At 24.3% G+C, this 57671-nt stretch carries 44 protein-coding genes and 3 tRNA genes (1 of these 47 running past the window's edge); 28 read left to right on the forward strand and 19 right to left on the reverse strand.

Going from position 1 to position 57671, the window contains the following annotated elements:
- From N3A58_00410 to N3A58_00425, 4 genes are all read right to left on the reverse strand, one after another.
- Positions 1-1352 (reverse strand): sigma-54 dependent transcriptional regulator (locus N3A58_00410; protein ID MCX8057862.1); only part of this gene is annotated, 1352 nt, incomplete at its 3' end.
- Positions 1353-1604: 252 nt separating this feature from the next.
- Positions 1605-2963 (reverse strand): tetratricopeptide repeat protein, encoded by a 1359-nt coding sequence (locus tag N3A58_00415; protein MCX8057863.1) that lies wholly within the window; start codon positions 2961-2963, stop codon positions 1605-1607.
- Between the two features lie 37 nt (positions 2964-3000).
- Complete coding sequence (locus tag N3A58_00420; GenBank protein MCX8057864.1) at positions 3001-4179, reverse strand: FAD-binding oxidoreductase; 1179 nt, start codon at positions 4177-4179, stop codon at positions 3001-3003.
- 98 nt (positions 4180-4277) lie between these two features.
- Complete coding sequence (locus N3A58_00425; protein MCX8057865.1) at positions 4278-6533, reverse strand: FAD-dependent oxidoreductase; 2256 nt, start codon at positions 6531-6533, stop codon at positions 4278-4280.
- Between the two features lie 144 nt (positions 6534-6677).
- Here N3A58_00425 and gltX point away from each other — a divergent pair, with 144 nt between their 5' ends.
- The 4 genes from gltX (at position 6678) to N3A58_00445 (ending at position 13340) form a co-directional block, all read left to right on the forward strand.
- Positions 6678-8180 carry a glutamate--tRNA ligase gene (gene gltX, locus N3A58_00430; protein MCX8057866.1) on the forward strand — a complete coding sequence of 501 codons (1503 nt, stop codon included), beginning with the start codon at positions 6678-6680 and terminating at the stop codon, positions 8178-8180.
- Between the two features lie 30 nt (positions 8181-8210).
- Positions 8211-11375 (forward strand): isoleucine--tRNA ligase, encoded by a 3165-nt coding sequence (gene ileS, locus N3A58_00435; protein MCX8057867.1) that lies wholly within the window; start codon positions 8211-8213, stop codon positions 11373-11375.
- A gap of 15 nt (positions 11376-11390) precedes the next feature.
- A complete protein-coding gene (locus N3A58_00440; GenBank protein MCX8057868.1) occupies positions 11391-12569 on the forward strand; it encodes a radical SAM protein in 1179 nt (392 codons plus the stop codon).
- 231 nt (positions 12570-12800) lie between these two features.
- Positions 12801-13340 carry a hypothetical protein gene (locus tag N3A58_00445; protein ID MCX8057869.1) on the forward strand — a complete coding sequence of 180 codons (540 nt, stop codon included), beginning with the start codon at positions 12801-12803 and terminating at the stop codon, positions 13338-13340.
- Positions 13341-13406: 66 nt separating this feature from the next.
- Here the strand turns inward: N3A58_00445 and fabG are convergent, their stop codons facing one another.
- The gene (gene fabG / locus N3A58_00450) at positions 13407-14141 is read right to left on the reverse strand and encodes a 3-oxoacyl-[acyl-carrier-protein] reductase (GenBank protein MCX8057870.1); all 735 of its coding nucleotides are present in this window, start codon (positions 14139-14141) and stop codon (positions 13407-13409) included.
- Positions 14142-14373: 232 nt separating this feature from the next.
- A complete protein-coding gene (gene nadA / locus N3A58_00455) occupies positions 14374-15417 on the reverse strand; it encodes a quinolinate synthase NadA (protein MCX8057871.1) in 1044 nt (347 codons plus the stop codon).
- A gap of 146 nt (positions 15418-15563) precedes the next feature.
- Here nadA and N3A58_00460 point away from each other — a divergent pair, with 146 nt between their 5' ends.
- The 7 genes from N3A58_00460 to N3A58_00490 all read left to right on the forward strand — a co-directional run bounded on the left by N3A58_00460 (position 15564) and on the right by N3A58_00490 (position 24834).
- Positions 15564-17324: a hypothetical protein gene (locus N3A58_00460; GenBank protein ID MCX8057872.1), complete on the forward strand. Its 1761-nt coding sequence runs from the start codon at positions 15564-15566 to the stop codon at positions 17322-17324.
- A gap of 108 nt (positions 17325-17432) precedes the next feature.
- Entirely contained in the window at positions 17433-18671 is a 1239-nt protein-coding gene (locus tag N3A58_00465; protein MCX8057873.1) for a DUF1015 family protein, read from the forward strand.
- A gap of 392 nt (positions 18672-19063) precedes the next feature.
- Positions 19064-19261, forward strand: coding sequence for a PspC domain-containing protein (locus N3A58_00470; protein ID MCX8057874.1), 198 nt, complete (start codon positions 19064-19066; stop codon positions 19259-19261).
- 111 nt (positions 19262-19372) lie between these two features.
- Positions 19373-20449 carry a hypothetical protein gene (locus N3A58_00475; GenBank protein MCX8057875.1) on the forward strand — a complete coding sequence of 359 codons (1077 nt, stop codon included), beginning with the start codon at positions 19373-19375 and terminating at the stop codon, positions 20447-20449.
- A 23-nt stretch (positions 20450-20472) separates the two neighbouring features.
- Entirely contained in the window at positions 20473-21381 is a 909-nt protein-coding gene (locus N3A58_00480) for a MoxR family ATPase (protein MCX8057876.1), read from the forward strand.
- A gap of 176 nt (positions 21382-21557) precedes the next feature.
- On the forward strand, positions 21558-22676 hold the full coding sequence (locus tag N3A58_00485) for a hypothetical protein (protein ID MCX8057877.1): 1119 nt from the start codon (positions 21558-21560) through the stop codon (positions 22674-22676).
- On the forward strand, positions 22648-24834 hold the full coding sequence (locus N3A58_00490; protein ID MCX8057878.1) for a transglutaminase-like domain-containing protein: 2187 nt from the start codon (positions 22648-22650) through the stop codon (positions 24832-24834). The genes N3A58_00485 and N3A58_00490 overlap by 29 nt, the downstream gene beginning before the upstream one ends.
- Here N3A58_00490 and N3A58_00495 read toward each other — a convergent pair.
- The gene (locus tag N3A58_00495; protein ID MCX8057879.1) at positions 24791-25234 is read right to left on the reverse strand and encodes a tetratricopeptide repeat protein; all 444 of its coding nucleotides are present in this window, start codon (positions 25232-25234) and stop codon (positions 24791-24793) included. The genes N3A58_00490 and N3A58_00495 overlap by 44 nt on opposite strands.
- A gap of 113 nt (positions 25235-25347) precedes the next feature.
- A complete protein-coding gene (locus N3A58_00500) occupies positions 25348-25803 on the reverse strand; it encodes a PadR family transcriptional regulator (GenBank protein MCX8057880.1) in 456 nt (151 codons plus the stop codon).
- Between the two features lie 346 nt (positions 25804-26149).
- On the opposite strand from N3A58_00500, the gene N3A58_00505 reads away from it, so the two are divergent.
- The 3 genes from N3A58_00505 to tyrS all read left to right on the forward strand — a co-directional run bounded on the left by N3A58_00505 (position 26150) and on the right by tyrS (position 30099).
- Positions 26150-27016: an HAD-IIA family hydrolase gene (locus tag N3A58_00505; protein ID MCX8057881.1), complete on the forward strand. Its 867-nt coding sequence runs from the start codon at positions 26150-26152 to the stop codon at positions 27014-27016.
- 94 nt (positions 27017-27110) lie between these two features.
- Positions 27111-28796, forward strand: a complete 1686-nt coding sequence (locus N3A58_00510; protein ID MCX8057882.1) for a SulP family inorganic anion transporter — start codon at positions 27111-27113, stop codon at positions 28794-28796.
- A 79-nt stretch (positions 28797-28875) separates the two neighbouring features.
- Positions 28876-30099, forward strand: a complete 1224-nt coding sequence (gene tyrS, locus N3A58_00515) for a tyrosine--tRNA ligase (GenBank protein ID MCX8057883.1) — start codon at positions 28876-28878, stop codon at positions 30097-30099.
- 54 nt (positions 30100-30153) lie between these two features.
- Here tyrS and N3A58_00520 read toward each other — a convergent pair whose 3' ends face one another.
- The 3 genes from N3A58_00520 to N3A58_00530 are packed head-to-tail and all read right to left on the reverse strand — an operon-like array spanning position 30154 to position 35049.
- Positions 30154-32616 carry a putative glycoside hydrolase gene (locus N3A58_00520; GenBank protein ID MCX8057884.1) on the reverse strand — a complete coding sequence of 821 codons (2463 nt, stop codon included), beginning with the start codon at positions 32614-32616 and terminating at the stop codon, positions 30154-30156.
- A 22-nt stretch (positions 32617-32638) separates the two neighbouring features.
- Positions 32639-33421, reverse strand: a complete 783-nt coding sequence (locus tag N3A58_00525) for a cobalamin-dependent protein (GenBank protein MCX8057885.1) — start codon at positions 33419-33421, stop codon at positions 32639-32641.
- A 29-nt stretch (positions 33422-33450) separates the two neighbouring features.
- Positions 33451-35049: a lysine 5,6-aminomutase subunit alpha gene (locus N3A58_00530; GenBank protein ID MCX8057886.1), complete on the reverse strand. Its 1599-nt coding sequence runs from the start codon at positions 35047-35049 to the stop codon at positions 33451-33453.
- Between the two features lie 259 nt (positions 35050-35308).
- Here N3A58_00530 and N3A58_00535 point away from each other — a divergent pair, with 259 nt between their 5' ends.
- The 5 genes from N3A58_00535 (at position 35309) to N3A58_00555 (ending at position 41219) form a co-directional block, all read left to right on the forward strand.
- A complete protein-coding gene (locus N3A58_00535; GenBank protein ID MCX8057887.1) occupies positions 35309-36541 on the forward strand; it encodes a PilZ domain-containing protein in 1233 nt (410 codons plus the stop codon).
- Positions 36542-36596: 55 nt separating this feature from the next.
- Positions 36597-37190: a nucleoside-diphosphate kinase gene (locus N3A58_00540; protein ID MCX8057888.1), complete on the forward strand. Its 594-nt coding sequence runs from the start codon at positions 36597-36599 to the stop codon at positions 37188-37190.
- 91 nt (positions 37191-37281) lie between these two features.
- A complete protein-coding gene (gene guaA, locus N3A58_00545; GenBank protein ID MCX8057889.1) occupies positions 37282-38808 on the forward strand; it encodes a glutamine-hydrolyzing GMP synthase in 1527 nt (508 codons plus the stop codon).
- Positions 38809-38820: 12 nt separating this feature from the next.
- Entirely contained in the window at positions 38821-39927 is a 1107-nt protein-coding gene (locus N3A58_00550) for an aminotransferase class V-fold PLP-dependent enzyme (protein MCX8057890.1), read from the forward strand.
- 71 nt (positions 39928-39998) lie between these two features.
- Positions 39999-41219 carry a PilZ domain-containing protein gene (locus N3A58_00555; protein ID MCX8057891.1) on the forward strand — a complete coding sequence of 407 codons (1221 nt, stop codon included), beginning with the start codon at positions 39999-40001 and terminating at the stop codon, positions 41217-41219.
- Between the two features lie 7 nt (positions 41220-41226).
- Here N3A58_00555 and N3A58_00560 read toward each other — a convergent pair whose 3' ends face one another.
- Together N3A58_00560 and pyrF are read right to left on the reverse strand one after the other, a co-directional pair.
- Positions 41227-42777: a ComEC/Rec2 family competence protein gene (locus N3A58_00560; GenBank protein MCX8057892.1), complete on the reverse strand. Its 1551-nt coding sequence runs from the start codon at positions 42775-42777 to the stop codon at positions 41227-41229.
- 246 nt (positions 42778-43023) lie between these two features.
- Entirely contained in the window at positions 43024-44142 is a 1119-nt protein-coding gene (pyrF, locus tag N3A58_00565) for an orotidine-5'-phosphate decarboxylase (protein ID MCX8057893.1), read from the reverse strand.
- Between the two features lie 176 nt (positions 44143-44318).
- On the opposite strand from pyrF, the gene N3A58_00570 reads away from it, so the two are divergent.
- Positions 44319-44975, forward strand: coding sequence for a hypothetical protein (locus N3A58_00570; protein ID MCX8057894.1), 657 nt, complete (start codon positions 44319-44321; stop codon positions 44973-44975).
- A gap of 8 nt (positions 44976-44983) precedes the next feature.
- On the opposite strand, the gene N3A58_00575 is transcribed toward N3A58_00570, so the two are convergent.
- The 5 genes from N3A58_00575 to N3A58_00595 form a co-directional block, all read right to left on the reverse strand.
- A tRNA-Leu gene (locus N3A58_00575) sits at positions 44984-45068 on the reverse strand.
- Positions 45069-45137: 69 nt separating this feature from the next.
- Positions 45138-45210: transfer RNA gene (locus N3A58_00580), tRNA-Cys, on the reverse strand.
- A gap of 49 nt (positions 45211-45259) precedes the next feature.
- Complete coding sequence (locus N3A58_00585) at positions 45260-45703, reverse strand: cyclic nucleotide-binding domain-containing protein (GenBank protein MCX8057895.1); 444 nt, start codon at positions 45701-45703, stop codon at positions 45260-45262.
- Between the two features lie 214 nt (positions 45704-45917).
- Positions 45918-46235, reverse strand: coding sequence for an RNA-binding protein (locus N3A58_00590; GenBank protein ID MCX8057896.1), 318 nt, complete (start codon positions 46233-46235; stop codon positions 45918-45920).
- A 263-nt stretch (positions 46236-46498) separates the two neighbouring features.
- Positions 46499-47305 carry a 3-deoxy-7-phosphoheptulonate synthase gene (locus tag N3A58_00595; protein MCX8057897.1) on the reverse strand — a complete coding sequence of 269 codons (807 nt, stop codon included), beginning with the start codon at positions 47303-47305 and terminating at the stop codon, positions 46499-46501.
- A 149-nt stretch (positions 47306-47454) separates the two neighbouring features.
- Here N3A58_00595 and N3A58_00600 point away from each other — a divergent pair, with 149 nt between their 5' ends.
- From N3A58_00600 to N3A58_00630, 7 genes are all read left to right on the forward strand, one after another.
- Entirely contained in the window at positions 47455-48810 is a 1356-nt protein-coding gene (locus N3A58_00600; protein MCX8057898.1) for an MATE family efflux transporter, read from the forward strand.
- Positions 48811-49235: 425 nt separating this feature from the next.
- A complete protein-coding gene (locus N3A58_00605) occupies positions 49236-51176 on the forward strand; it encodes a clostripain-related cysteine peptidase (protein ID MCX8057899.1) in 1941 nt (646 codons plus the stop codon).
- A gap of 311 nt (positions 51177-51487) precedes the next feature.
- Positions 51488-52312 (forward strand): 3-keto-5-aminohexanoate cleavage protein, encoded by an 825-nt coding sequence (locus tag N3A58_00610; protein ID MCX8057900.1) that lies wholly within the window; start codon positions 51488-51490, stop codon positions 52310-52312.
- 79 nt (positions 52313-52391) lie between these two features.
- On the forward strand, positions 52392-53327 hold the full coding sequence (gene lgt, locus N3A58_00615; GenBank protein ID MCX8057901.1) for a prolipoprotein diacylglyceryl transferase: 936 nt from the start codon (positions 52392-52394) through the stop codon (positions 53325-53327).
- Between the two features lie 31 nt (positions 53328-53358).
- Positions 53359-54039: a hypothetical protein gene (locus N3A58_00620; GenBank protein MCX8057902.1), complete on the forward strand. Its 681-nt coding sequence runs from the start codon at positions 53359-53361 to the stop codon at positions 54037-54039.
- A gap of 115 nt (positions 54040-54154) precedes the next feature.
- Positions 54155-55000 carry a deoxyribonuclease IV gene (gene nfo, locus N3A58_00625; GenBank protein ID MCX8057903.1) on the forward strand — a complete coding sequence of 282 codons (846 nt, stop codon included), beginning with the start codon at positions 54155-54157 and terminating at the stop codon, positions 54998-55000.
- Positions 55001-55093: 93 nt separating this feature from the next.
- Positions 55094-56305, forward strand: a complete 1212-nt coding sequence (locus N3A58_00630; GenBank protein ID MCX8057904.1) for an acetate kinase — start codon at positions 55094-55096, stop codon at positions 56303-56305.
- Positions 56306-56376: 71 nt separating this feature from the next.
- Here the strand turns inward: N3A58_00630 and N3A58_00635 are convergent.
- Positions 56377-56468 (reverse strand) — tRNA-Ser (locus N3A58_00635).
- 108 nt (positions 56469-56576) lie between these two features.
- Between N3A58_00635 and N3A58_00640 the strand changes: the two genes are divergently transcribed.
- On the forward strand, positions 56577-57671 hold the 5' portion of the coding sequence (locus N3A58_00640; protein ID MCX8057905.1) for a hypothetical protein. Its footprint extends 588 nt past the window's final position; 1095 of the gene's 1683 nt are visible here — the first part of the coding sequence; the start codon lies at positions 56577-56579; the stop codon falls past the right edge of the window.

Raw genomic sequence — 57671 nt, forward strand, 5'->3', positions numbered from 1 at the left:
TATAAAGTTTTTCTACCTATACCAAGCATTCTTGCAACTTTTGCTTTGTTTTTAATTTTGCTCAATGTAAATTCAATATATTTTTTTTCAAGTTCTTCTAAAGGTGTACCTATTTTAACCTGTAAATATTTTTCTTTAGAACCAATTTCATCTGAAGTAACAAAATCTGGTATAGTTTTAACTTCACTTTTAATATAAGAAGGAATGTCATCTATATCAAGAATATCGTCTCTACTCATAACTATCATATTCTCTATTGTATTTTCAAGTTCACGAACATTTCCTGGCCAACTATATGAAACAAGTATATTTAGAGCTGATGGAGAAATAGAAGAAATATTTTTACTATTTTCTTTTGAAAATTTATCTATAAAATGTTTTATAAGCAAAGGAATATCATCTTTTCTTTCTCTAAGTGGTGGTAAAGTTATTTTTATTACATTTAACCTCCAGTATAAATCATCTCTAAATTTGCCAGCCTTTACTAATTCCTGTAAATCTTTATTTGTAGCTGCTATAATTCTAACATCAACTTTAATAGGTTTTTCACCCCCAACTCTTTCAAATTCTTTATGTTGAAGTATTCTTAATAATTTAATTTGTATTGATGGAGATATTTCCCCAATTTCATCCAAAAATATGGTTCCTTTATCTGCAAGTTCAAACCTTCCAGGTTTTGTTCTTATAGCCCCTGTAAAAGCTCCTTTTTCATGACCAAATAACTCTGATTCAAGCAATGTTTCTGTTAATGCAGAGCAGTTTACTTTTATAAGTTCCCCTTGTCTTCCAGATTTTTCATGAATAGCTTCTGCAATTAATTCTTTTCCAGTACCTGTTTCTCCATAGATTAAAACAGTAGCCTTTGTAGGAGCAATTTGCGATACTGTTTCAAAAATATCAAGCATTTTTTTGGATCTTCCAATTATTTTGTCCGAAAACGCTGTTTTTAGAAAGGATGTTTTTAGTAATTCATAATCTTTTTTAAATTTTGCAAAATCAATAGCTTTTTTTATAACGACAACAATTTTATCAATATTTTCAAAAGGTTTTATAAAAAAATCATAAACCCCTTCTTTCATAAGATTAATAGCATCTTCAACAGTAGCTTTACCAGAAATTATAATTACAGGTATAGATGGATATTTTGATTTAATAATATTAAAAAGTTCTTTTCCATTTAACTCTGGCATAACAAGATCAGTAATAATGCATTCAACTATATCTTCATTTTCTTCAATATACTCTAAAGCTTTTGCTCCATTTTCAAAATCAACTACTTGAAGTCCATTAAGCTCAATAAGCCTTTTTAAAGCCATTCTAATATTTAACTCATCATCAATTAAGACAACCATTTTTTATCCTTATAATTTGAATCTATATAAAATATAACACAAATGTAAAAAATTGAGACATAAAAATTAATATTATTTTATTAAATTTATTTACTTATTAAAAAAATTTAATTATAGATTTAAATAATAATGTAGGTTAAATATTTATAAATGCATTTTATAATAAGATTATTAAATTATTAGTAACAATATTTAAATTTAATATAAGATATTTGTTAAAAATAAGAAAGTAAAAGTAAAAAAGATTATTAATTAAATATATGTTCCTTTTAATAAAGCTAATAAAGTTTGTTTATTAATAAGATTTATTTGTCTTGAATTAGCAAAATCAATAATATCTGGAGTAAAGTTACCAGGATAGATTATGTGCATTTTTGAGCAGTTATTTTTGATCATTTTGTCTCTCATTGATTGAACATCATCAAGAAGTATCTCAGTTTGAGAATCTCTTATAAATACAAAAAAATTATTTTCTTTTTTTGTTGTTATTAAAGCTTGTGTATTTTGAGGAATACCAACAACATATACGATTTTTCCAAAATCCATAATTTCAAGAACTTTGAAATTCATAGTAGCTAATATTTTTGTTGCAATGTTTTTAAAATCTTCTGATTTAGCTATTATGTATTCTTTATATTTATCATCAACTGATAGTTCTGAATAAATATTTAACTTTTTTTCAACATCTTTATAACTTTTATTAACAAGATAAAGTTCATTCCATAGCTTTAAAGCATTATCTATGTCTTTAATTGCTTCATAAGCTAAAGAAAGATCATATTTTGCTTCTAAAAGCAATTCATTTTCTTTTATATTTGTGATAGCTTTTAAATAAAATTTTATTGCATTATTATAGTCTTTTGTTGCATGAAGAATTGATGCTATTTGATATAATGATTGGCCTTTAAACTTTGTTGAATAAACCCCCTTAGAAAAGTAGTCAATAGCAAGTTTTGTTTTGCCAAATTGTTGATAAATAAGACCTAGATAATAAGCAGCATCGTAAAAGTTATTTTGTAAATCAATACACCTTAAAAAGTGCCTTTCAGCATCTCTATAAAGCTTTGAGATATAATATATTCTTCCAATATTGTAATGAGCTATTGGATTTTTATCATCAAGTTGCAAAGCTTTTTTATAATAACTTGCTGCATTTCCAAAGCTTTTTTTTTCAAAAAATATTTCTCCAACTTGGGTTAAAAAATAGGGATCATTTGGAAATTTCTTTGAAAGAAATAGATATTCCCCAAGTGCTTCATCAAACTTTTGTAATTGAAAATAAAGATCAGCAAGTCTTGTATGTATATATAGTTGTTCTGATTCAGAAACAAAGCCAGCGTTTCTTAATGCCATATTGTATTCAGCTATAGCAGCATTTATGTCACCTTTTTTATCAAAAGCAATTCCAAGATAATAGTGGGCTCTCCCATTGTTTTTTTCTTTTGAAAGTATCTTAAGTAGTTTTTCTATTGCTTCATCTAGTCTATTATTGTCTATCATTGTCTTTATAGAGTCCATTACAAGAACTTTTGATTTGAATACAAAAAAATATGCAAATACAGAAAGAAAAATAATAATTATTATAAATGATGCTATAAAACCCATTTCCATAAAAAAAAACTTAAAAAATTTTGATAAACTAAAATAATTACTTAAAAAACTCTTTTTTATTAAAACTTCTTGATAATCTTAAATCATATAAAACTTTTTTATCATCTTCACTTAGTTTATCGGTTAATTTTTTAACAATAAGAATTGAAATTCCAGGTCCAAACATAAACCCCTGTCCACAAAGTCCACCTATTATTATATAGTTTTTCAAAGGTTCATCTATAATTGGTGAACCATCAGGTGAGTTTGGGTAGTAGCCTCTCCATGTTCTTCTAATTCTTAAATTTGAAATTGAAGGTAAAATATTATTAAACCTTTGGGCTGATAGAAGCATAAAAGATTCTGTTGGAAGGTTAGATGTGCAATATATTGGAGGTTCAGGAGTTAAACAGAAAATAATTTGTCCTTCATTATTTTGATAAAAATAAAAATTCTTTGATTCTTTATATGGTCTTATATCAACAATCAGTGGATTAAACCACTTTTTTACAGGTTCAGTAATACCTGCTTCATGGCAATCTGCTAATATTGGTATTGGATCTAATATTTTTTCTTCAATTAAATTTTTATGAGGATCATTTATGTCTATCCCTGAACAATTTATAACTGTGTTACAATGAAAAGTTTCATTACTAATTTTGACTCCAACAATTTCAATATCATTATTTTTATTTTTTTTATAAATGATATTATCAACTTTTTTATTAAACAAAAATTCTACACCATTTTCTTTTGCAAGCTTAAAATAGGCAAAATTAGATTTTAATGGAGAACAGTTTCCATCTTCAGGAGAGTAAATACCACCAAGCAAATTTATTTCATCAATATTAGGTACAAGTTCTTTAACAGAATCTTTTTCTATCCAATTGATATTAAGCCCTGCTTCTTTTTGTTTCATTAATAGTTCTAAAACATTTTTTCTATCATTTTCAGTATAAATAGGATAAAGGTAACCCCCTGAAAACCAATCTATATCTATGCCATATTTTTGGTGAAAATTTGAAAACTCTTCTATTGATTTAAGTCCTATTTTTATCTTTGCAAATTCTGAATGGGTAGCACGAACACCACCTATTGCTGCTCTGTTTTGTCCCCTTCCTGGTGAAACTTCCTTTTCTATTACTAATACTTTAAATTTTTCTTTTGAAAGATAAAAAGAAAGGGGAGTTCCGATTGAACCAGCACCAATAATAATAATATCGTAAATATTTTTCATAAAATTTTACCTGAATTTATTTTATAATATTTTATTTTAATATTTTAATTAAATTTTATTATTTTAATTAAAATTAAAAATATTTTTAAAAATAATTTTTATTTTTTATCAAAAATGTTTTTTTTAACTACTTCCCCTGCAAAATATTTAAGTGGAATTTCTACTGAAAATGGTCTTGGGGTATTATGAATTATATCATTTCGATTTATATTGTATTCTCTAAAAATTGAAAGTATAGTTGTGGAGCAAGATTTACCGCCACATGCACCCATTGAAAGCCTAGTTGCAGCTTTTATAAAATTTATATCAGATATTCCTAACTCAATAAGAGCTCTAACCTCATTTTCTTTTACTCTTTCACAAATACAAATATTCCCTGAATTTTTGTTTTCACTAAATATTTTTGATATAATTTTATCATTATTTTCTATCTCTTTAATTTGAATATCATCTTGTAGTTTGAGCCTAAAAGAGGCAGCTTTATTTGAATTTTCTTCTGATACCCATAAATTAATTATCCATCTCTTATCATTTTTAAAGTATTTCATTGATTCAATTTGACCTTCCTCTAAAATGTTCCCTTCATAATCAGTGATTGGTAATTTTATTTTATTTAATATATCTTGAGATTTAATTTTTATATTATTATTTGCTTCAACTTCATATTCGATAGAATTATCTAAAAATTCTGGAGTGAATTCAAATGGAAAAGAAACAATAACCTTATTACCATTTTTTTTCTTTTTGTTTACAAGAGTTATTGCAAGACCCGGACATATTAAAACACACCTTAAACAACCAGTACAATTTTTTCTATATATAGGAATATCATATATTGGGTCTCCTTGGATTTGTATGGCATTAACAGGGCAAACTGTTGTACATGGGTTACATGGGATCTGTTGAAAGCAGAAAATATTTGGAAATATTAACTCATTTCCTTCATAAAATATTGGACTAAAATTTTTTCCACCTGGTGATTTCAAAATATTTTCTTTTTTATGAAGATTTTCATCAATGGTTATGTTTATTCCATTATCAATTAGAAATTTATAAGCTGCAAGCTTGCCAGAAAACATAGCAGATGAAGCTTCTGCAATTTCATTTGCATCACCAGCTTTATAAACTTTAATTCCAGAATCCTTAAATAAATTTTCATATTCATTGTTTTCCTTTAAACCAACTGCTATTAAAACAGTATCAACATCAAACTTTTTTATATTTCTATAAGTTGGTTTAAAATTATTATCACATTCACTAATAATGATGTTCTCAACTTTTTCTTTTCCTTCTGCTAAAATTGGGACATGTTGTAAAAATACTGGGATCCCATATCTTTTAATTTTATCAAGGTGTACTTTGTATCCTGATACTCTATTTAGCCCATCACATATTCCAGAAACTTTAATTCCTGCTTGTAGGGCATGGTAAGCTGCAATTAATCCAACATTTCCAGTTCCTACTATAAATATGTTTTTTGAGCATTTTACAAGATCTCTATTTAGAAGTGTCTGAAAAGCTCCAGCTCCAAAAATTCCAGGGAGATGGTTTCCCTTAAATGAAAGAAACTTTTCTCTTGCACCAGATGTTAAAAAAACAGATTTAGTTTTTAATAGAAAATAATTTTCTCCATTAAATAATCCAACTGTTTTATCTTCAAAAACAGAAACAAAATAAGTATTTGTCATTATTTTGATATTTTTTGATCCTTCTATCTCTTTTTGTAAAATCTCTGCAATTTCTATTCCTCTTTTACCAGCATAACAATCTTCTTGTGAACCGAAGAATTTATGAGTTTGGAGTAAAAGTTTTCCCCCCAATTTTTCTTTATCATCAACAAGAATGACTTTTATATCTGGGAATTCGGTTAATACTTTTGCAACAGAAAGACCTGCTGGACCCCCCCCTATTATTAAAACATCAGAATCTATTTCATAAATTTGAGGGAAATAAGGATCTTTAGAAAAGTAAAGTTCAGGGATTTCCTCTATAGAATAAATTTTGTCCCCATCTTTAATGGGAGTCATACATCCTTTGACTATTTCTCCATTAACTAAAATCCTGCATTGTGAACACATTCCATTTGCACAAAAAAGTCCTTGTGGGGAGTTATCATGGTGGTTTTTCCCAATATTATAAATCCCATATGATGCTAAAGCTGAAGTTATCATCATTCCTTCAAGAGCAAAAAGCTTATTATTGTTGTAGAAGAATGATATTACCTTTTTATTTTTATATGGTGGTAAAATAGGGTGATTATAAATTATATTATTTAATTTATAATTTGAATTTTGGTTTTCACTATCTTTATTGTTGTTTATATTGAAATATGGAGGGACAGATTCCTTTTGCATAAAGATATCCTTAAAATAATTTATTAGTTTAAATTTATAAGAATTTTATTGATTGTCAATTGACAAAAATTTAATAAATTTTATTTTTTTTTTACTTATTAGATAAAAATAATTTGAGAATTTTCAAACATTTAAGGAGCTTTAATGAGAATTAAAACAAGATTTGCACCATCTCCAACTGGCTATCTTCATATAGGAGGGGCAAGAACTGCTCTATTTTCATATTTATATGCAAAACATTTTGGTGGGGATTTTTTTTTAAGAATAGAAGATACAGATAGAACAAGATATGTTGAAGATGCAGTTGATGATATTATAAGATCATTAAGGTGGCTTGGGTTAGATTTCGATGGGGAAATAGTTTATCAATCTAAAAGGCTTGAATTATACCAAAAAGCGGCTTCTAAATTATTAGAGGAAGGGAAAGCTTATAGATGTTTCTGTTCACAAGCAAGGCTTGAAAGAATTAGAAATGTTAGGATGCAAAATAAACTTCCTTCTGGATACGATAGAAAGTGTAGAGATCTTTCTCAAGATGAAATAAATGAAAATATGAAAAATGGTGTTCCTTATGTAATAAGGTTAAAGGTACCTCTTGAAGGTAAAACAGTATGTAACGATATGATTAGAGGAGAAATTGAATTTGAAAATTCTGTTTTGGAAGATATAGTTCTGCTTAAAAGTGATGGTTTTCCAACTTATCATTTAGCTCATGTTGTAGATGATCATGATATGGAGATAACTCATATAACAAGAGGGGAAGAATGGATTTCTTCTTTCCCTTTGCATGTAATTTTATTTAATTATATGGGTTATGAATTACCCCAATATGCTCATTTACCAGTTATTTTATCAGCAGATGGTGGAAAACTTTCAAAAAGACATGGAGCAACATCAGTAAAAGAGTTTATTGAAGCTGGTTATATTCCTGAAGCTATGATAAATTTTTTAGCTTTACTTGGATGGTCATATGACGACAAACAAGAAGTTTTTTCAAAGGATGAACTTATAAAATATTTTGATCTTTCTAAAGTTTCAAAGTCTTCTGCTGTTTTTTCTTATGAAAAGTTAAATTGGTATAATGGTTACTATTTAAGAAATAAAAGTGATCAAGAATATTTTAAAATTTCTTTGCCTTTCTTTATAAAAGCAGGATATGTTAAAAGTATTGATAGAAATATTAAAATAGATTTATCTGAAAAAAATAATTTTGAAAATATGATAACAAAAGAAGAAAAAGATTATATAATGAAGATAATTCCAAATATAAAAGAAAGAATAGAAATTCTTTCCCAAATAGAATCTTATTGTGACTTTTTTTACAAAGATCCAACTACATATAATATTGAGGATTTTATTGATAAAAAGAGAGATATAAATCAGAATATAATTATTTTGGAACATGTACTTGAGGCTTTAAGCTTTCTTGATGAAAAAAGTTATAATTTAACAGGACTTGAAAATTGTTTAAGAGAATTAGCAGAGAAATATAATATTAGGACAAAAGATCTTTTTATGCCAATAAGGATTGCTTTAACAGGGAGAAAATATTCCCCAGGTCTTTTCGAAACCATTGAAATTTTAGGTAAAGAGACAACATTAAGAAGAATTAATAATTCCATAAATTATTTAAAAAGTAAACTGTAATTTTTATTAAAAAATATTTTGGAGGAAATGATGTTTGAAAATCTTGATTCTAAAGTTAGGTTTCCTGAAATTGAAGAAAAGATAATTAAATTTTGGGATAAAAATAAAATATTTGAAAAATCTCTTGAAATAACTAAAGGTTCTCAAGAATTTGTTTTTTATGATGGACCTCCTTTTGCAACAGGACTCCCTCATTATGGTCATTTTGTTCCAGGGATATTAAAAGATATAGTTCCAAGATTTAAAACAATGCAAGGGTATTATGTAGAAAGAAGATGGGGATGGGACTGTCATGGATTGCCTGTTGAATATGAAATGGAAAAGGAACTTGGACTAAAGACAAAGAAGGATATAATAAATTATGGAATAGATAATTTTAATGAGAAATGTAGATCTATAGTATTAAGATATACTGCTGAATGGGAAAAAATAATTAAAAGAACTGGAAGGTGGGTAGATTTTGAAAATGCTTATAAAACTATGGATCTTTACTATATGGAATCAATATGGGCTGTATTTAAAAGCTTATGGGATAAAGGTTTAATTTATGAAGATCATATGATTCTTCCCTACTGTACAAGATGTGCAACTCCACTTTCTAATTTTGAGGTTAATCAAGGGTATCAGGATGTTAAGGATCCAGCTATTACTATAAAATTTAAATTAAAAGGATATGATAATAGATATATTTTAGCTTGGACGACAACTCCATGGACTTTACCTTCTAATTTAGCTTTAGCAGTTGGAGCAGAGATTGATTATTTATTGATTAAGGATAATAATCAAGAAGAATATATTTTAGCAAAAGAAAGAGTATTTCATTATTATAAAGATAATAATGAATATAAAGTTTTAAAGGAGTTAAAAGGTAAAGAATTAGAAGGTATCTCTTATGAACCTTTATTTCCATATTTTAAGGACCTTGAAGGTAAATATGAAAATATTTTTAAAGTTGCTTTAGCTGATTTTGTTTCTACTGAAGATGGAACAGGTGTAGTTCATATTGCACCTGGTTTTGGAGAAGATGACAATATTTTAGGTAAAAAACTTGGTCTTCCATCAATATGCCCTGTTGATGAAAATGGAGAATTTACGGAAGAAGTATTTGATTATAAAGGAAAGCATGTAAAAGATGCTGATCCTTTTATAATAGATAGACTTAAAAATGAAGGAAAGCTTGTTAGAAGAGAAAAAATAGAACACTCCTATCCACACTGTTGGAGATGTGATTCGCCTCTTATATATAAAGCTGTTTCTACATGGTTTGTAAAGGTTGAAGGATTTAAGGATAAACTTATAAAAGCTAATGATAAAATAAATTGGGTTCCAGATCATATTAAATATGGTAGATTTGGCAAATGGCTTGAAGGAGCTAGAGATTGGGCTATCTCAAGAAATAGGTTCTGGGGAACACCTTTACCAATATGGAGATGTGAATCTTGTAAATATACTGAATGTATAGGGAGTGTCAAAGAGTTAGAAGAAAAATCAAAACAAAAGATTAATGATATTCATAAACATTTTGTTGATAAAATAACTTACAAATGTCCTGTATGTGGCGGAGAAATGGTTAGAATAGAAGAAGTACTTGATTGTTGGTTTGAATCTGGAGCTATGCCATATGCACAACAACATTGGCCTTTTGAAAATGTTGAGTTATTTAAAAATAATTTCCCAGCTGATTTTATTGCAGAAGGGCTTGATCAAACAAGAGGTTGGTTTTATACTTTAACGGTCCTTGCTGCAGCACTATTTGATTCTCCAGCATTTAAAAATTGTATAGTTAATGGACTAGTTCTGGCTGAGGATGGAAAAAAGATGAGTAAGAGATTAAAAAATTATCCTGAACCAACCTATATTATGGATGAGTATGGAGCAGATGCTTTGAGACTTTATCTTGTTGATTCTGCAGTTATAAGAGCTGAAGAACTTAGATTTTCTGAAAATGGTGTTAAAGAAATTGTTAAGAATATTCTTATTCCATTATGGAATGTATATATTTTTTTAGCAACTTATGCTAAAATTGATAATTGGTATCCTGAAGAGAATTTTGAATCTATTGTAAGAACAAGAAAGTTTGAAAATGAACTTGATAGATGGATAATTTCCCTTTTACAAAGTTTAATTAAAGAGGTTACAGAAGCAATTGAAGAATATAAAATATATAAAGCTATTCCACCTATAGAAAAATTTTTAGATTATCTTACAAATTGGTATATAAGAAGGTCAAGAAGAAGATTTTGGAAATCTGAAAATGATATAGATAAAAATGATGCATATTTAACATTGTATTATGTTCTTATAACTTTTTCAAAAATTATTGCACCTATAATTCCTTTTATTTCAGAAGAAATTTATCAGAATCTTAAACTTCCAAATATGATGGAATCGGTACATTTAAATAAATATCCAGTTTATTTTGAAGAACTTATTGATAAAGATCTTGAATATAAAATGGAGCTTGTTAAAAATGTAGTTTACCTTGGAAGAGCATTAAGAACTGCTAATAATATTAAGATAAGACAGCCACTTAGAAAACTTTTTGTAATTAACCCTGTTAAAAAGGAGCTTGAAATAATAAAGAAAATGGATGATTTGATAAAAGAAGAATTAAATATTAAAGAGATTGAATATGATGAAGATGAATCTAATATGGTAAATCTTTTTGCAAAGCCTAATTATAAAAAAGTTGGAAAAATTTTAGGATCACAAATTAAAAGATTTGAAAATGCACTAAAAAATATATCAACAAATGATATTATTAAAATTCAAAAAGGAGAAATTATAGAAGTAAAAGATGGAGATTTTTCATATAAAACATCTCTTGATGACATTACCATTTATAGAGAAGAGAAAAAAGAATTAAAAATAATAAATGAGGGCAATATAACAATTGGACTTGATCTTGAACTTACAGATGATCTTATTAAAGAAGGATTTGCAAGAGAACTTGTAAATAAAATACAAAATATTAGAAAAGATATAAATTATAATGTAACTGATAGGATCGAAACTACAATATATTCAACAGAAGAACTTTTCATGAAAATTAAAGATTATCAAGATTATATTAAAAATGAAACTTTAACAAAAAATCTTTATTTGAAAGATTTAAATGAACTAAAAGATAAACAAAACTATGAGAAATGGGATATCAATGGAATAGATGCTTATATTTTAACTAAGAAAACATAAAAAATAAGAATTTAAGTGAAAAGTATTTTTAAAGATATTGATTATTTATTCCAAAATAAATTTGAACAGATTTTAAAATCTAACTCAGAAACTCTTATAAAAAATTATAAATATATAAGAGAAGAATGGAAAAATCCATTTGGATTGGATTACAATTATTTAAAAGAAGAAGCAAAGTTATTTTATGAAAGACTCAAAAACTGCGATATTTGTCCAAACGAATGCAAAGTTAATAGAATAGAAGGTGAAAAAGGTTTTTGTGGCCAAACAGCTGATTTAAAAATTTCATCATATAATCTTCATTTTGGAGAAGAGCCTTTTATTTCAGGTAAAAATGGCTCAGGAACAATATTTTTTACAGGATGTTCTCTCAAATGCATTTTTTGTCAAAATTATCCAATTTCTCAATTAAATAATGGTGTAAATTATTCTATAGAAAAATTGCAAAATATATTTTTAAAACTTCAAAATGATCATGCACACAATATAAACCTAGTAACTCCAACTCATTTTGCTCCACATATTTACTTGGCTTTTTTGCTTTCAAAACTTGATGGATTTAATCTACCTGTTGCATATAATAATTCAGGTTATGAAAAAATAGAAATAATTGATATTATAAAAAACTTTACCGATATTTTTATATATGATGTTAAATATGGAGATGATGAATTAGCTTATAAGTTTTCAGGGATAAAAAATTATACAAAATATAATTTTGAAGGTTTAAAATATTTAGTTAATATTTATGGTGATCAAAATATATATGGTTTTGATCAATTAGTAAGAAAAGATTGTTCATTGGAATGCAATAATTGTTATAACCCTGTTCATGAAGTTATTGAAGCTACTTTTGAAAATAATGAAATTGAAACAGATAATTTAAATGAGACAATTGAAAAAAGTAGTTTTAAAGAAGGTAAAATGAAGAAAATCAAAGTACTCAAGAGAGGTATAGTATTGAGACACCTTATTATTCCTGCTCATATTGAAAATAGTTTTAAGGTAATCGATTTTATTTCCAATATATCTAAAAATTTAACTATAGGATTAATGAATCAATATTTCCCTGCTTATAAAGCTTCAATTTATAAAAAAGATTTTCTAGATAGAAGGTTAACTGAAAAAGAGTATGATAAAGTCATAAATTATGCTTTAAAAAAAGGATTAAAAAATATATTATTACAGATTTAATTAATTTTTTTGCAAAAAGTATCAGAATTTTATTTTTAAAAAAAATTAAATAATGGAAAAATTAATAAGAAGAAAATATAATTAAGTTAAATTTAATTTTGAAAAATTATATAAAAAATATTGAAAAATTACTTTTTTAAATTATTTTAAATAAAGAATTTATAATATTTTACTATTAAATAAATTAATAATTAATTTTATAAATCAAAATTATTTTTAGTTGGAGAATATATGAATAAGTATAAATATAGTTTTATTTTGATTTTGATATTCTTATCAATTTTTTTGTTTTTAAGTATATATAGTAATCTTATTGCTCAGGAAACAACCCCTTATGAAACTATTGGAACTGTTGCTATTTATATTTTTGACCCTTACAACTCTATTCCATTAACTGCTGAAAGATATGCTATGGGAAATTTTCAGGATTATTTATATTTAAATAAAATAAAATCATACTATTTAGGTAAAATGACACTTGAAGCAGCAATTGTTCTTGCAAAGGATAAAGGAGTTGATTATTTAATCCAAGTAAAAGGGAATCTATCGGAAATTATTAATTCTGTTGAAGGTTATGGAGCAACTTACTATGTCGAACTTGATGTTATTCAAGTAAAAGATAGAAAAGTTGTATTAAGTTCTTCGAATAAAGCATCTGTTGAAAGAACACTTTCAGAATCTATTGCTCAAGCATATTCATTTTCTACTGCTGTAAGAGGTTCTATAGATAAAATATTAAAAGATTTACTCAGTCTTTTTAAGAAACAATAATTAAAAATTATAATTTATTAAATTTATTCAATTAAAAAAATTTAAAAAATAAACTATCAAAATAATTTAAAATACAAGCCCACCAGAAACTTCAATAACTTGTCCTGTAATATAAGAAGCTAAATCAGAAGCAAGAAATAGAAATAGGTTTGCAACATCTTCTGGTGTTCCAAGCCTCTGTAAAGGTATATTTTCTATAATTTTGTTTTTTATATCTTGTGGAAGATTTTCTGTCATATCTGTTGTAATATAGCCAGGAGCCACTGCATTGCATCTGATTCCTCTTTTCCCATACTCTTTTGCAACAGTTTTTGTAAATCCGATAAGGCCAGCTTTAGAAGAAACATAGTTTGCTTGTCCAGCATTTCCATATATCCCAACTACTGAAGTAGTATTTAAAATAACTCCATTCTTTTTTTTCATTAAAGATTGTAAGAAAGCTTGAGTTAATAAAAAGGCACCTTTTAAGTTTGTATCCAATACACTATCCCATTGTTCTTCAGACATTCTTAATAATAAAGTATCTTTTGTAATACCTGCATTATTAATAAGTATGTCAATTTCAGGAAATAGTTTTAAGATTTCATTTGATGTTTTTAAAATATCATCTTTTTTAGAAACATCACATACAAAAGTGAAAAGATTTTGTGAATTTGCCTCTTCTTTAAGTTTGTTTAATTTTTCAATATTTCTTGCTATTGCACAAACTTTTGCTCCTTCTTTCAAAAATAATAATGTAGTAGCCTTTCCTATTCCACTATTTGCTCCACTAATAACTGCAATTTTGTCTTTTAATAACATATTTGCTCCTCCATGTTTTAATATAATTAATAAATTTTATATGATTATTAAAAAAAAATATTTTATTTGGCTGAATATTCAATATAAATAAATGTTAAACAAATTTAAACTAAAAAAATTAATTTGCAAACCTATTTTTTTATTTTTAAATATTAAAGAAAACAAAAATAGAATTTATTAATAAATTAAAATTATTAGATAAATTTTATTAGTTATTAAGATATATTATAATTTAAGCAAGTTCAATCATTCTTTTTATAGGAACAATTGCTTTTTCAATAAGAGATTCATCTATTATAATTTCATAGTTTTCAGTAATAATAGATTGTATAACTTTTTGTATAGTAATTTTTTTCATGTTAGGGCAGATAGCTTTTTTAGATAATGGAATAAATTCTTTCTCAGGATATAAAGCTTTTAATCTATGGATCATATCAATTTCAGTTCCAATAATAAATCTTTTATTTGGCAATTCCCCTGCTAATTTTATCATACCTGAAGTTCCAACAAGGTAGTCAGCAACTTCTTGTATAAAATAGGAACTTTCAGGATGAGCCAATATTGGAGCATCAGGATAAAGGTCTCTTAATCTTTTTACATCTTCTTCAGTAAATTGTTGATGCACAGGACAGAAACCATTATGCAAAACAATATTTTTTCTTTCATCTATTGGAGTATTTTCAATTTCATATTCTTTTTTTAATGAGTTTCTTATAAATTCTCCAAGAAACATATCAGGAAGAAAAAAAATATTTTTATTTTTAACTTTTTTAATTATTTTTAATGCATTTGATGAAGTTACTACTATATCACATAGAGCTTTGATTTCAATATTTGTATTTATATAACAGATGAATGTATAATTTTTGTAATTTTCTTTATATTCTAATAATTTTTGTTTACTTATTGACGAAGCAAGAGGACAACCAGCTTTTGGTTCTGGAAAAATTATTTTTTTTTCAGGGGATATTATTTTGGCTGTTTCAGCCATAAATTTTACGCCACAAAAAATAATTTTATTAGAACTTATTTTATCAATAATTTTTGCAAGTTCAAAAGAATCTCCAACAAAATCAGCTATTTCTTGAATCTCTTTCCTTTGATAATTATGAGAAAGAATTACAATGTCTTTCTCTTTCTTTAATTTAAAAATTTCATTTTTATAATTATCTATTTCATTTTCTGTTAAATCTATGTCATTATCAGAGAATAAAGTATAATTTTGGTTTTTTAAATTGTTCTTTATGGTGTCTTGATTTGTTGAGTTTTTTTCCATTTTTTCCCCTTTTATATTTTAAAATTAACTTCACTAATTTATAAAACAAATTTTTAATCGGATTGAATTTATTTTTTATTTGATTATAATCAAATATATAAAAATTTATCTAATTTAATTAAAATTTAAAGGGTAAATAGAAAAATATGAGTAAGATAAATTTTTTTATATATTTAATTTTTATAATAAGTTTCTTATTAATTATTAATTCATGTCATATTCAATTCAAAATTAATAATAATTTAGATACAATATTTAATGATGTTTCTATAGAAGGAGACTATTCTAGTCCTTTAACAATTTTTTCTATGACTTCTTCTTCTGATGGTATGTTTTTAGCTGGAATTTCTTATTCTGGATATATTTATATATCTAAAGACGGGGGAATAAATTGGAAAGAGATAACTTCTACTGGTACTGGGATTAAGGATTGGACTTCGATATGTTCATCATCAGATGGACAAAAGTTAGCAGCATGTGTTTCAAATGGCTATATATACACATCAACAGATGGAGGAGAAACTTGGACAGAGAGGACATCTGCTGGTAGTAGAAACTGGACATCAATATGTTCATCATTAGACGGACAAAAGTTAGCAGCATGTGTTTCAAATGGCTATATATACGCATCAACAGATGGAGGAATAAATTGGACAGAGAGGATATCTGCTGGTAGTAGAAACTGGGCATCAATATGTTCATCATCAGATGGACAAAAGTTAGCAGCATGTGTTTATGGAGCATATATATACACATCAACAGATGGAGGAGTAACTTGGATAGGGAGGACATCTGCTGGCAGTAGAAACTGGAAGTCAATAAAATGTTCATCTGGATTTGATAAAATATTTGCTTGTGCTTATGGTGATTATATTTTCAGATCATTAGATGGTGGGACAACATGGTCAAGCTTAAATAATGCTGGAATTAAAAATTGGATATGTTTATGCATATCTTATGATGGAATAAAAGTAATATCAAGTTATAATTTTGGATATATAATGATTTCAAATAATACAGGAGATTCTTGGTCTGAATTAACTTCATCAGGAACAAGGGTATGGAAATCTATTTTTTGTTCAATTGATGGAATGAGAGTAGCCGCTATTGTATTTAAAGGGTATATATATACATCAATAGATGGGGGATTTACATGGATAGAGAGAACTTCAGCGGGGAAAAGAGACTGGATTGCAATAACTGGATCTTCAGATGGGTTTAAATTTGCAGCATGTGTTTCAAATGGATATATATACACAACAACAGATGGAGGAGTAACTTGGACCGAGAGGACATCTGCTGGTAGTAGAGACTGGGTATCAATATGTTCATCATCAGATGGACAAAAGTTAGCAGCATGTGTTTCAAATGGATATATATATACATCAACAGAGGGAGGAGGAACTTGGATAGAGAGGACATCTTCTGGTATCAGAAATTGGACTTCAATAACAAGTAGTTCTGATGGCAATAAAATATTTGCTTGTTCTGAAGGTGGATATATTTATAGATCTAGTGATCAGGGGACAAGTTGGACAGAAATAAATTCTGCTGGTAATAGAGACTGGATATCAATATGTTCATCATCAGATGGACAAAAGTTAGCAGCATGTGTTTCAAATGAATATATATATACATCAACAGATGGAGGAGGAACTTGGATAGAGAGGACATCTGCTGGTATCAGAAATTGGACTTCAATAAAATCTTCTATTGATTGTAAAATTATAATTGCAAGTGAATATTTAGGATATATTTATATATCAAAAGATTATGGTTTTACATGGAATCCTTTATTAAAATCAGGTATTAAAAAATGGCTCTCTCTTGCTTGCAATCTGAATGGTTTAAAGATATTTGGAGCTTTAATTGCAAGAAATTTAAATATAATTCATATTATAAAATAATTTTTTAACCAAGAATAAACTTTACAAAAATTAGCTAATTATATTGAAAATTTTTATAAAAAAATTAAATTAAATTAGGAGAATATAAAATAAAATAAGGAGAATATAATGGCTATTTTTAAACCATTTAAAGGAATAAGGCCTGGTGCTAAAATTGTAGATAAACTTGCTTCTCCACCATATGATGTAGTTGATAGAGATGAAGCAAAAAAATTTGCAGAAGGTAATCCATATTGTTTTTTTCATATTACAAGATCTGAAATAGATTTACCAGATTCTATTGATGAGCATGATGATTCTGTATACAAGAAAGCTAAAGAAAATCTTGATGATTTTTTTAGAAAAGGATGGTTATTTCAAGATAAAAAAGATTATTATTATATCTATTCCCAAGAGTGGAGAGGACATATTCAAACAGGTATTGTTGGAGTTGCTTCATGTGAAGAATATGAAAAAGGTATAGTTAGAAAACATGAACTTACAAGAAAAGATAAAGAAGAAGATAGAACAAAACATATTCTTGCTACAAGACTTAATACTGGTCCTGTTTTTTTAACCTATCAAGGTGTTCCTGAGATTTATGAAGAAGCTTCAAAATGGATAAAGACTCATGATTATGAATACAATATTACTGATGAAAATGAGGTAACACATACTATTTGGGTAGTTGATGATGAAAATGTAATTAAAAAATTTAGAAATTATTTTAATAAAGTTGATATACTTTTTATTGCTGATGGGCATCATAGATCTGCATCTGCTTATAATGTTTGGAAAAAACTTAAAAGTGAAGATAAGTCCTTTAATCTAGAAAAAGAATACAATTATTTTCTTGCTGTTTCTTTTCCTTCAGATCAATTAAAGATATTGCCTTATAATAGGGTTGTAAAAGATTTAAATGGACATAACAAGGATAGTTTTTTTAAGGAAATATCTAAATATTTTGATTTACAAAAAACAGGTGAAAAGGAGCCTCAAAAATTGCATGATATTTGCATGTACATTGATAAAGAGTGGTATACTTTAACATTTAAAAGAGAATATATTGAAAATGATCCTATTAAAGAATTGGATGTTTCTATATTACAGGAGAAAGTCCTTGGCCCTACTCTTGGAATTAAAGATCCTAGAACAGATAATAGAATTAAATTTGTAGGTGGAATTAGAGGGGTTGGAGAGCTTGAGAAACTTGTTGATTCTGGCAAATTTGTAGTAGCTTTCTCTATGTATCCAACTTCAATTGATCAATTAATAGCTGTAGCTAAAAATAACCAGATTATGCCACCTAAATCAACATGGTTTGAACCAAAATTAAGAGATGCTCTTGTTATCCACTCGATTGATTAAATTTAGATTTTAATATCTTAAAAAGTTAAATTTGTAAGAATAATAAAATAAAAAAATTAAAATTTAAAAAATAAAAAAATCAAATAAAAATTAAAAATAAAAAAAATAAATCAAGAAATTATATAATATATAGATTACATAATATTATATTTTTATTCAAAAAATTTTTAAATAATATAGAAACATTATTTTTAAGGGGGAGATTTTTCTCCTCCTTTATTTTTTAATATAAATACAAAAAGTTTTAAAAATTATTAGATTTATTTTTATAAAATTAAGGATTAAAATAAAAACAGAAAATTATAATTGGAAAAAAAATAAAAATATAGTAGATTTTTTTAGATTAATTTATAATTATGTTTCAAATCTATTTTATTTAAAGGAAATGTAGTATGAGAAAATTATATTTATCCGATACCGATAAGAAAATTGGTGGAGTTTGTGGTGGTATTGCAGAATTTCTCCAAGTTGATTCAACTATAATAAGACTTATCTTTGCTTTTTCTATATGTTTTGGGGGTATTGGATTACTTGCCTATCTTTTAGCTTGGTTAATAATACCACCAAAACCAAAAAATGATGATAATTAGTAAAATAATAATAAGTTAATCATGTAATAATTTAGTTCAAAATATAATTATATTTTTTATAATTAAATAAATTAATTTTATACAAAAAAAATAAGTAATTTTAATAAATAGATGGAAGTTTTATATAATCTTTCTTCTCTTAGTAATATAAACGAAAAATTTGTTCTTACTATTGGGAACTTTGATGGAATACATAAAGGACATTTTTATATTTTAAAACTTTTAAAAGAAGTTTCATTAAAATTTAATTTGAAATCTGTTGTTTTTACTTTTTTGGCTAAACCTTCACTTATTAAAAGTTCAGGAATAAAAATTAAAAATATATTTCCTTTTGAGGATAAAATAGAGATATTAAAATCATTTGGATTTGATTATATTATTATACAAGAATATGATGAAAAATTTTTTAAGATTGAAAAAGATGAGTTTCTTGATATTATTTTTAGCAATAAAAATTTTTGTGGTTTTATTCTTGGAGAAAATTTTAAATTTGGAAGAGATAGAAAAGGAGATATTGATTTTATTTGTAAATATTTTAAGGATATAAATAAATTTAACAATAAATTTTGTATAATTAAAAAAATTGAAAACATATATTGTTCATTTAATGAAACAATTTTTGATTCAGTTTCTATAATATTACCTAAAAAAAATTATTTGTTCCTTTTAATTGTTCCTTTGTATTTTGAAAATTCAATCTATATCTCTTCTACATATATTAGAGAGAAGATAGAAGAAGGAGATTTTACTATTAATAATTTTTTATATGTTCCCTTTTATATAAAAGGAATTGTTGAAGAGGGGAAGAAAGTTGGAAGGAGTATAGGGTTTCAAACTGCAAATATATATATTTATGATCAGATTTCCCCTAAGCCTGGAGTTTATTTTACAATTACAGAATTAAATAAGAATAGTATTAAAGAATTTTTTTATTCAATGACTTATGTTGGGAAAGACCTGAAAATTGAGACTCATATTTTTAATTTTAATGGAATTATTTATGAGGAATATATAAAGGTTTATTTTATTGAAAGATTAAGAGATAATAAAAAAATAGAATCACTTGAAGAATTAAAGATGTTATTACAAAATGATAAAAAAAATATTTATGAAAATTACCCTATATTAAATATAAAACCTGAAGAATATTTAAATTTTAAAAGTTATAAAAAAATTGAAAATATTTAAATATAATATTAAAGGAAAAAGTTATGGAAAGAGAAAAGATTTATGAAGAAATAACTAAAATAAAGGAATCAATTAAAGAAAGAATAAAAATAAGAGATGAAATATTGAATCTTATTTTGATATGTTTTTTTACAGAATCTTCAGTTCTATTGGATGATGTTCCAGGAGTAGGAAAGACTACCTTTGCTAAAGTATTAGCTGCTTCATGTGACTTTGATGTTTCTTTTAAAAGAATACAATTTACAGCTGATCTTTTACCTTATGATATTTTAGGTATAGAGATTTTTAATAAAGAAACAAATGAATTTGTATTCAAAAAAGGACCAATATTTTCAAATATAGTTCTTGCTGATGAAATCAATAGAGGAAATCCTAAAGTACAATCAGCTCTTCTTGAAGCTATGGGTGAGAAACAAGTAACTATATTCGGTAAAAAATATGAACTTGATTTTCCTTTTTTTGTTATAGGCACACAAAATCCAATTGAAACAGAAGGGACTTTCCCTTTGCCTGAAGCAACTTTGGATAGGTTCACAATTTGTACTTCATTTGGGTATCCTCAAAAAGAAGATGAATTTCAAATTTTAAAAAATAATTTTATTAATTTTAATGAGGGAAGTATTAGAAAAACAATTTCAAAAGAATTTATTAAAATAGTAAAAGGTGAAATTGATAAAGTTTATGTTGATGATAATATTATAAACTTGATTCTTAAAATTGGTGAAATTTCACGAAATAAGAAATACTTTAATTTTGGTTTTTCTCCTAGAGCATTATTGCATTTATTAAATGTTTCTAAAGGCTGGGCTTTTTTTGCCTTAAGGGACTATGTGATTGATGATGATATTAAAAATTGTGCTTATCCTGTATTTAATCATAGAATAAAGGAAGATAAAAAATTAATTTATAAAATTATTGAAGATATTCTATAAAAGTATAGTTTATCGCTTTTATTTTATATTTCAAAAGTAAATTAATTAATTAATTAATTTGAATAAAAATAATATAATAGTTAATAAATGCAAATAAAATTAATATTAAAAAATAGAAGCTTTTAGTTTGTTTATATGTTTTAATATTTTATATTAAAAATAAGGATATAATATAAATGTTTTTAATTTATTTATTTATTTTGATATTATCCTTTATTCTTAAAGAATTAAATGAAATATTTTCATTTATATACTATTTTTTTATTGTTTTTTTTGTTTTTACATTGTTTTATTATTTTTATGCACTTATTTTATTAAAAATTTATAAAAATAAAATTAAAGAAAAGTTAGCATTAAGTGATTGTTATATAAATTCAAATATATGCTTTAGTATAAATCTTAACTTTTTTTTCCTTTCAGATATTAAATTGTTTATAATAACAGATAAAGATGAGATTGTTATTAAATATAAAAATAATAAGTTTCAAACTTCATATTTTAAGTTTGGATTACATAAGGTAAAGAAGATTTATCTATTCATTTCAGATTTCCTTTTTGTTTTTTATATAAAATTGAATTTAAGTAAAAAGAATTTTTATAATTATTTTGTTCCCTCATATTATTCAGAAAAAGAATCAATAGAAATAAAAGACAATGATTTTTATAAAAATATTAAAAAAGATTTTTCGTCAGATGATCTCATTAGGGATTATTTTTTTGGGGATGATCCAAGAAAGATTCTATGGAGATCATATTTTTTAACTGATGAATTAAAATATAGGGATAAATGGATTTCTCAAACTCAGAAAAAAATTTGTGTTGTTGCAATTCCAGAAGTTAATAATGAGCTTAACAAGCAGGATTTAAAAATATTAAATTATGTATATATAAAAATTTTATATTTTATTTACCTTTTACTAAAAAAAAATATTTTTATAAAATTTAATAATAATATATTTGAATTACAAACTTTTACTAATTTTCAAAAAGAATTATTTGATGGTAATTATCGAAATCCTGATTCTGGAGATATATGTTTTATTTTTGCTCAATATTTTAAGAATAGATTTAATAATGAATCTCTTTTAAATTTTTTAGAAAAGTATAACAATTTTGATCATAAGATTTTTATTAAAACTTATGATATATTTGAGGTTTATGAAAGAAGTAAAGAAAATACAATAATTGATATTTTATATAAAAAAAATATTCCTTCTCTATATTATTACTATAATAAGTCAAAGTATAAAGAAATAGAAAAACAGTATGAAAAGAATTTTAAAATTATTTTTTAGAAAAAATGAATTTTTTTATTTTTATTTTTCTTTTTATTCTTTTTTAATAATTTTCTTTTTTTACGAAATACTTATAAATGATACATTAATATATTTTTCTATTCCAATTTTTATTTTTGTTTATTTATTAGAATTAATTATAAAAAGAGAAATATTAAAGTTTAGAAAAAGAAATTTTAAGTATTTTGTATATTTTATATTTTTTTTAATATTTTTTTCAATTTTATATATTTTATCTTTTATATTTTTAATAAATAAAATTAAACTTAATGATTTTAGAAATGTTCTTTTTATAAGAGCTAATTATTTTATATTTTTCTTTTGTACAATAATAATTTTACTTTTCATAATTAGATATTTTCTTTTATTTATTAAAGATTATCAAATATTTTTCTTTATAACTATACTTTTTTTATCTTCTTTAATATTTATTATAAAAGGGGATATTTTTAAAAATATACTTTACTCATCAATTTTATTTTTATTATATTTTCTCTTTTATTTGCTTGACTGGAATTATCCTTTTAATATAGATTTTAAGAAAGAAAAAATTGAAAGCTTAAAAAAAATTTCAAAATTATTTCTTTTATTAATTCTCATTATATTCTCAACATATTTTGCTTATCAAAAAACTTTTTCGATTAGGTTAAATAAAAGTTCATCATTATTGAAAGAGGAAAATTTTAAATTTAATTTTAAAGACAGCTTAGATATATCGACTAATTACTCTTTTCAAAATAAACTGCTTTTTATACTTAAAACTAATAATTTTAGACTTTTAAAAGCTAAAGTTTATTCAAGATATTCTTATGAAAAAGGCTTTTACAATGATAAAAGAGAACTACTTTTCCCTGAAAAATTAAATGAATATTATTGGGAAAATTTAGATTATATTATCGGTAAAGAATTTAGGATTGATGATGAAATTACTGTTTTTAATATTAATCTTATTAAAGATATAGTTTTTGGCAAAAATGAACCATATAAAATAATTCCGGTTATAGCCAAAGACTCTATTTTTACAAATATATTTAAATCTAAATCTTTTATCCTTTCAGATAATCTTAACTTAGAATTTTCTTTTAATAAATTAAATAAACTTGATTATGAAAGATATACTGAAATTGTTATAAATGATAATGAAATCAAAAATTTTATAGAAAATGAAGTTAAAAATAATAATATAACAAGAAAAGAGGACATAATTAAATATTTTTATAATCTTTTTAAAAAAAATTATACATATTCTCTTAGTTCTAAAGGTGAAGGCATTGAAATAATTAAGAATTTTTTACTATATGAAAAAAAAGGTTATTGTTCACATTTTGCTTATGCTTATGCAATGATTTTAAGATATTTTGGAATTCCTTGTAGGGTAGTTGGGGGTTTTAAGTTCAACAAAAAAAATCTCCTATTTGATGATTATTATAAAATATTTGATTTTAATGCTCATGCATGGGTTGAAATATGGACTGATAAATATGGATGGATTGATGTAGATCCAACATCAGATATTTTGTCTCAAGATGAAATTTTACCATTCTCACAAGATTTTAGAGAAAATGAGTATAAGTATCTTGAGAATGTTATTAAAATAATAGGCAATTTAAAGGAGGTAGATAAAAAATATAAGGAAGTTGAAGAAAATAATAAAAAAGAATCAAAAAGATTTGATTTTGAGAAATATCAGAAGGAATTAAAGAAAAAAATACCCTATATATTTTTATCATTAATTTTAATTTTAATCTTTATTTTTTTTACTAAGTATTTCTTTTTATATTTGTTTTTAAATAATAAAAGATATTCAAAAATTTTAGCTAAAATTATTTTTAAGGATTTAAGAAAAATAATTAAAAAATTTATAAGAAAGAAAGTTTGCAACAGTGAAAATTATAATATTATAACTTTTGAAGATATAAAGAATTTTTTGAGTGACAAAAATTTATTAAATATTAAACATGTAGGAAAAAATAAATATTTAATTAAAAGTAAAGAAGAACTAATTAAATTTAATAAAAAATTTAATATTGAAATATTAAAAGAAAATTATTATTGCTTGTTTTATTCCAGAAATAAAATATATAAATTAAAATTTAAATCTTTTTTTATTTTTATTAAGATTTTTTATTACTTTTATTTTCAATATCTTTTATTTTAGATAAAAGAAAATTTGCAAGAAAAACTACATCTTTTTCGTCAGGATATTTTTCTATAACGATATTTAAATACTTTTTTGCTTCTTCATATTTTTTAGTTGCATAATATATAAACCCTATCTCATAATAAGCATAAGCACAATAATATGTCTCTTCAGGATATTTTTCTATAATAGTTAAATAGTATTTTATAGCTATATCATAATAACCATAATCATATGCTTGTTGTCCTTTAAGAAGGAGTTTTTCTGGAGAAAGTAGTTTTCCTTCCTTATCATTTATCTCATACTTTATAAGGGAATAACATGAAAAAATGGTAGAAAGTATAATTATAAAAATGATAAATAAAAATTTTTTTGAATTAATTTTTATTCTATTATTAAGAATTAATGGAAATCTCATGATATTATCTCCTTATAAAAAAGATACCATAATAAATATAAAAATCAAATAATTAAAAGTAAACTTATTAAATAAATTAATTAAGGAAATAAGATATAAATAAAATAAAAAAATTAACTTTTTAATGATTCTAAAAGGTTTATAAGATTTTTAAATTCTCTAAGTTTTTCTTCGTAAATTTTGTCTCTATAATAATGATTTATATTAAAATTTTTTTTCCATATTGGTAAATCATCTATACATTTTTCTATTTCTTTAATTTGATCATCTAAAAACTTATTTTTCTCTTCTTTTGTTAAATTATGTAAAAATAATATTTTAATTTCAAGGCCATATCTTACAATAGTATTTCTTGATAAAGGTTTTTTGAGCCATTCAATTAACTCTTTCTTACCATCATTTGTAATGTAATAAACAACTTTTGGTATTTTACCATCAATAATTTTTTCTTTTGAAAGATAGTTTCTTGAAGCAAGTCTTTCCAAAGCAGGATAAATAGATCCAGGGGAAGCAGAAAATCTTATAATATAAGAATTTTCAAATATCTTCTTTAAATCATATCCTGAAATAGGAAGAATTGATGTAAAACCTAAAATAATAAATTCTAATTCTGTAAGTTTAATAAGTTCCTCCTTAATTATATTTATGATTTAATAAAGAAAATAATTAAAAATTAAATAAAAAATTTATTAACTGAAAATTAACAATTAAATTTAAACAATTCCAAATTTAAATTTATTCTAAAAATTATATTAATATTAAATTTGCTTTTGTCAATAGACAAATTAATTGATTAAACTAAAAATTTGAATATATTAAGAAAAAAAATTATTAATATTTTGTTATTTTAAAATTATATTTTAACAAATTTTTGTTAAAATTTAATTTATAAAAATAAATTTATATAAAAATATTATGAAAATGTGGAAAAATAAAAAAGCCTGCAATTTATTAAAAAACATAAAAATTTTTATATTTGATTTAGATGGCACATTGTATTTTAAGGGGAAAAAGTTTGATAAGGTAGATGAGCTTATTGAATTACTAAGAGCTAAAAATAAAATATTGAGATTTGTTACTAATACTGATTCTAAATCTCCAACTGAACTTTTAAGAAAAATGAAAAATTATGGAATATATTGTGATGAGAGAGAAATAGTGTCACCTATTAATGTTTTTATAAGTTTTATTAAAAGTAACTTAGATAAAAAATTTTATGTTATGGTTAGTAATGATGTGGAAAATTATTTAAAAAATATATTTAGTTATGAGATTAATAACATTTATTTTTATAATGATTTTGAAATTGCAATGAATGAAAAAATAGACTTCGTTGCTATTGGCGATATATCAGATAGGATGAATTATGATTATTTGAATAAAGGATTTTATTTTATTTATAATGGTGCTGAAATGCTAGCTTTTGCAAAGTTTTTTGTTTTTTTTGATAAAAATGGAGTTTGTTTAAATACTGGTGCTTTTGTTAAAATGTTTGAAGAAGTTTGCAAAAAAGAAGCTGTTCTGCTTGGTAAACCATCAAAATTGATCATTGAAGAAGCATGTAAAGGTTTAGAATTAAATAGTAAAGAAATAATTATTATAGGAGATGATCCTAATATTGATATTAAGTTAGCTAAAAATATTAGTGCTTATTCTGTTTTACTTAAACAGGGACATTTTATTGAACATAAGTATAATTTTAAAAAATTATTGAAAATAAAACCTACCTTTATTTTTGATAGTATTAAAGAATTTTATCTTTTTATTAAGGAAAACATTTAATTACAAAAAAATAGTGTAAATAAATAAATATTATTAAGCTATAAAATATTAAAATTAATAATCGATTAAAATGACTAATTTGAAGAGATTTTTTATGGTAAATAAAGATTCTTTAATAAATAATATAAAAAAAGATTTTATTCCAAAGTTTTTTATAATTTTATTTAAAGAAGGTATTACTAAAGAACAACTTATTAAAGATATATTTGCAGGAATAATTACTGGTATAGTTGCTATACCTCTAGCTATTGCATTTGCTATTGCTTCTGGAGTAAGTCCTGAAAAAGGTCTTATTACTGCTTTTATTGCTGGATTTATTATCTCATTTTTAGGTGGAAGTAGAGTTCAGATTGGAGGACCAACTGGTGCATTTGTTGTTATAATATATGATATAATTCTAAAATATGAAATTAATGGTTTGATTTTTGCAACATTTTGTGCAGGAATTTTATTAATAATTTTTGGGTTAATAAAACTTGGGAATTTATTAAGGTATTTTCCTTTTACTATTATAGTTGGGTTTACTACAGGTATAGCTGTTATTATTTTTGCATCACAAGTCAAAGATTTTTTAGGATTAAATATAAATGAGATTCCTTCTGATTTTATTGATAAGTGGATTGTTTATTTTAATAACTTAAATACTATAAACTATAGGGCAGTTATAATTGGAACATTATCAATTTTAATTGTTGTTTTAACCCCTAAAATTACAAAAATTATTCCTGGTTCTTTATTAGCAATAATAATTACTACTTTAATTGTTAAGTTTTTTAATCTACCAGTGGAAACTATTGGTACAAGATATGGGGATATAAAAGCTGGTTCATTTAGCTTACAATTTATTAAAATAGATTTTGGCAAAATAAAATATTTAATCAGCCCAATCATTTCAATATCATTACTTGGAGCAATAGAATCTTTGCTTTCTGCAACAGTAGCAGATGGTATGATTGGTGGGAAACATAAACCAAATATTGAACTTGTTGCACAAGGTATAGCAAATTGTTTTTCTGCAATATTTGGAGGTATTCCTGCAACAGGAGCTATTGCAAGAACTTCTACAAATGTAAAAAATGGAGGTAGGACACCTGTTGCTGGTATGACTCATGCAATATTGCTTTTGATTGTTTATTTATTTGCATTTAAGTATGTTAAGCTTATTCCTATGGCAACTCTTGCTGGTATATTGATATTTGTTGCTTATAATATGTCTGAGATTCACCTATTTTTTGATATGATGAAAATTAATAAAGCTGATACGATAGTTTTGTTAATAACTTTTTTCTTGACTGTAATTTTTGATCTTGTTATTGCAATTGAAGTTGGAATGATTTTTGCTTCATTTTTGTTTATTAAAAATGTTATTGATTCATCAAATATTAATATATCAAACATTATTGATATTAATAATGAGGATGAAGAAAAAATAATTGATTTAAGTAATAAATGGGCTTTAAAAAATACTATTATATATGAAATAATAGGTCCTTTTTTCTTTGGCCAAGCACAGGAGTTTGTAGAATACCTTTCAAAAGGTGATAGGAATAAAAAATATTTGATATTAAATATGAAAAGAGTTCCTTTTATAGATGCAACTGGTCTCCATAGATTAAAAGACATGATAAATATAACATATAAAGAGAAAAGAATGATAATTTTGGTAGAAATGAATGACAATGTAAAAAGAGTTGTTTTAGAAAATATTGATAATGAAAAATTTTTATTTTTTGATACTTTGGAAAAAGCCATAGAGTTTGTTAATAAATTTAATATATAATTAAAATATTATATATTTTATATTTGTTTATTTTTTAATAATAAATTTTCTATTTTTACTATTTTAGTGGAAGGTTTTTATGGATGAAAAATTGAAAATTGAAGTTAAAAAACAACTTGAAGTTATTACCAGGAATACTGAAGAAATAGTGCCAGTTGAAGAACTTGAAAAGAAAATATTTAATTCTATTAAAAATAATAAACCATTAAGAGTTAAAATTGGTATTGACCCAACAAGTCCTTATGTTCATATTGGACATATGGTTCCATATAGAAAGTTAAGAGAGTTTCAAGATTTAGGGCATATAGCAGTTTTAATCATTGGAGATTATACAGCAAGAATTGGAGATCCAACAGGTAGAAATTCTGAAAGGCCTCCTTTAACTCCAGAAGAAGTTAGAGAAAATGCTAAAAGCTATACTGAACAAATATTTAAAGTTGTAAGAGAAGATAGAGCAGAGGTTCATTATCAATCTGAATGGTTTAATGATTTTGATCTTTACAAAGTCATTAGAACTGCTTCCTATTTTTCGGTTGCTCAAATGTTGACACACGAAACATTTAAAAAAAGGCTTGAAGAAGGTAATAGACTATCTCTCCATGAAATACTTTATCCTATGCTTCAAGCTTATGATTCTGTTGCAATTAAAGCTGATGTTGAATTAGGTGGTACTGACCAAAAATTTAACATTTTATGTGGAAGAGATTTAATGAGAGATATGAATATGGAACCACAAGTTGCTGTTTTGTTGCCATTACTTATGGGAACAAATGGAATTAAAATGAGTAAATCACTAGGTAATGTGATTCCTATTTTATCATCTCCTAAGGAAAAGTTTGGAAAAGTTATGTCTATTTCTGATGATTTGATTATAAATTATATGAAATATGCTTCAAATATGAGTTATGAAGAAATAGAATATTATGAAAACTTATTAAAAGAAGGGAAAATAAACCCAAGAGATGTTAAAATAAAGATTGCTAAAAGTTTAGTTGAGCTATATCACACAAAAGAAGAAGCCGAAAGAGAAGAAGAAGAGTTTATAAGGGTTTTTTCTAAAAAAGAAGTACCTCAAGATATTAATATATATAAATTAAAAGAAGAGAAAAAATTAATTGAACTTCTAAAAGAATTGGATTTTGTTCCATCTTTAAGTGAAGCTAAAAGATTGATAACTCAAGGTGGTGTTACTATAGACGGAGAGAGAGTAAGTAGTTTTGATTATGTTTTGAAACTAAATAAAGGTGAAGAAAAAGTTATAAAAGCTGGCAAAAAGAATTTCATAAAGATAGTTAAAGATTAGATTTATAATTTAATTTTACAGTTTAATTTAATTAGTATTTTATAAAAATAATTCTTAATATTTTTTAAGTATTATTCCATCCAAAGGAAATAAACTTATATAATCTACTATTGCTCCATCATTGTATCTTAGATCTGATTCAATTAAAAGAGCATCAACTATTATATATGTATTTAGAGAATCATTTTTAGATAACTGTATAATAACATTATCATTTTTATCTAATTTTAGCTTGGTTAGTTTTACCCACTGATCTCCATACTTTGTTTGATCTATTGTCCCACTGACTAATAAATTATTGTTAACTATTATTTGCCATTTGACATTTTTACAATGTGAAAATAACTTATGAGATTTAATTGGCCACCATATATAAATTGTATAATTATCTTTTTCAGGAGCAATAAAAGAAAATTGTGCAGTTGCATTATTTTTTGAAGATATATAACAATTATCAGACCAATCATGAAAAAAAGGTCCAGAGACTTTCCATAAACCAGAATCTATAGTTTTTAAAATCCATGTATTTAAAATTTTTAAGTTTTTATCAATATTATCAATTATTATTTGATATTTAGGAGCTTGATTTCCCATTAATTTTTTGAATTTTTTATTTAATTTAATATTTACTTCATAATTATTTGGATTTAATAAAACAATCCCATTTGAAAAATCTCTAGCCAATATTGAATCAGAAATTTCGAAAAGCTCAATATCATCGAAGTAATAAGTATTTTCTTTTTCCCCTAATAAAAATATAATTCTACAATCATTTATTATTGTTTTATTTTCAGGATTTTTTACTTTAAATTTAAAACTAAAAGATTTAATATTATTATCAAGTTCAAATGATTCATTTAAACCATAGTAGTTCCATGGTTCTTTATCCTGAATTGAAATAACATTAATTGTTGCTTTACTTTTAGAAAAAGCTTTAAATCTTAATTCATATCTTTTACCTGGCATTAATTTTACTCTATGTCTTCCAAAATCAATTCTCCAGGAGTCAGCACCACCTTTTTTTACCTCTATTTTAGCATATGTGTTGTTACCAATTTTTTCATAAGATAACTTGGCTTTATAACCATTTGCTTCATCTACCCAACTTCTAAATAAACCTAAATTATCAGTATTTTCAAAATTTCCTTCTGGAATAATATTATTATATGGAATATCTTTTATAGGAATTTCATAGAATTTATTTTCTGGGAAACCAAGATCTGAATAATATTCATCGTAAAGCCAATTATTACCATGATATGTATCTCCAATCTCATAAGCATAATATCCATTTCCAAGAAGTGTAAAACATAAGCCAAATCTCATAAATTTATAATAGGATTGGGCAAATTTAAGAGTTGCTTCTGGCATATTTTTTTGTGGTTCATATCCGTACCCATATGCAATCTCATCATTTGGAGAACCCTCGAACATAATTATTTGAGGTTCTTTAGCGATTGATTCCCATTTTTGATAATGAGAAATTAATTCTTCAAAATCCATTTGATTTTCGAGGACATTTGCAATGTAAAATCCAAAACTTTTTCCATTAAAAACTTTATAAAATTCTTCAATAGAACCATCAATACTATGACCTGATATAATAGCACCAGGGACTAGTTTCTTAAAATATAATATTTCATTAATTACTCCTTCCTTCCACTTTTTATCAAATTCATCGGGATCATCAGGTTTTCCATCTTCATTTGCATCTATTGAGAAAGAATTGTAATAGATATCTTCGTTTAGCCATGATTGAGTAGTCATTACATTGTCAAAAAATATACCATCATATAAAAGATCTGAGTCTAAGATAAGATTGTATGCTAGTTCTGCTAAATATTTCCAAACTTTTTCTTTTGTTAAATTTAATCTATAGGAACCTGGCCACACCTCTACTCTCTTACCATCTGGTGAATGTAAATAAAAATCTTCAGGTAAATCAGCTTCCTCAATAGCATTTATAGAAGTTAAAATAATAGAGTCAGGAGAAAGTTTTTTTAATTTTAAAAGATCTTCTTTTTCATAATGTAAACCAAGCCATAATTTTATACCAGATTTTGCCATTTCTTCAATTGATTCAAAGTTCCATCCACCCCATAAGTTACCAATTCTAGGGAAAGAGTGATTAAAATTTGTTGTACATCTGTAATTTAAAACTAAAAGTTCATTATTATCTTTTGTTCTTATATATATTTTATTAATATAGGTAGGATCAGGATTTATTCCATTTATAGTAACTGTATGCAAAAAAGATGGTTGTTTTTCATTGAAAGGATTCATTTTTTCAAAAGGCAATAACTCATTCACAGAATATGCACATACTGTTTTAATTTTAGTATTTATAGAAAAATGAAAGTTTTTAGTTTGTGGGGGTAATAGAGTTGAATTAGGAAAAGGTGAAAAAAATATAGATTCACTAGAATTACTTGATAAATTAGGAATTATAATTATTAATATAAAAGAGATAATAAATAATTTATAAGAATTCTTAATTAATTTATAAAAATTTTCCATAATTTTTTCAAAATAATTTATTTTATAAAATATTTAATTTTTTTGCTACTTGTTGTACAATAAAAGTAGCAACATCTTCGGGGAAAGTATGAGCACCAAACCCTGCATCATATCCTAGCTCAATTGCTAATTCATGTGTTATTCTTGGCCCACCAGCTATTAATATAATATCTTTTCTAATATTTTCAGCATTTAATAGTTCTACAAGTCTTGTTAAATTTTTAATATGAATATCTTTTTGTGTAACAATTTGAGAAACTAATATTGCATCAGCTTTTACTTCATGGGCTTTTTTAATAAGATCTTCACATAAAACTTGAGCTCCCATATTGTAAACATCAAACCAATGGTAAGATTCAAGCCCTTTATGACCAGCTATTCCTTTCATATTAAGTATTGCATCGATGCCAACTGTGTGTGCATCAGATTCAATGCAAGCTCCGACGACAACTATTTTTCTTTTGATTTTATTTTCAATAAAGTTAATTATTTTTTCCTTTTCCCATGTCTGGTTTGTAGCTCTTGGAACGGAAATTTTAGTAAAATCAATAGTTTTATCAACTGAAGCATAAGCAACATAAAAACTAAAATTATCACCCATAGCATCTGAATGTGTAATTAAAACATTTGTAAAACCTATAGATTCAAGAAGTTTTTTTGCAGCTTCATTTCCTTCAGGACTCTTAGGTACTGGAAGAGTAAATGAAAGTTGCATTTTGCCATCATCTAATGTATCACCATATGGTTTGATAGCTTTAAGATTTATTTTTTTTACTTTTCCTTCTAAATTATTATTAAATTCCATAATTAAACCCCTTTTATTTTGAATGATGTTTATTGATCAAGGTCTTTATATTTTTCTTTTAATTCTTTTGAAAAAATTTCTTCAAAGGGATTAAAATAATCTTTATCTTTAAGTAATACTCCATCAAAACCTTTGCCACCAGTTTTTGTTCTTTTAATGTCTGCAAACATGCCCTTTTCTATAGCATTCATAAGACCTATATCTGAAACTTCTTTAAGCATTTTATGTGTATTTTCTAATACTTCTTCTGCTCTTTTTTGAATAATTCCATCTTTTTTATATTCTATTTCATCATAAAAGTTTTCCATAATATTGAATACAAGTTTAGCATTTTCTATTGATAAATGTCTATCCATCATAAAAGGAGTATGTATTGCTTCTGTTAGCATCCCTAAAAGATGTATAGTCTGACCACTCATTATAGAAACAGCATTAAAAAGAGCATCTTGAACATGACCTTTAAATATATTTCCTGTCATGTATTTGGTTGGAGGCATATATTTTAAAGGATGATCAGGGAATATTTGTTTAATAAGTTGAGCTTGTGCAAGTTCATATAAAAACTGATTTGGGATGGAAGGATCTATTTCGAAAGCATGTCCAAGACCCATTAACTTTTTAGGCATTAAAGCTTTCATGGCAAATCTTTCATTTATAAACTGGGAAGCAACGACAGTATGGGCCTTTTCAAAAGCATCAGATGTTGTTAAATAATTATCTTCACCAGTGTTTATAACAATGTCAGCATAAGAATTTATCATTCTTGAAAAATATTGATCTATAAAGGTTCTTTGCATGTTAATATCTCTAAAAAGTATACCATACATAGAATCATTTAACATAACATCTAATCTTTCAATAGCTCCTAAAGCAGCAATTTCTGGCATACAAAGCCCAGAACAATAATTTACAAGTCTTATATATTTTTTTATCTCAAATGAAACTTCATCAAGAGCTTTTCTCATAATCTTAAAATTTTCCTGAGTTGCATAAGTACCGCCAAATCCTTCAGTTGTAGCACCATGTGGTACATAATCAAGTAAAGATTGAGCAGTTGATCTAATAACAGCAATAATATCTGCTCCAGCTCTTGCAGCATTTTGGGCTTGAATAACATCTTCAAAAATATTTCCAGTTGCAACAATAAGATATAGATATGGTGGTTTTCCTTCCCCTAATTTCTCAATAAGCTCATTTCTTTTATTTACATTGTTTTTTATTAATTGTGATTTTTCTTTAGCATATTCTATTGCTTTTTTATAAACTATTTCTTTTGGTAATATTTGAAGTTCTTTTAAATTTATTTTTTCTTTTATTATTAGTTCACAAGCTTCTTTTAAATCTATATTTTTAAGAATCATTATATTAAATATAATATAGGTTGCTCCTTTTGAAAGTAAGTTTGAATTTTTAAGTTTTTCTACTATAACATTTACATAAGGCAATTCATTATTTTGATCAAACCACTCTACCCCAAATAGTCTTAAAACTGCTCTTTCAACTGTAACTGTTGTCCTATCTTTTATAAATTCAAAAACTTCATCTACAATTTTTTTTGAAAATTCTCTGCATTCATCAACAAGTTTATAATTTATATCTAATTTTTTAATGAGTTTATTTATTTTCATTTTATTTCCTTGTAAAGTGTATTTATGTAAAATTAATTTAAAAAAATAATTAATCAAGATTATTAAAAAAACAAAAAAATAAAACTATTTGTTTATATTAAATTTTAATGATAAAATTATATTGACAAAAGAAAATTTTAAATGATTATTAAATAAAGAATTTGTTAATTATTCTAATATATTTAGATTAAATAATATTTTAAGTAAAATTTGTAAATATTATTTTTAGATATTATTTAATAAATTATTAATATAATTTATGGAAGAAGAAAAAATTTTATTAAAAATATTATTTCTTTCTTTTGATGAAATTTTTAAAAAATCACCGAAACTCAAACTTACTATAAAATCAGTATTAATTGTTAAAAATGAAATACCAGTTGTTGAAAATATGTTTAAAATAAATATTAAAGGGAGTTTAAATGCTGATCTAATAGTCTTTTTTAATAGTAATTTAAAAAAAGCAATTGCAAATGAAATTTCTTCTCTGCTTCCTTATACTGAAAATATAAATGGTATCCTCGATGATTCTATTATAATTGAACTTTTAAACCTTTTAGGTGCAAATATTATTAATTATTTAGGTAAAAGTAATATAAATCTTGATATATCAACACCAGAAGAAGTTAAAAATGTAAAGTATTTATATTATCAGAAAGTACTATCCATTATTTTTAATACTCATTTTGGGGAAATGGTTGTTCATTTTGGTATAAATAGAATTTATGAATCAGAGGATATAAATTTTTTATTAGTTGGGTTTGATAAAAATTTTACAAATGAATTTATAGTTAATTGGATTAAAAAAGGGATTACAGTTTTGTATAGCCAAAACCTTAAGGATGCTTCAAAAATAATAAGAAGTATTAAAATAAATTTGTGTATAATAGATTATAATTTAATTGAAAACCATATTGTAAAATGTCTTGAGATTCTTTCTGATAAAATTGACTATTTTTTAAATTATATAATAGCTTGCACTAAAAATGATCTTATTAAGATAAAAAATATTAACTATTTTTCTCCTTATTCACAAATCTTAGGTGTTTTTTTAAAAAATCAGGATTTAAATGAAATTAACACTTATATAAACAAATTAATAGAAGATTGTGGAATAAGAATAAATGAAAAAAGAAGATATATAAGGGTTAAAATAAAGGATGATAGAAGATATTTTGTTTCATTTTATAAAGAAAATGTTTTAATAAAGGGTAGGATTCTTGATTTATCACTTGTTGGGGCAAAGATATCTTTTGATAATGAAAAAGATAGCTCTTTATTAAAATCTGGCGATATTATTAATAATGTAGAATTGTTTCTAAATTATAACCATTTGATTTTTGATTGTACAATTATAAATGTTATAGGCAGGGAGTTTTCTATTTTATTTAATAATGTTACTCATAGAGAGGAAGAAGTTATAGCAAAAATAATATTTAATCTTTTACCCCATTGTGAAAAATTTAAAGAAATTTGTGAAGATCAAAATTAAAAAATATAGATATTATTTTCAAAAATATATAATTTATATTTAACAGAGGATATTTATGAAGGAGTTATCTCTTGTATTAATTAAGCCAGATGGGGTAGAATTATCTTTAACAGGAGAAATTTTATCACATCTTGATATGTTGGATATAATTTTAGTGGGTTCAAAGGTTGTTAAACCAAATATTGAGCTTTTAAAAAACCATTATTTTGAGCATAGAAATAAGCCTTTTTTCAATGATATTATTAATTATATGATGGGGAAGTATCATAATTTTAATTTTATTTATGCTTTTTGTTATTATGGTGAAGATGCTTGTACTAAGATAAGAGATCTTGCAGGAAAGACAAATCCAATGGATAAAGATGGAAGGAAAAAAATAACTACGATTAGACAAAAATATGGTAAAAATGTAATCGTTACTGATGATAATGGAAATGAAATAATTATAAAAGGGCACACCCTTGTTAGGTTTGAAAATGTCATTCATGCATCATATTCTGATAAAGCAGAATATGAAGTAAAGTTATGGTTTAATCCCTCTGAAATAGTTGAAGATTATAGATTATATGAATGGAAAAAGGAATCAGGTGAAAATCTAGTTTGGACCAAAGGCTATCTTGCTTTAAGAAAAGAAATTTTTGGTGAATAGTTGTTTATAAATGCTGAAGGTTTCTTTTATATTTTTATATTGAAAAAAAATTATTTATTAATATTTTCAAAAAAAATATATAGGTTTAATAATGATAGGAATACTTGATTTTGGTTCTCAATATACAATGTTAATTTGTAGAAGAATAAGAGAGCTTGGTTTTTATAGTGAAATATATCCTTTTAATAAGTGGGAAGAACTTATTTCTAAAAATCCAGCAGCAATAATTCTTTCTGGTTCACCTTATTCAGTATATAATAAGGATTCCCCGAAGTTAAATAGGGAATTTTTCAAGAAAACTGAAAACATCAATATTTTAGCAATATGTTACGGAATGCAACTTGTTACATATAATTTTGGTGGGGAAGTAACTAAAGCTCAAATTAAAGAGTATGGTAAAGCAAAAATATTTATTTCAAATAAGGAGAAACTATTTAAGGATTTACCATCAAGTTTTAATGTTTGGATGAGTCATGGTGATTCTGTTGTAAAACCACCTGTAAATTCTGAAGTTTTAGCATATACAGATTCAACACCCTATGCTGCATTTAAATATAAAAATATTTATTGTGTGCAGTTTCATCCAGAGGTATACCATACAGAATATGGTCAGCAAATATTGTTGAATTTTTTAAAAGAGATTTCTTCTGTTAAAGTTGATTGGAATGAAGAGTTATTTGTTAAAAGAGAAATTCAAAAAATTAGGGAAGAAGTAGGAAATGAAAAAGTTATTTTAGCCCTTTCAGGAGGAGTTGATTCGACAGTAGTTGCATTTCTATTGAGAGAAGCAATAGGTGAAAAATTGATTCTCGTATATATTGATACTGGTTTGATGAGAAAAAATGAAACAAATGAAATTGTTGAATTCTTTTCCAAAATATTTGGAAATAGTTTTAAGACTATTTATGCTGAAAAATTATTCTTAAAATCTCTGAAAGGAGTTATAGATCCTGAAAAAAAGAGAAAGTTAATTGGAAAACTATTTATTGAGCTTTTTACAAAAGAAGCAAAAAAAATAGGTGGGATAAAGTACTTAGCTCAAGGTACTCTTTACCCAGATGTTATAGAATCTATTTCTTACAAAGGGCCATCTTCTACAATAAAAACACACCACAATGTAGGTGGACTTCCTAAAAATATGAATTTTAAACTTGTAGAGCCTTTAAGAGAGCTATTTAAAGATGAAGTTAGAAAAGTTGGGAAATATTTAGGTATTCCAGATAAATTTTTAACAAGAAAACCTTTTCCTGGTCCTGGACTTGCAATTAGAATAATTGGTGAAGTTACAAAGGAGAGGCTTGAAATACTTAGGGAAGCTGATTTTATATTGAGAGATATAATTTCTAAATATGAAGATATAGATAAAAGTATCTGGCAACTTTTTGCAGTTTTATTGCCTATAAAAAGTGTTGGTGTTATGGGTGATGAAAGAACATATGAATATGTATGTGCTATTAGAGCAGTTTCATCTGTTGATGGAATGACAGCAGATTGGTTTAAAATTCCTCATGATGTTTTAGATAATATTTCTTCTTCAATAGTAAATAAAGTGGCTGGAATAAATAGAGTTGTATATGATATAACCTCAAAACCTCCTGCAACAATAGAATGGGAATAATAAAAATTTTTTATGAAAGAGATTTTTTTTAAATTTAAAAAAAAACATTTTAATTTTTTACCAGGACCAGTTAAAATTTCTAAATTTTCAAAAAAATGTTTTAATTTTCCTATCATATCTCAAAGAAATCCTGATTTTGAATTTATTTATTTCGATTTAATTGAGAATTTAAAACTTATAATAGATAACCCAAATGGAGAAATATTTGTTATTTATGGATCAGGAACTCTTGCAATGGAAGCATCTATAGATAATTTTATAGACTGTAATTCAAATCCACTTGTATTGAGTTGTGGTAAATTTGGGGATAGATTTTCTGAAATATTAGAATTAAAAAATATTAAACATGACAAATTATCTTTCTTTGCTAATAGAAGAGTTGATTACCAATTAGTTAAAGCTAAAATTGAAGAGAATATTAAAAAAGGTAAGCCATATACACATCTTTTATTTCAAGCTACAGAAACATCAACAGGTATAGGAGTTGACCTTTATAAAATAAAGGAACTCAAAGAAATGTATAATCTCTTTTTAATATGTGATGGTATTTCTCATATACTTTCCAATTATTTTTCACAAAATTTTTTTAATATTGATGTTTTATTATTTTCTTCTCAAAAAGGTTTATCTTCTTTACCAGGTATAAGTTTTATTTCTTTATTAAAAGGAGTTTTAGAAAAGATTGTTGAGAATAAAAGTTACTATATAAATCTTAAGAATTATAAAAAAAAACTTATTCCTTTTACTCCTCCTATCATTAATGTCTATAATTTATGGTTGAACTCAATCATTATAAGAAAAAGAGGAGTCCCAGATATTGTTGAAAATAATATATTTTTAAGAAATAAATTTTCAAAATTTATAAAAGAAGAAATAGGATTGGTTGAATATCCATATGAACCATCAAACTCAATTTTAGTTTGTGAAATGAATAATTCAACTAGTTTTGTTGAGAGACTTTATAATAAATACAATATAAGTGTTGCTAATGGTCAGGGTGAATTGAAAAATAAAGTATTTAGGGTTGCATTTATGGGTATTGAAAATAAAGAAAAAGATTTTAATTTTTTAATCAAAGTTATCAGAAAAGAACTGAAAGGCAAACCTATAATTTTATAAAGATAAATTTTTATTGAATTTAAAATTATATAAAATATAATTTTAATAAAATGAAGATATAGAAAAATATTATGATTGATGGTAAAAGTATCAATATTTTAACTTTAGGTGTTTTAGCTACTGTTAAATCATTTTCAAATTTAGATTTAAAAAAAAGTTCAGTTTATTTATTAAAAGAAGAAATTCCTGTCAACTCTTTTGGAATTAGGATTAGTGTTAGTGGTGATTTAAATGGTGATATTATTACATTTTTTGAAGATGGAGTTAAAAATAAACTAGAAGAGGATTTTTCGAAAGGTTTACATAAGGAAAATATAGATAAAAATTCAGATGATCATTTAAAACTTTCAAATTCTATTTTAACAGAACTCAGTAATACAATGGCAGGTAGAATATCTGCATATTTTTCCCAGATGAATATTAATATAAAAATAGGAATACCACAACTAATAGATCCAAAGGATCATAAGGAGCTTAATTATGAAAATATTGCAGTTATAGATTTTAAAAGCAATGAAGGACTATTTAGAATTGCTCTTGGTTTAAAAGAGATTAAATATGAAAGAAATCTTACTTTTGTTCTATATGGTCTTAAAACACAAACAGTAGAGTATATTACAACGAATTTTATTCCAAGAGGTTTCGAAGTTATATCAACAGATGATTTAAAGTTGTTATCATATTATGTAAAGAATAAAAGAATAGACTTTTTTCTTGTGGATTTTTATTCTATAGAAAATAATCCAGTTGCTTTTTTTAATTCTTTAACTTCAGGAATTGATTATAATTTGAAATTTATTCTTGGAGTAACAAAAGTAGATGTTATAAAATTAAAAAACATTAAATTAACAGGGGATAATTATACTGTGATAGGAATTTATCCAAAATCCAAATCAGATGATGATATAATAAAAACTGTTGACCTAATTTTACAAAAAGTTGGATTAAGACCTGATGATAGAAGAAGGTTTATAAGAGTTAATATAAATGAGCAATCAAGGTTTTTTGTTGCTTTTAAAGAAGGTGAAAAACTTATAAAAGCTAAAATAATAGATTTATCTTTAGGTGGTGTTAAATGTATAATAGATGTTGAAGATGATTTAAAATTTATATGGGTAGGAAAAACTTTAAGATCGGTTGATGTATTTTTAAAATATAATAGAGTTATAGTTGATTGTACAGTCGTTAATAAAGAAAATAATAGTTTTTCATTAGCTTTTAACAACCTGAATAATAATGATAAAGAGACAATTTCTTTAGTTATTTTCAAAATTTTGTCATCATCTACATAATAATAAACTATTTTTTATTTAAAAAAATTGTTTTTTTTATTGTATTCTTTTTTTCATTTTTAATAGTTGTTATAGATTTTATAATATAGGATATTAATAATAATAAAACAAATATTAATATTAAATTTATTTTATTAAATTCTTTGTTATTTAAATTAATGTTTTCAAAAATAAATCTAAATCTACTTACTATAAGATGTTGAATATAAAAAAGTGAATTTAATAATGAATTTATTGGGAAAATATAAATATTAAATATAGAAATAATAATTAAAATTGTAGTTAAATAAAAATTTATTGTAAATAATAAAATAATAATTGGATTAATTAACCACGAAAAAACATTCATTCTATTAAAATAATATAGTATCAAAGGACTTTGAAAAAATAATATTGTTATTGAAAGAATAAATGGTTTTAAAAAACTTAAAATCTTATTAATAAAATTTTCAATATAAATATTTAATTTATTTTCTTCATTTTTATTTTTCTGCAATAAAATTAATAAAATATTCTTTGTTTTTATTAAGGAATCTTCGATTAGAGGGTATAAAATAAAAATAGCATAAATAGATGTTATTGATAAGATGAAAGAAAGTGAAAAAGCTTCTTTTTTGATAAATAAAAAACTTAAAAAAAAGAGGAATGGAAGAAATTTTAAAGGATTTAAATTTTTATTTTTTAAGTAGATAAATGAAATTAAAAAAAACATTAAATAGGCTCTAATTAATGAATAATAAATAAAATCAGTTAAAATCAGATAAATAAAGCTTACAATTAAAGAAAAGATAATTATTTTACTTCTAGTTAAATTAAAAATTATACATAATAATATTATAAAACTAATAACAATTCCTAAATGTAGACCTGAAAGTGCTAAAATATGTGATGTTCCAGTTAAAGTATAGTTATTATAAAGATTTTTATTTAAAAATATCTTTGAACCGGTTATAGATGCAAAAAAGAAAGATAGATTTATTTTTTTAAGAATAAATTTAGCTTTTTTTAAAATAAAATTTCTAAACTTTGAGTAAGTTGATTTTGTATTTAAATTATAATAACTAAAAATTTTAAAATTTTCTATTTTATAAATATTAATAATTATAAGATCACTTAAATAAATATATCCAAAATTTGTATTTTGGTTTATTTTAATTATTTTATTTTCTGGAAATTTTATAATTAGATAATAGTTTTTATCGAGTAAATTGGAAGAATTTGCAAATATTTTAATCTGTACTCTATAATTATATTTTTTAAAATTATTTTTAGAACCTTCTCCTATAATGATTCCTTTATATTCTGGTTGGTTAAAAATTCCGGAGGATGGTGTAGTAATTTTAATTAAATAAGTTTTATTTTTTTCAAATAAAAAATGTGTGATCTTAATAAACTTATCTTTAGAAGTATCTAAAAGTAATATTATAAAAGATAAAAATAGAAAAAATATTAAAAAAAGTATGAAATTTAATATATTTTTAGTCTTTTTTTTTAATAATCTTAATTTTAAAAATAAAAATTTTGATTTGTTAAAGATTTTTATATGAAAAGCGGTCAAATAAAATAAACTAGTAAAAATAATAATTACTAATATTGCAATTAAAAGATAGTTTAAACTAATACAATTTAAAATTATTATATAGGATAAAAAGGGAATAAAAATTAGGGATAAGTAAAAGAGCATCTCGATCATAAAAATTTATTAAAATATTTTCTTGGTAAATTTATTTTAATAAATTTTATTAGTTTAATATTAATAAGATCTATTATAATTGGTTCATATAAAGTTTAAATAATTAATTTATTATGAATTAAATTCATCATTTAACCTCTTTATTTCGTTTAATGCTTCTTCTGCAAAATATTCAGGATTTGTCTTTTTTTCTAAATAAGCAAAAATCACTGATCTTGAAACATTAATTATTGCCCCAACATATTTGTCTTTAAAAACCTTTTTAATATCTGAAATTTTTCCGCCTTGTTTTCCTATTCCTGGAATAAGAAAAAAAATATCAGGATATTTTAATCTTAGTTCTTGTAAAACTTCAGGATATGTAGCTCCTACAACAATACCTGCTCTATAAAAGTTGTATTTTGAATTTAATAAATAACTTTTATTAGAAAATATATTTGTTTCAATATTTTCTTTATTTAATTTTTCTATTAGTTCATTTTCAGTTTCTTTTATTATTTTAATTACATGCTTAAATAATTCTTGTCCATCTATTATTTTGTCTTGTATTTGGCTAGATGAAGGATTAGATGTTTTAGCTAGAACAAAAACTCCCTTATTAAATTTATAACAATTTTCTATGAAAGGTAAAAGTCCATCTTTCCCTAGGTAAGGATTAATGGTTATAAAGTTTGAGTCAAAATTTTCAACAATATAATTCTTAATTTTTAAATTATTTGATAAAAAACCATCAGAATATGCTTTGGCAGTAGAATCTATATCATTTCTTTTTATATCAGAAATAACAAATAAATTGTTTTGCTTAGCATAGTCTATAGTTTTTTTAAAAATATATAAACCATAAGGTCCAATTAGTTCATAAAATGCAATTTGTATTTTAACTGCAGGTACATAGTTTTTGATTTTATCAATTAATATTTTGTTGAATTTTAATATGGAATTTCCAATCAAAATATTGTTAAAACCAAAAGTGTTTGAAAGTATATAGTATTCTTGATTCTGTGAAGTTAAAGAGTTTTGTCTTGCTAAAAATAGCTCTGATTTAGTTTCTTCTAATAAAAAATCAGGTATATTATGAGGATTTGTATCGAGTCCTACACAAAAAGGAGATTTTTTTTCAATTATTTTATCTATAAGTAGATCATAAATGTTAGGATCATTTTGGTTTTTTTTTGATATATTTATATTGTCATCATCTTTATTAAACTCTTCCATTATAATTTTTCTCATAAATAATCCTTAAATATATTTAATATTTTAATTTAGAATTATTATTATATATTTTATTTTAATATCAATAAAAAATTTTATTTTTAAAATTATTAATTTTATATAATACTTTTGAAATAAGTTAAAATGATATTTAGTATAATTATAGAAAAGGAGTTTAGATTTAAGGAGTTTTTATGGTTGATTTATTGTATATTAAAAATGTATTAAAAGACATCATAGATGATGAACTGTTAAATGATAAAATATTTGATAATTATATTTGTTATATTGATAAAAAAGTTAAGGAGTTTGGATATCTAAATGTAGATAGTTTTAATTTTAATAAAGATTTTATAGAAAAAATTGTTTACAATGGTAATAAAAAAAGTAAAAATAATAAAAAAATTTTAAAGATATTGTTCAAAATTAATAAATTGTATGAATTTTTATTACTTTATAATGAAATTTCAGAACCTAAAAAAGACTACATTTTAAGTCCTGAAGATTATTTTAATTATATAAAAGGAAAGTTTTCGAGTTATAGAGAAGAAGTTATAATAACTCATTTAAATCAAAAAAATAAAGTAATAAGTAATTCTTTAATTTCTGTAGGAAACGAAAAATTAGCTTATGTATCTATTAAAGAAATAATTTTAGAAAGTGTAAAATATAAAACCCCATCATTAATAGTTTCTCATAATCATCCTTCAGGTGATTTTAATCCTTCAGTAGAGGATATAAATTTTACTAAAAAATTAAAAGAAATTCTTGATTGTATAGGGATAAATTTATTAGATCATATAATTTTAGGTGATAATTTCTTTTCAATGAGAAGAGAAGGATATATTTAAAAAAAGAGTGCCGAAGATCGGACTCGAACCGATACGGTACAGAGTACCGAGGGATTTTAAGTCCCTTGCGTCTACCAATTCCGCCACTTCGGCACAATTAAAAATTAAAATATAAAATTAAAATGTCAAGTGAAAAAGTTAAAACATATTCTAATTATAAAAAGGCGACGATCGGATTCGAACCGATGGATAGCGATTTTGCAGACCGCCCCCTTAACCACTTGGGTACGTCGCCTTTTATTAATTAAAAATAACAAATAAAAGTGTATTGTCAAGTTTGTTTATTATTTAAGTTTGAGTTCAAGTAGTTGTTCATTTGTTTCTCTAAATCTTTCAACAATAACTGGCAATATATCTAAAGCTATTTCAGGATGTTCTTCAAGTAAAGCCTTAAATTCCCAATGTGTCATAGCCAAAGTAGTACAATCTTCTATAGCTATTACAGATGCTGTTCTGGGTTTATCATCTAAGACTGATAATTCACCAAAAAATTCACCTTCTCCATGAACCGCAATATCTAATTCTCTTCCATCAGCAAGTTTTTTAACTATCTTAACTTTACCTGATTTTATAATAAAAAGTCCAATTCCACTATCCCCTTGTTTTACAATAATGTCTCCTTTTTTATAATTTCTTTCTTTTAATAAATTAGATACAATCTTAATATTTTTGTCTTTAAGATGTTTAAAGAGAGGAACATTTGATAATAATTTTATGTTTTCACTCATGACATCTCCTTCATTTAATTAAATTAACTTCATATAAAATATTATAATAAATAGACAAATTGTCAAATACAATGAATAAAAATTTGAAATATTATTTACTTAATAAATAGAGATAAGAAATGAAATTTAATAAAATTATATTATTTAAAATAAAAACACCCCGTTTAGACGGGGTGTTCGAGACAGGATGCTTTATTATTTTTTTAATTATAGACTATCTTCTTGGTCTATCAAAATTTCCGGATCTTCTAAAATTATTTCTTGATCTTCTTGGGCCTCTTTCTTCTTTTGGTTTTGCAACATTAACTTTAATGTTTCTTCCATCAACTTCAATGTTGTTCAAAGCTTGAGCAGCATTGTTAGCTTCTTCGCTACTTTCAAATTCAACAAAACCAAAACCTTTTGATTTTCCGGAAACTCTGTCTCTTACAATTCTTGAACTTGTAACCTTTCCATATGAACTAAATAATGAGGTTAACTTTTCTTCATCATAAGTATATGGAAGGTTCCCTACATACAATGTGTTATTCATACTTAATACTCCTAAAAAAATATACCTAAAAAATATAATTTTATAAAAATTAATGTCAAGTAAAATAAATAAAAAAAATAAATATTTATTAAAAACTACCTGAAATTTAAATTAGTTTTAATAATTTAAAAATACTAAGAAATAAAAGTAAATAAATCATAATAACTAAAAAATAGTAATTGCAAATAAAATATTTTAATTTATATTTTTATGTTAAAAATTAATATTAAATAAAATATCTATTTTCTATAAAAAATAATGGATTAAATTAAATTATAATTTTTTAATTTATTTAATAAATTTTCAAATTCTAAAAAATCTAATTGTTGTTTTCTATCAGAAAGGGCATTCTTTGGATATGGGTGTATTTCGACTATAAAACCATTAAATCCAGCAAATAAGGATGCTATAATAATTTTATCGATGCCTTTTCTTTTACCTAATATATGAGATGGGTCAACTATAACAGGAATATTTGAAAATTCTCTTATTGCAATTATTGAAGTTATATCAAAACTATTTCTTACAGAATTCTCAAAAGTTCTAATTCCTCTTTCACATAAAATAATCTTGTCACCTCCTTCTTTTAAATAAAATTCTGCAGAAAGAAGCCATTCTTTAATCGTTGAGGCAAAACCTCTTTTAAGAATTAGTGGTTTATTATGTTTCCCAAGCATTGCTATTAGTTCTCTATGGTACATAAACCTAGTTCCTATTTGGAATACATCAGTTAAGTTAGTTAATTTTTCGACTTGTATCTCTGAATATACTTCGGATACAATTTTTATTTGAGGAAAATTTAATTTTATATCTTTTATTATTTCTATTCCACTATCTTTTAAACCATCAAAGTCGTAAGGCGAAGTTCTAACTTTGTAAGGAAAAACTCTTATAAAATGTATTCCATTCTTTAATAAAAAATCTATAGTTTTAAATATTTGCTCTCTATTTTCTAAAGAGCATGGTCCAGCTATGATTATATTTTTTTTATTGTTTAAAAAATATTTATATGTATCTATAAAATTAAGTTTTCTTATAAGATATTTTTTCCCAATTACTTCTTCTTTCATATTAATAAAATTAAATTTATTTTCTAAAAAATAAAGAAAATTATTTAAAAAATGAGAATTAAAAATTAAATGGCATTAAAATATATTTGAAAAAAATTATATTTAATTTAATTTGTAATAGATTAAGAAAACTTAATTAAGAGATGTTTATGATTAAAAAAATTAAATTTATTTATGATAAGGATTTATTTAATAAAATAGTTAAGTTATCTTTACCAATAATGGTAACTAATTTTATACAAACATTATATAATTTGACTGATACATACTTTTTAGGGAAAGTTGGTGTTAATGAATTAACAGCACCTGCTATTTCTATGAATATTTTATTTTTTTTTATAGTTTTTGGTAATAGTTTTTCCTTATCCGCAGTTACATTGATATCTCAAGCTAAAGGACAAAAAGATTATAATAAGGTAAACTTTTATTTAGGACAATCAATTATAATAATTATGAGTTTATCGTTTATTATTATGTTAATTGGAATCATATCGTTGGAAGGCATTTTAAAACTTTTATATGTTCCAAAAGAATCTTTCCAATTTACTTATATTTATATGTTTATTATGTTGCTAAGCTTTCCATTTATGTTTTTTGTATTTATTTATAATGCTGCTGTTAATGCTGTTGGTGATACAGTTGCCTCATTATGGATTCAGATAATAACTGTAATTATAAATGTGATTTTGGACCCGATATTAATATTTGGAATGTTTGGACTTAAAAAAATGGGAGTTATGGGAGCCGCAATCGCAACTCTTTTTGCAAGAGCAATTGCAGCCTTTTATTGTTTATTTATTTTACTAAAAGGGAAATATGAGTTAAAGATAAATAAAAAATACATTTATTATGATATTAATTGTATAAAAACTTTTTTTGAAATTGGAATGCCTTCTGCTATCGGCCAAGGTTTATCTTCTCTTGGTTTTAATGTATTACAGGGTGTTGTAAATTATTTTGGGACACCAACAATTGCAGCATTTGGAATAGGAAACAGGATAATATCTATATTTAATATGCCTGCTCAAGGTATATCAAGGGCTTTAACAACTTTAGTAGGACAATCTATTGGGGAAAATAATTTAAACAAAGCTAAGAAATCTATAAAATACTCAATTATATTCTCTTTATTATTTTTGGTTCCTACAATGACTCTAACATTTTTTTTTGGAGAATATTTTATTAAGTTTTTTGTTAATAACAAAGAAACTATGGAGCTAGGGCATATTATGTTTAAGATAATATCTCCTTCAGTTGTCTTTTTTGGTCTTTTTACAACGATTAATGGGGCTTTCCATGGAACTGGTAAAACTAGACCTGTAATGTTTCTTAATATTTTAAGATTATGGGGTTTAAGAGTTCCCTTAGCTTATATTTTAGCATTAAATTTTAAGATGGGGCCATTAGGCATATGGATATCTATGTTTATTTCGAATATGGTAACTTCTTTAATAGGTTTTTATTTGCTTAAAATTAAAGATTGGAAAAAAGTGATTAAAGCTTAATTTTTTATTTCAATTATATTTTTAAAACTTAAATTTATTTAACTAAAATAGAATTTAAAGTAAAAATTAAGATAAAAATTAAAATATTGAAATCAAGATCCTTAAATTTAATAAATAGAGATTAATATTTAATTTATAAATACTCATAAAGTTAACTCAATTTAACAAAAAATTATAAATTTCTAACCAAATTTAGAAACTAATTTAATTAAGTTTACAAATAAAATATTTATATATATTGTTGAGACAACCAAATATTGTTAATTAATAAACAATATTTAGATAATATTATTATATCTTTTGTTTTTATTAGCAAATGTTATAAAATTTTTATGTTGACATTTAAAATAATAAATTTATATTTCTTAATAAGAAAAGATATTTAATAATATCTTTTCACTTTAATATTATTTTAAGGAGTTTTTATGAAGAAGCTCATTTTTGTTGTATTTGTTTTTATATCATTTTTATTTATTTTCTCATGTCAATCTCCTATTGAGAAGATTAGAGAAAAAGAAGAAATTTTTGTTCCTTACAAAAATTTTGTTCCTGAAGTATCAAGAGCAGCTGCAAAGGACTTATATGAAGAAGATGATACTCAAACTACAGCAAAAACTATTTCAGATAATCAAGAACAATCTCATAATTTTTATGATGATGCTACTGATTGGATAAAATTTAATGCAACTGCAGGTAAAGTGTATTCTATAGAAACATTTGTATATGGATATGCAGATACAGTTGTATATCTATATGATGGTTCTACTTTGTTAAAATCAAATGATGATAAATCATCTTCTGATAGGGGATCATTAATTTCAAGCTGGACTGCTCCATCTACAAAAACATATTATATTAAAGTATACTCTTATAATGGTAAGACTGGTGATAATAGAGACTATGTTATAAAATTAACAGTTGCTGGTGGTTCAACTGGTGGTGATCAATATGAAGAAGATGATTCTTCTTCAACTGCAAAACTTTTGCCTTATAATACAGAACAGACTCATAATTTTGTTGATGATGCTAATGACTGGATGTATATAAATGCTAAAAAAGATTATATATATTCTGTTGAAACTTTCAAAGTTGGCACAAATTGTGATACAATTTTATATATTTACAATTCATCTTTACAACAGGTAGCTTATAATGATGATAAATCTTCATCTGATTACTCTTCTTATGTAAATTTTACAGCTACTTATGATGGTATTTACTATATCAAAGTTTATAATTATAATGGGAGAACAGGAACAGGTTATGACTATAAAATAAAAGCAACAGAAACTGCTCCATCTAATCCAACAACTTCAAAATGGACTATTCTTGTATATCTTGATGCTGATAACAATCTTTCAAGTTTTGGAACTAAAGATATGGATGAAATGAAAGCTGTAAATCCTTTAACTGATGTTAATATTATAGTTTTATGGGATAACTCATCTTCAATTCATGGATATTATAAAGTTGCAAATGGTTCTTATACTTTATTAAAAGATGTTGGTGAAGTTAATATGGGTGATCCTCAAACTGCTAAATCATTTATAGATTATGCTGTAGCAAATTATCCTGCTGAAAAATATTTTTGGATTTATTGGAACCATGGGGGTGCTGTAGATAGAAAACCAACAAAAGGTGTTTGTTGGGATGATACAAATAATGGGGATCATTTAACAGAAGTAGAACAAAAAGATATAATGCAATATTTGTATAATAAGATTGGCAAAAAAATTGATATAGTAGGATTTGATGCATGTTTAATGGCTACAGCTGAAATAGTTTATCAATATAGAAATTTTACAAATTATATGGTTTTTTCTGAACAAACAGAACCTGGAGATGGTTGGGATTACTCCTGGTTAAATCAATTAAAAACTAATCCAAATTCAACTCCTTTAGAAGTGGCAGCAGCTGTATTTAATAAATATAAAGCTTGGTATAGTAGTCAATCAGATGTAACTTTTTCTGTTGTTGATATGAGTTATGCAACTGAACTTGGAAACAAAATTCATGATTTCGCAAATGCAGCAAGAAATTCTGGTTCTACATACTCGACATATTTTAACAATGCTGCTAATTTTAATAATTTTACAGGTTATACTAAAGATTTATACAAATATTTATCAAATGTTTATAATAATACATCTATACCACAAACAATTAGAGATAAAGCTTATTCTGTTATGCAAGTTATAACAACTATGGTTAAATATGAATGGCATGGATCTACATGGAATAATATTGCATATGGCCTTTCTATTACATTAAAATCTCCAACTTCTATATATAACCAGTTAGATTTGTGTGTAAATACAGATTGGGATGAATTTTGTTCTTATGCAGGTTTTCCAAACAGTTATTAAGATTTTATTTATTAGTAAATTTTATTAATAGTTTAAATTTTAATAAAGAAGATTTATAAGTTGAAACTAATATTTTATTGGTAGAATTTAGAATAGGGAACTATTTTTATTAATAAATAGTTCCCTATTTTTATTCTCTTTTCTATTGAAAATTGGAAAAAATAGATTATTCTAAATAAAAGTTTTAAAATATTTTTAATTAATTGTTAAATTATAATTTGTGATAATTGAATTAATTTAATTAAATAAAAAAATTTATATTTTTTTAATGATTTTTTTGATGTATTTATTAGTAAAGGAGAGTTATATTTATGGAAAAATTAATTATTACTGCAGCAATTTGTGGAGCAGAGGTTACGAGAGAGCAATCACCATATATTCCTATTACTGCAGAAGAGCTTGCTAATGAAGCTAAAAGATGTGTTGATGCAGGAGCATCAATTATTCATTTACATGTAAGGAAAGATGATGGAACTCCAACTCAAGATATAGAGGTTTTTAGAAAGGCTATTAATGCTATTAAAGAAAAATGCAAAGGCAATTTGCCTATAATTCAACCTTCAACAGGTGGTGCAGTAGGTATGACATGGGAAGAAAGAATTCAACCTGTGAACCTTAATCCTGAAATGGCTACGTTAGATTGTGGAACTACAAATTTTGGTAATGATATTTTTGTAAATGATCTTCCTTTAATGAGGAAGTTTGCATCATTTATGAAAGAGAAAAATGTTATGCCTGAACTTGAATGTTTTGAGATAGGTCATATATATAATGCTTTAATTTTAAATAAAGAGGGTTTATTGCCAGAGCATTTACATTTTGATTTTGTTCTAGGTGTGCCAGGTGCTTCTCCAGCTTCAATTGATGTTTTACTAACAATGATAAATCAAATTCCTAAAGATGCTACATGGACAGTTGCTGCTGTTGGTAGATATCAACTTCCATTTTCTATATATGCCATTTTATTGGGGGGAAATGTGAGAGTTGGTATGGAGGATAATATTTACTATTCGAAAGGAATTCTTGCAAAAAGTAATGCTGAATTTGTAGAAAGAGTTATTAGATTAGCTAAAGAAATTGGTAGAGAAATAGCTACTCCTGAAGAAGCAAGAAGGATTTTAAAAATAAAAAATTAATTTGAAATATTATTTTTTAATAATTTTAATAAATTGATTTAAAGTTTATTAATTAATACTAAATTCAAAAGGGGTTATTATGATACATAGAATTAATCCAACTATTTTTAGTTTTTATTTGTTTAATAGAACGTTTGAAATAAGATGGTATGGACTTATGTATGTAATAGGTTTTATATTAGCTTTTTTATGGTTAAACTACTGGTTTAAGAAAGATTATTTTAAGAATAAACTTAATATTCCTGCTGATTTCCATTATGATTTGATTTTAATATCTGCTCTTGGAGTTATAATTGGAGGAAGACTTGGATATGTTTTTATTTATAATTTTTCTTATTACATAAAAGAACCAGTTAATATATTTAAAATTTGGGAAGGAGGAATGTCATTTCATGGAGCTTTAATTGTTACTGTAATTTTTTTATATCTTTATTTAAAATTAAATAAATATGATGTTTTTAGAATAGCTGATAAAAGCATAGTTATTGTTCCTATAGGTTTATTTTTTGGAAGAATTGGTAATTTTATAAATGGTGAACTTTATGGAAGACCATCGCTTGTTCCCTGGGCTATAATCTTTCCAGCAGGTGGTAATATTTTAAGACATCCATCTCAGATATATGAAGCAATATGTGAGGGTTTAATTTTATTTTTGATTTTATTTTTTCTTGAAAAACGACAAAACAAGTATTATATTTTAGAATATAAACAAGAAAAAGCTGGAAAACTTGAAGAGAAAGAAAAAGAAGAACTAAATAAGTTAAAAAATGGCTTTTTACCAAAAAAAGGATTTATTTTCTGGGCTTTTATAACTTTATATGGTTTATTTAGAATTTTTCTTGAATTTTTTAGACAACCAGATAGTAACATTGGTAAGAATGGTTTTATATTGGGTGATTTTACAATGGGGCAACTTCTTTCTTTACCAATGTTTTTAATTGGATTAGTTATGCTTTATTTAATTCAGAAAGATAAAATTATTTATAAAGATGTTTATCATGAAATAAAAAAGTAGTAATTTAGTGATAACTAAAATTGAGGTATTTATGAGAAAAAAAAGTGTAAGATTTTCAAAATATATTTTAATATTTTTTGTTATAAATTTTGTACTTTTTAGCTTAATTTTTACAGAAAATCTATATTGTGAAGAGCATTTTGGCTTTACTATTTTTTCTGCTTTTATGAAAATAGGAAGAGTTGATTCTGCACTTGTAGGTATTGAAAGTTCACCATTCCTTTTTAACTCAATTTTAATAAGAGCATCTTTTTATTTAAATATTTTTAGTTTTTATGTTTATAAAACACCTTATAGTAGTCCACCTTATATTACATTTGATACAACAAATAGTTATTATAAATTTATGAATTTTCTTAGTTATTCTTTTGATATAGTTTATAAAAAAAAGATTCATGATTTGATTAATATTTATATCACAACTGGAGTTATTTTTGCATCATTATCACTAGACAAGTATTATGATAAAGCTATTAATTATCAAGTTTTTGATTATGGACCTCTCTTTTCTATTGGGCAAGAGCTTTTTTTTAGTCCTGTTTCTGGTTTATGCGTTTTTTTTGAGTCTGGTTTTTTTATATTGAAAAATATAAAATTTTATTTAGCAAATTTTTTTAACTATCCAACTGACTTAGGTTGGTCTGTATTAAATAATGAGTATAGTTTTTATAATGGGATATTCTTAAAAGCTGGAATAAAATATGTATTTTAACTTTTTTTAAAATTTATTAATTTTATTGATACTTTTTATTAAAATAATAAAAAAATTGTTTAAAAAACTTAATTGAAAAATAGAGTAAAGATAAATAAAAAAAATAGGTATTTTAATGAGATATATTGGAGCTCATGTTAGGACTGATGGTGGAGTTTTTAATGCACCATTGAATGCAAAAAGAATTGGTGCAAATGCTTTTTCATTTTTTACTAAAAATCAAAGAAGATGGTTTTCAAATCAATATAGTGAGCATGAAATCTTAAAATTCAAAGAAAATTTGTCTTCAGTTAATATTAATATAGAACATGTTGTTGCTCATGATAGTTACCTTATAAATATTGGAAGTCCTTCTGTTGAAATTAGAGAAAAATCTATTAAATCTTTATTAGATGAATCAAAGAGAGTTGAATTGCTTGGCTTAAAGTATTTAAACTTTCATCCTGGGAGCCATCTTAATCAAATATCTGAAAAAGATTGCATTAAACTTATAGCAGAAGGTATAAATTTCATTCTTGATGAGACAGAATTAGTAATTCTATTATTAGAAACTACCGCTGGTCAGGGTTCTAATATAGGTTATAAATTTGAACATTTAAGAGATATAATCGATCTTGTAAAATATAAAGATCGTGTTGGTGTATGTATTGATACTTGTCATATATTTTGTGCTGGTTATGAAATTAGAGATAAAGACTCTTATAAAAAAACTTTTGAAGAATTTAATAAAATTATTGGTTTGTCTAAGTTAAAGTGTATTCATATTAATGATTCAAAAAATGATTTAGGTAGTAGAAAGGACAGGCATGATAATCTTGGTAAAGGCTACTTGGGATGGGATACATTTAGATTTTTTATTTTAGATAGTAAACTTTCATATGTTCCTTTTATTCTTGAAACTATTGAAGAAAGTTTATGGGAAGAGGAAATAAAAGTTTTAAGAAGCTTTGAAAAAGATTAAAAATGGTTCATATCTTTAAAGAAAATATAACTTGCTATTTTAATTGACAAAATTGGTTAATTAATTAATATTTAGCAAAAATTAGGAGTTTTTATGAAAATTCTGGTATTAAATTGTGGTTCTTCTTCTGTAAAATATCAATTAATTAATATGGTAAATGAAGAAGTTATCGCATCAGGACTTGTTGAGAGAATTGGTGGTGAAGAATCGATATTTTCTTATAAACCTGGTAACAAAGATAAAATAAAGTATGTAAAAGAAGGTATGGATCATGCTAAAGCTATGAATGAAATAATATCTATGCTGACTTCTAAAGAAAATGGAGTAATTAGTTCAATCAAAGAGATTGATGCAGTTGGACATAGAGTTGTTCATGGAGGTGAATATTTTATAAAATCTGTGATAATTAATGATGAGGTTATAAAAAAAATTGAAGAATGTATAGAACTTGCACCTCTTCATAATCCTGCTAACTTAAAAGGAATAAAAATAATGATGGATCTTTTACCAGGTGTTAAAAATGTTGCGGTTTTTGATACTGCTTTTCATCAAACTATGCCAGATTATGCTTATATTTATCCTTTACCTTATAGGTTTTATAAAGATTTTAAAATTAGAAGATATGGTTTTCATGGAACTTCTCATAGATATGTATCAATAAAAGCAGCAGAATATTTAAATAAAAAAATAGATAAATGTAATTTAATAACATGTCATTTGGGTAACGGTGCTTCAATCACTGCAATTAAAAATGGAGTATCAGTGGATACATCAATGGGCTTTACTCCTCTTGAAGGTTTAATGATGGGAACAAGAACAGGAGATATTGATCCTGCTATAGTATTGTTTTTAATTGATAAATTTGGGATGACGACAACTCAGGTAAATAATATTTTGAATAAAGAATCAGGTTTACTTGGAATATCCGGAATTTCAAATGATATGAGACTAATAATAGAAGAAAGAGATAAAAATAAAAATAAATTAGCAGCACTTTCACTTGATATATATGTTTATAAAGTTAAAAAATATATTGGTGCATATATTGCAGCTTTAGGAGAAGTCGATGCTTTAATATTTACTGCTGGTGTTGGAGAAAATGATTCAGAAATTAGAGAAAGAGTATGTGAAAATATGGAAAATTTTGGAATAAAGCTAGATTTAAAGAAAAATGTTGAGCTGAATAGAAAAGAAGGAATTATCTCAACTTCAGATTCTAAAGTTAAGGTTATTATAATCCCAACTAATGAAGAATTGATGATTGCCAAAGATACATATGAACTTATCAAAGAAAAAGGTAAATAAAAAAAGGGGGGAACATTATATCCCCCTTTATTATTATTTCATTATTATTAATAATAATTGATTAATAAAATCGGAGAGAGAGGGATTCGAACCCTCGGTAGAGCTTTATCAGCCCTACAACTCCTTAGCAGGGAGCCCGATTCGACCACTCTCGCATCTCTCCATTTCCTTTAATATAAATTATATATTTAAAAAATCAATACAAATATATTGAAAAACTATATTTAAATATTTTAAAAATCAAATAATTAAATTTTAATTATTTTTAATTATGGAGTTAAAAAAAAACAATATATTGTGTTTTAATTATGCCATTTTTGGTTATCCTGTTTCCCATAGTTTAAGTCCTGTTTTAATGAAATATTTTTGTGATTTATTTAATAAAAACAGAAAAAAATTTAATTTTAACTGGAATATATTATTTAATTGTTTCAGAATTAATGATATTAATCTATTTAATAGTAGCTTTATAAATGATATTAGTCTTGATTTTTGTAATTTTACAACACCTTATAAATTAAAGGATAACTATTATGAAGTAGGTTTTGAAAATAATTTAGAAACAAATGATAAAATATTGATGACATGTTTTGATAATTATAATACTTTTTCAAATTTAATTAATAAGAAAATAAATACTGACTATTTAGGAATATATTATTCTATAAAAGAAATATTAGAAACTGAAAAGAGAGTTAATAATAAAACAAAGGGTATTTTTGATTATATAATTATCATAGGAAAAGGACATACTGCTTTTTCAGCAATTAAAGCTTTAAATATTGTCGGAGTTAAAGAAATTAATATTTTTTATAAAAACAAAGATGATAATAGATTAAATTTAATAAAAAATTCTTTTCACAAATTAAAATTAAATTTTTTATCTATAAATGAAATTTCAAACTATATTAATTCTGAGATATCAATTAATGAATGTAATATTTTGTTTATTAATACTTCAGATCAAGATATTATTGATTTATATCACTTAGAATTAGTAATTTATAATTTACTTGATAAAAATAAAAAAATTAATTTATATATAGTTGATCTAAGTTATAGTAAAACCCCTCTTTATAAATGGGTTAATTATTTCAAGAAATCTAATATTAAATATATTTCTCCAATTTCCATTTTTTTCTATCAAGGTTTTTTTTCATATCTTTTTTTTATTAATTCTTTTTTTATCTCTGAACATGGTTTGGAAATTGGAAAAAAATTTATTAAAAACTTTAATATATTTTTTCTTCTTAATAGGGAAGAAATAAAAAATAAATTTTTAATAAACTTAAAGAGGTTTATTAGAAAAGAATATAAAAGAAATATTTCTTTTATTGGATTTTCTTATTCTGGTAAAAGTGAAATT

Source organism: Spirochaetota bacterium, assembly GCA_026415295.1.
Taxonomy (GTDB): Bacteria; Spirochaetota; JAAYUW01; order JAAYUW01; family JAOAHJ01; genus JAOAHJ01.

Bases quoted from the DNA above. Each gene is read 5' to 3' on its own strand.
- tyrS (MCX8057883.1), top strand. From the start codon at position 28,876: ATGGATGAAAAATTGAAAATTGAAGTTAAAAAACAACTTGAAGTTATT.
- N3A58_00475 (MCX8057875.1), top strand. From the start codon at position 19,373: ATGGAAGTTTTATATAATCTTTCTTCTCTTAGTAATATAAACGAAAAA.
- N3A58_00585 (MCX8057895.1), bottom strand. From the start codon at position 45,703: ATGAGTGAAAACATAAAATTATTATCAAATGTTCCTCTCTTTAAACAT.
- ileS (MCX8057867.1), top strand. From the start codon at position 8,211: ATGTTTGAAAATCTTGATTCTAAAGTTAGGTTTCCTGAAATTGAAGAA.
- N3A58_00420 (MCX8057864.1), bottom strand. From the start codon at position 4,179: ATGAAAAATATTTACGATATTATTATTATTGGTGCTGGTTCAATCGGA.
- N3A58_00630 (MCX8057904.1), top strand. From the start codon at position 55,094: ATGAAAATTCTGGTATTAAATTGTGGTTCTTCTTCTGTAAAATATCAA.
- N3A58_00540 (MCX8057888.1), top strand. From the start codon at position 36,597: ATGAAGGAGTTATCTCTTGTATTAATTAAGCCAGATGGGGTAGAATTA.
- N3A58_00600 (MCX8057898.1), top strand. From the start codon at position 47,455: ATGATTAAAAAAATTAAATTTATTTATGATAAGGATTTATTTAATAAA.
- nadA (MCX8057871.1), bottom strand. From the start codon at position 15,417: ATGGAAAAAAACTCAACAAATCAAGACACCATAAAGAACAATTTAAAA.
- N3A58_00505 (MCX8057881.1), top strand. From the start codon at position 26,150: ATGAAAATGTGGAAAAATAAAAAAGCCTGCAATTTATTAAAAAACATA.
- N3A58_00590 (MCX8057896.1), bottom strand. From the start codon at position 46,235: ATGAATAACACATTGTATGTAGGGAACCTTCCATATACTTATGATGAA.
- N3A58_00425 (MCX8057865.1), bottom strand. From the start codon at position 6,533: ATGCAAAAGGAATCTGTCCCTCCATATTTCAATATAAACAACAATAAA.
- pyrF (MCX8057893.1), bottom strand. From the start codon at position 44,142: ATGAGAAAAATTATAATGGAAGAGTTTAATAAAGATGATGACAATATA.
- N3A58_00535 (MCX8057887.1), top strand. From the start codon at position 35,309: ATGGAAGAAGAAAAAATTTTATTAAAAATATTATTTCTTTCTTTTGAT.
- N3A58_00480 (MCX8057876.1), top strand. From the start codon at position 20,473: ATGGAAAGAGAAAAGATTTATGAAGAAATAACTAAAATAAAGGAATCA.
- N3A58_00490 (MCX8057878.1), top strand. From the start codon at position 22,648: ATGAAAAGAATTTTAAAATTATTTTTTAGAAAAAATGAATTTTTTTAT.
- N3A58_00595 (MCX8057897.1), bottom strand. From the start codon at position 47,305: ATGAAAGAAGAAGTAATTGGGAAAAAATATCTTATAAGAAAACTTAAT.
- N3A58_00605 (MCX8057899.1), top strand. From the start codon at position 49,236: ATGAAGAAGCTCATTTTTGTTGTATTTGTTTTTATATCATTTTTATTT.
- N3A58_00460 (MCX8057872.1), top strand. From the start codon at position 15,564: ATGAGTAAGATAAATTTTTTTATATATTTAATTTTTATAATAAGTTTC.
- N3A58_00520 (MCX8057884.1), bottom strand. From the start codon at position 32,616: ATGGAAAATTTTTATAAATTAATTAAGAATTCTTATAAATTATTTATT.
- N3A58_00415 (MCX8057863.1), bottom strand. From the start codon at position 2,963: ATGGAAATGGGTTTTATAGCATCATTTATAATAATTATTATTTTTCTT.
- N3A58_00570 (MCX8057894.1), top strand. From the start codon at position 44,319: ATGGTTGATTTATTGTATATTAAAAATGTATTAAAAGACATCATAGAT.
- N3A58_00620 (MCX8057902.1), top strand. From the start codon at position 53,359: ATGAGAAAAAAAAGTGTAAGATTTTCAAAATATATTTTAATATTTTTT.
- N3A58_00530 (MCX8057886.1), bottom strand. From the start codon at position 35,049: ATGAAAATAAATAAACTCATTAAAAAATTAGATATAAATTATAAACTT.
- N3A58_00465 (MCX8057873.1), top strand. From the start codon at position 17,433: ATGGCTATTTTTAAACCATTTAAAGGAATAAGGCCTGGTGCTAAAATT.
- N3A58_00495 (MCX8057879.1), bottom strand. From the start codon at position 25,234: ATGAGATTTCCATTAATTCTTAATAATAGAATAAAAATTAATTCAAAA.
- N3A58_00445 (MCX8057869.1), top strand. From the start codon at position 12,801: ATGAATAAGTATAAATATAGTTTTATTTTGATTTTGATATTCTTATCA.
- N3A58_00485 (MCX8057877.1), top strand. From the start codon at position 21,558: ATGTTTTTAATTTATTTATTTATTTTGATATTATCCTTTATTCTTAAA.
- guaA (MCX8057889.1), top strand. From the start codon at position 37,282: ATGATAGGAATACTTGATTTTGGTTCTCAATATACAATGTTAATTTGT.
- N3A58_00470 (MCX8057874.1), top strand. From the start codon at position 19,064: ATGAGAAAATTATATTTATCCGATACCGATAAGAAAATTGGTGGAGTT.
- nfo (MCX8057903.1), top strand. From the start codon at position 54,155: ATGAGATATATTGGAGCTCATGTTAGGACTGATGGTGGAGTTTTTAAT.
- N3A58_00555 (MCX8057891.1), top strand. From the start codon at position 39,999: ATGATTGATGGTAAAAGTATCAATATTTTAACTTTAGGTGTTTTAGCT.
- N3A58_00510 (MCX8057882.1), top strand. From the start codon at position 27,111: ATGGTAAATAAAGATTCTTTAATAAATAATATAAAAAAAGATTTTATT.
- N3A58_00550 (MCX8057890.1), top strand. From the start codon at position 38,821: ATGAAAGAGATTTTTTTTAAATTTAAAAAAAAACATTTTAATTTTTTA.
- N3A58_00525 (MCX8057885.1), bottom strand. From the start codon at position 33,421: ATGGAATTTAATAATAATTTAGAAGGAAAAGTAAAAAAAATAAATCTT.
- lgt (MCX8057901.1), top strand. From the start codon at position 52,392: ATGATACATAGAATTAATCCAACTATTTTTAGTTTTTATTTGTTTAAT.
- gltX (MCX8057866.1), top strand. From the start codon at position 6,678: ATGAGAATTAAAACAAGATTTGCACCATCTCCAACTGGCTATCTTCAT.
- fabG (MCX8057870.1), bottom strand. From the start codon at position 14,141: ATGTTATTAAAAGACAAAATTGCAGTTATTAGTGGAGCAAATAGTGGA.
- N3A58_00610 (MCX8057900.1), top strand. From the start codon at position 51,488: ATGGAAAAATTAATTATTACTGCAGCAATTTGTGGAGCAGAGGTTACG.